Consider the following 55486-nt stretch of genomic DNA (forward strand, 5'->3'; position numbering starts at 1 on the left):
GGTTTCGTCCTTTCATACTTCTCTTTTGACATTACTCTTCCTCCTTGTTTATAACACATTTTATTTAAATAAACTTACCCTGGTGTGTTGTAAAAACTAATGTATTATTGGAGCCCATGACCAGGATTGAACTGGTGACCTCCACCTTACCAAGGTGACGCTCTGCCTACTGAGCTACATGGGCAATTGAATTTGGAGCGGAAAACGGGACTCGAACCCGCGACGTCCAGCTTGGGAAGCTGGTGTTCTACCACTGAACTACTTCCGCCCATGAAATTTCTATTATATATCAAAAGTCACATACTGATTATCAATTCTAATACAAGTATATTTTTTTGTCAATATGTAATTTCATTTATTAGCCAGACATTTTTCCAATTTTCTCTTAACTCTCTGCAGCGCATTATCTATAGACTTAGCATGCCTATCCAAATCACACGCAATTTCCTGATAAGATTTACCATCCAAATAAGATGTAAGCACTTCCATTTCTAGGCTTGATAATACCTCACCTATTTCACTTTGTATGTGATTTAATTCTTCTCTACTAATTATAAGTTCTTCTGGATCCGCTACTTTGGCTTCCGATAATACATCCAACAATGTTCTGTCGGATTCCTCGTCATATATAGGCTTATTCAAAGAAACATAAGTATTTAACGGAATATGTTTTTGTCTAGTAGCAGTCTTTATAGCTGTTATTATCTGTCGAGTTACACAAAGTTCAGCAAAAGCTTTAAACGATGACAATTTATCCGATTTAAAGTCTCGTATAGCCTTAAATAGACCTATCATTCCTTCTTGATAAATGTCTTCCTTATCTGCTCCAATTAGGAAATACGACTTTGCCTTAGATTTAACAAAGTTTTCATATTTGCTTATTAAATACTCTTGCGCTCTTACATCCCCTTTTTTAGCTTCAACAATTACCTCTTCATCTAATTTTTCTACAAAGGGGGAATTTTGTCTGCCCTCAAGACTTGTACTCTCCAAGATATCCCCTCCAAAACAAATATAAATCACACATTTTAATTATACATTAGAAGTAAATTTATAGTCAATAGATTTTAACGACTTTTACGAATTTTTTCAAGTTTTTCCAGCATATCCTTTTCTATCCTATCTTCAATGGTATGTTTTTTATTCGAATATCTGTTTTGAATTTTATTTTTTATTTTGGATTCTATATTTTTAACTTCATGATAAAATTCAATAGAAGATACCCTCACTGCTCCTCTTTGAAATATAACTTGCTGTTCCAAAGAATCAGAAGTAACTACAAAAACCTCATTCTTACGTCCTATGTCATTTACTGTTTTCTCTATGAAAGAATCGGCCGTTTCATTTTCCTTAGTAAACACTACCGTAACATTTTCATTTATCTTTTCTTTATTTTCCAGACTTCCTATTACCATATGGGCATCAAAAACCAAAAAGATTTTATATCCTTTATAAACTGCATAGTTACTCAGCATTTCTATAAGTTCACGTCTTGCAGACTCAAAACTATACTCTTTTATATTATTTAACTCGGGCCAGCTATTTATCACATTATATCCATCTACAAAGATGTTTCTCAATTTTCATCACTTTTTATTCTTTGCTTTAATATTTCATACATCAGTATACCACCTGCCACAGAGGCATTCAATGAAGCTATATTACCTTGCATAGGTATTTTTACTAATATATCGCATTTCTCCTTAATTGATTTTGATATTCCCTTTCCTTCACTTCCTATGACCAAAGCAACAGCCCCTTTAAAATCAACATCAAAGCAATAACTTTGCCCGCTCATGTCTGCACCATACACCCATATATTTTTTTCCTTAAGCTTCTGTATTGTATTATTCAAATTAGCAACTTTACATATTCTCATATACTCCACTGCCCCTGCAGAGGACTTATAAACAGCAGGTGTAACACCTACATTCCTTCTTCTGGGAATTATAATTCCATGTACTCCACATATTTCGGCAGTCCTTATTATAGAACCAAAATTATGGGGATCTTCTATTTCATCCAGTATAACAATAAACGGAAGTTCACCCTTTCTTCTGGCATATTCCAATATATCTTCCAGCTCAAAATACTTATAGGGGGTTACCTGGGCAATTACCCCTTGATGATTTCCCGTTTCGGAAATCCTGTCTAATTTTTTTCTATCAACTTTTTTTATTATTATATTCTTCTCTTTTGCCATGGCAATTATAACTTTTAAAGATCCTGACACATTTCTGCCTGCAACAAATATTTGCTCTATAGTTTTACCGTTATCAGACTTCAAAGCTTCAATAACCGCATTTCTTCCTTCTACCAGATCTTCCCTTAAAATATTATTATCATCATTTACATATCTTCCAACATCAATTTTATTTTTCATAACCATACCTTTTTCATCTTTATTTTTAATTTTTATATTCCATTGCATTGATATCATCTATAAACAAAATTTCTTAAAACTCCCCCCTTTCTCTCAAATCAGTTACTGATTTAAATAAAAGATTCAACCTATCCCATCTCCCAGTTAAATATAAAAATCCCACTAAAGTTTCAAATCCAGTAGCAAATCTATATTCTTGCACATCTGCATTTTTAGGAACTGTCCCTGATTTGGCATTTCTTCCCCTTTTAAAGAAATATAATTCCTCTTCAGACAATTTCGTCTCTAATTTTTTTATAATCTCACTTTGAGAATGAGCTTTTACGAATTTTACAGCTTCTACATGAAGATTATGTACATGCATATTCCTATGTTTATCTACCAAATACACCCTCACAAAGGTTTCATATACTGCATCACCTACAAAGGCAACTGTAAGAGGGCTTATCTGTCTTACACTATTATCGTCCCATTTTATATTAAATAAATCATTTTTCATCTTGATCTCCTGTCTAATTAAAATCAACTGGCACCCTATTTTCAAATATGACTTCAGCTATACTCAAATCTTCAGGTGTAGTTATCTTTATATTGTCGTAACTTCCCTCATACAAATAAACTCTATTTCCATAATGCTCTGCCACTATGGTATCATCAGTAGCCTGAATTCCATCATTTACGGCTCTTCTATGGCAATCATAAATCAAACTGTATTTAAAACATTGAGGAGTTTGGACTAAAAAAAGTTTTTCCCTACTTAAAGTACCTTGAGAAAACCCATTTTCACCTCTGCTTTTTATAGTATCTTTAGGTTTCATGCCACAGGCACATGCTCCATATACACCGGCATATCTTATTCCATCCTGAATAATATTTTCTGTTACAAAGGGCCTCGCCCCATCATGAATTAAAACAATTTCACAATTTTTCAAAACTTTTAATCCATTAAATACTGAATTTTGACGTTCCTTTCCCCCTTCAACTATTTTTGTAACTTTATTTAAATCATATTTTTTAATTACGTTTTCTCTACAGTACTCAATTTCATTTTTTTCACAAACTATTACAATACTATCTATTAAAGGGCTTTTATTAAAAGAATTTATTGAATAATACAGCATAGGTTTACCTTTGATATCAATAAACTGCTTATTAATTCCCTTTTTCATTCTCTTTCCCCTGCCGGCTGCTACAATAACAGCACAATTGCTGCCCATAGATCACATATCTCCTTTTTGTTTTGCAAATATCATCCTGCCAGCTGCTGTTTGTAAAACAGACGTAACTACTACATTTCTTGTCTCTCCTATAGATTTCTTCCCGCCTTCTACAACTATCATAGTTCCATCATCCAGATAAGCTATACCCTGTCCCGATTCTTTACCGTCTTTAATTATCTGCACTTTCATTTCCTCTCCCGGGAGAACTACAGGTTTTACAGCATTTGCCAGCTCATTTATGTTGAGAACAGGAACACCTTGAAATTCTGCAACTTTATTTAAATTATAGTCGTTGGTAACCACTTTCCCATTTAAAACCCTGGATAGCTTTAAAAGTTTACTATCAACTTCCTCTATTTCTGGAAAATCTTTTTCATATATTATCACATCAATATTTAATTCTTTTTGTATTTTATTCAGTACATCCAATCCTCTTCTACCTCTAGTTCTCTTTAAGCCATCTGAGGAATCGGCTATATGTCTAAGTTCCGCCAATACAAAATTAGGTATAACAAGTGGTCCTTCCACAAAACCGGTCTGACATATATCAAATATTCTCCCGTCTATTATAACCGAGGTGTCTAAAACTTTAGGGTAATATCCTCTATGTCCATTTTTTCCCTTTTTATCTTTACTTCCCTGAAGTTTACGAGAACCTATATTGGAAATCAAAGATATAATTTCTTCTCTTTTTCGTATGGCAATATTGGCACCCAGTGCAGCCATAAGTATAGCTATTACCACTCCCAGTATAGGACCCACAATTGGAATTTTAGTCAACAACTCAAGAAACACTGCTGAAATAAGAAGTCCTACTAACGCCCCTGCAACTCCTAATATTATTTCAGCCGCAGGTAATTTTTGAAGACTTTTTTCAATATAATCCATTATCTTCATAATAACAGAATTAATCCATGGCGATACCAAAAACATTATAATTCCAAAAAGTATAGTCAATATAATTAAAAATAAAATCCTTTTTATAGGCCCATTGTATAAGTACGCTACTGCAGAAAAATAAGTGGACTCTATGGCACCTTTCCCTGCTAAATATCCTAATATTAAGCCTATTATTGTAAAAAGTCCTCTAAGTATTTTCTTTAACAATAGACTCACCTCCTCTAAATTAATCAGTTATATTTTTTTACCTTTTAACAGTTAATATATATTAAGGAAATAATTTTTTCAATAAAATTAATCTTATTTAATAAATTATTTACTTAATATGAATATATTAATTTAATATCCTTTAGATAATTATACCAAAAATTAGAATTCATAAACAATTTTTGTCCACTTTTTAAAGGTTAATCCCCCTATCCATAAAATTGTTCTTGGTTTATTATATAATAAACAATGTAAATCTCTAATTGGTAAAATCATCTAACACTACAATTAAAACTTGTAGATAATATGTTAAATTTATATAAGGAGTTGAACTTGATGAAAGATATAATTTTTGATGATTTTCAAAATACTGTAAATGAATCGTTAATAAGGCATAAAAGTATTTTAGATATAATAACCAAACTTCAGGAATCAAATGCCAGAATAAATAGAGCAATTGCAAAATCCATTACAAACTGTGGATGCATAGAGGTCTGTGCCAAAAAACAAGATGCACTGGAAAACATCAATGAAGATATTGAATCTTTAAAATCTCATATGAGTACACAGATAAAAGGCAAATTATGTAATAAGTGCCGGGACATAATACAAAATGAGATAGGCAATAATTTATTTTATCTCACATCATTATGCAATGTACTTGATTTAAATTTGTACGATATACTTTTAAAGGAATATGATAAAATAGATACTCTCGGCAAATATTCACTGAGATAGTTTTTAGCACAAAATAAGTATGTTTATATTTATTTTGTGCTAAAGTTTATTGTCTACCATGATTTGTTCCTTAAGCCTCCTGAGCCCGTTTTTTATGGCCCTGGCCCTGGCTTCACCTATTCCTTCAACTTTATCGAGTTCTTCATAGGATGCTTCCATGACACCTTTAAGCTCCTTAAAGTTTTTAACTATATTATCTATTACATTGGATGGTATCCTTGGAATTTTACTCAACATTCTATATCCTCTCGGTGATATCAGGGTATCCACAAGAGGTACTCCCACATATCCCAACGCCCTAGAGATAAAATCAAGATTCAGAAGTTCATCCGAGCTTATACCCTGAATTTGCTTATATATGTCATCATAATCCATGCCACTTTGACAGTAATCCCTTATCATAAGTATTCCATCACGTTCGACGCCTTTAATGAGTTCGTTTAACTGCATGGAAATCAGTCTTCCTTCATTTCCCAACTCACATATATATATTTCAATTTCAGAAACTACCCTCATCACCATCTCAGTTCTTTGAATAGCAGTCATAACATCAAACAACGTAACTATATCCTGAAACTCAAGAATATTAAGGTTGTTTACCACTCTATTCAATACGGATACATATTTTTCCAGAGTCTGAAGAGCTTGATTAGCCCTTGCTAACATAACACTGCTGTCCCTAAGTACATATTTAATGTACCCTTTGTATATGGTTATTACATTTCTTCTTTGAGAAATTGCAATGACTATAGCCCCAGTTTGTTTTGCAACTCTATCTGCAGTCCTGTGTCTTGTACCGGTTTCAAAAGTTGGGATGCTCGGATCCGGAATAAGTTGAGTATTTGCATATAATATCTTTTTTAAATCACTGCTAATTATTATAGCACCATCCATTTTTGCAAGTTCATATATATAGGATGGGCTGTAATCTGAATTAATAGTAAATCCACCATCTACAATTTTTAATATCTGTTCACTGTCTCCCAAAACTATTAGTCCGCCAGTTTTAGCTTTTAATATGTTCCTAAGTCCTTCTCTCAGCTGAGTCCCTGGTGCCAAAAGTTTCAATATGCCTTTAAGTTCTTTTTCTTTTTCCACTCTCAAAACTATCACCCTAATTAAAAAACTTTATTTAATACTTCTTTTAAAGAAGATATTCCTATAGTATTTATTTTATTAGTATTTATTTTTTCCTTATTTCTATATGGCAATATTATATTCTTAAATCCCATTTTTTCAGCTTCATTAACAATTCTGCCACAATAGGATACGGGCCTAACCTCACCTGTAAGTCCAATTTCACCTACAGCCAAAAAATTATCCAATACTATTTCTTTAGCCCTAGCACTGGATATAAGGGCAATCGCAAGTCCCAGATCTCCAAAAGTGCCATCTAATTTAAGGCCGCCTACTACATTCACATAAACATCACAGTTATAGAATGGTATTTTAAGCTTTTTTTCCAATACCGCTAAAATCAAATTCAATCTTGAAGTATCTATTCCAACTACTGTTCTTCTGGGGATAACAGCCCTTGTTTGGCTAACCAGCGCCTGTATTTCAACCAGAATAGGTCTCCTACCTTCCATTATACCTATAACAACAGAACCCTCTTTTTGAGATGTTCTCTCTTCTAAAAATACTCCAGAAGGATTTCTTATTTCTCTAAGTCCATCTTCTATCATTTCAAATACACCAATTTCACTGGTAGTACCGAAACGATTCTTGACAGTCCTAAGTACCCTAAATTCTCCCGTTCTTTCTCCTTCAAAAGATAATACAGTATCTACAATATGCTCAAGTACTCTTGGCCCTGCCAATTCACCCTGTTTAGTAACATGAGCTACTATAAAAAAAGATATATTCCTTTCCTTTCCCATACGCATAATATCGTTGGAAACTTCTCTTACTTGAGATACACTGCCTGGTGCCGAGCTAATGCCTTCCTTAAACAAAGTTTGTATAGAGTCAATAACTACAAATGTAGGTTTATTTTTTTCTATATGTTTCTCTATTCTATCCAAATTATTTTCAGAAACTATAAAAAGATCATCGGACAATGCCTTAAGTCTATCAGCTCTCATTTTTATCTGTTCTTCCGATTCTTCTCCAGAAACGTACAACACCCTTCCATATTTTTTAGCGATATTACTGGCAGTCTGTAAAAGCAAAGTAGATTTCCCTATTCCGGGAGCACCCGATATAAGAGTAATTGATCCTCTTACAATTCCTCCTCCAACAACTCTGTTCAATTCCATTATACCAGTATCAAGTCTTTCATATTCACCTGATTTAATATTATTTATACTTTTTGGCGTACTGCTAAATTCCGGATGTCTAAAAGTCTCATGTTGGGGGGACTTAATTTCTTCTACCATACTGTTCCAACTGTTGCAATTAGGACACTTTCCCATCCATTTTGGAGACTGATAGCCACATTTTTGGCACGTAAAAACTGTTTTTATTTTTGTCACTCAATTGTCCCCTTTCATAAAAATATTTAAAATTCAATAAAAATTAAGCTTTATGCCCCAAAGGGCATAAAGTTTAATTTTATCTCACTTCAGAAATACCTAGATCAAAGCTAATTATTATTAACATTAACCTTGTCAGCATTAATTTTGCTGAAAGTTAATTCGTCATTACTTACATCTGCTTTTATGCTGTCGCCTTTTTTAACATTTCCCTCAAGCATTTCTTCAGAAAGCTTATCTTCTACAATTTTAGTTATAGCCCTTCGCAGCGGCCTTGCACCATAATTTATATCAAAGCCCTCTTTTGCCAATAACTTTTGAGCTTTTTCAGTAAAGCTGATTTTTATATTTTGGGCTATAAGTCTGGAAGATACATTCTTCAGCATAAGTTTCACTATTTGTACTAGATCTTTTTCCTCCAGCGGATGAAAAACTATTATATCATCAATCCTATTTAAAAATTCAGGTCTAAAGGATTTTTTCAGTTCCTCCATTATATTGTCTTTCATTTTCTCATATTGACTTTCCTTCGCACTCTTATCATCAACTGCAAACCCCATGGTTTTTTGTTTTTTTATAGTGGAAACTCCTACATTGGAAGTCATTATTATTATAGTGTTTTTAAAGTTCACCGTCTTTCCTTTACCATCTGTCAATCTGCCGTCTTCCAATATCTGCAGCAATATATTGAATACTTCAGGATGCGCTTTTTCTATTTCATCAAATAACACCACTGAATACGGGTTTCGCCTTACTTTTTCAGTAAGCTGGCCGCCTTCATCATATCCGACATACCCTGGAGGTGAACCTATCAACCTGGATACAGTATGTTTTTCCATATACTCAGACATGTCAATTCTTATCATATTGTTCTCATCGCCAAACATAGCCTCGGCCAATGCTTTTGACAGTTCAGTCTTACCAACGCCAGTAGGTCCCAAAAATATAAATGAACCTATAGGCCTTTTCGGATCTTTAAGCCCCACTCTAGCTCTTCTCACCGCTCTAGATATGGATTTAACTGCCTCATCCTGACCTATTACTCTCTTATGAAGAATTTTTTCCAAGTTCAGCAATCTTTCAGATTCCTTTTCCGTTAACTTTTCTACAGGGATATTAGTCCATTGAGATACAACTGATGCAACCTGCGGCTCTCCGACTATAAGTGTAGATACCTCTTTTTTAGTCTTCCAATTTGTCTTTAAATCCTCCAATTTATCTTTTAACTTCTTTTCTTCATCTCTTAATTTAGCTGCTTTCTCAAAATCTTGAACTCTGATGGAATCTTCCTTTTCCTTCGTTATCTTTTCGAGATCCTTCTCCAATTTTTTCAAATCAGGCGGGGCAACTAAATTTTGTATCCTGACTTTAGCGGCGGCTTCATCAATTAAATCAATCGCTTTATCCGGCAAATACCTTTCCGTAATATACCTGTCTGACAAATTTACCGCAGCTTCAATGGCTTCATCTATTATCTTGACCCTATGATGTGCTTCATATTTATCTCTTAGTCCCTTCAGTATCAAAACAGCTTCTTTCTTAGTGGGTTCCCCTACCAATATAGGTTGAAACCTTCTCTCAAGAGCAGAATCTTTCTCAATATACTTTCTGTATTCATCTATAGTCGTAGCCCCGATACATTGAATTTCCCCTCTGGCCAAAGCAGGTTTCAATATATTTGAAGCATCTATAGCTCCTTCGGCAGCTCCTGCACCTATTATTGTATGAACTTCATCTATAAACAGTATCACATTGCCTGCTTTTCTTATTTCCTCCATAACTTTTTTAAGTCTTTCCTCAAATTCTCCTCTATATTTTGAACCGGCTATCATGGAAGATAGATCCAGTGTGACTACTCTTTTCCCCTTTAAAAGTTCAGGAATATTATCCGAAACTATTTTTTCCGCCAGTCCTTCTGCTATAGCAGTTTTTCCTACTCCGGGATCCCCTATTAGACAAGGATTGTTCTTAGTCCTCCTGCTTAATATTTCAAGAACCCTTTGGGTCTCTTTTTCCCTACCTATCACAGGATCAAGCTTTCCCTCCCTTGCCAGATCCGTCAAATCTCTTCCAAACTGATCAAGAGTTGGAGTAGGTTCACCATTTGTTTTCTTAGTTCCATTCAAATTTGAAGATTGCTCTCCTGAAAGTGCCTCTATAAGTTGTTTCCTTAGTTTGTTAAAGTCCGCACCCAAATTATTTAGGATAGTAAAAGCCACGCCTTCTGATTCTCTAATTAACGCAAGCAAAATATGCTCCGGGCTGATATAATTATGATTCAAATTTCTAGCTTCAAACAGACTCAATTCCAAAAGCCTTTTTGTTCTGGGAGTAAGAGGAATTTCCTTATTGTATAGATCTACTTCGCCTCTGCCCTCATACTCCTCTATAAAGCTCCGCACCGCTTCAATTGTAATATTCATATTATTCAAAAGATTCTTGGCTATCCCATCTTCCTTCAATATGCCAAGAAGTACATGTTCCGTACCCACATATCCATGTTGAAGTGCCTGAGCTTCTTCTTGAGCATAAATAAGTACTTTTTGTGCTCTTTCTGTAAATCTTCCAAACATCATAATGTCTCACCTTCCTTTTTTACCTATTTGTTATCTATCGCTAATTCTTTCCTAACAAGTTTTGCCCTATTAAAATCTCTCTCTCCCCTAGACAAATTTCTATTATACTGTTTTTGTATCGCAGCTGGCTGTATATTTATCAAAAGATTATTTAAAGCAACTTTATTCACATCTTTGATTATCCCCATCTCAACTCCCAATCTCACATCAGATAAGAGCTTCAGACATTCATTTGAATCTAAAAGCACGGCTGATCTCAATACACCAAGTGCCCTATAAACTCTGTCTTCTAATTCATATCTATATTTTTTCATAAGGCTTTCTCTGGAAATCTTTTCTTCATTTATAACCTGGATAACTATAGCCTTCAGATTGCTCAATATCTCTTCCTCGCTTCGCCCCAAAGTTATCTGATTAGAAATCTGATATATATTTCCCACCACTTTAGAGCCTTCACCATATAAGCCTCTAACGGTCATTCCAACTTGAGCCAGGGCATTTAAGAGTCCATTCATTTGATTGTTCAGTGAAAGTGCAGGAAGATGCAGCATAACAGATACCCTCAACCCTGTACCCACATTAGTAGGACACGCCGTTAAATACCCTAATTTTTCATCAAACGCATAGTCTAAATTTTCTTCAAGGAGATCATCGATTTTATCACTTACATTATATGCCTCTTCCAAATTCAACCCTGCCGTTATACATTGAATCCTTATATGATCTTCTTCATTTATCATTATACTTACAGTTTCCTTATCATTAAGAATAAAGGCTGTTTTATCACTATTGTCTATTAAATTTTTGCTTATAAGATGTTTTTCAAAATAAAGCTGTCTTTCATTATTATTTTTTTCCCATAAATATTGAGTTTTAAATTTCTCTTGAATTTCGGGCAAAGTATAAAATGCATTCTCCACATTTTTTATTAAATTCCTACTCTTTTCTACATTCAACTTACGAGGAAAAGGGATTTTAGCCAAATTTCTTGCAAGCCTCATTCTGCTACTTATAACTAAATCCCCTTTATTATCACAAGCAGTGATCCAATTGTCCATAAGCTAATCCTCCCCTTTATTTTCTTTATTTTTATCTTGATCAGGCTGCTTTTCCATATCCTTTATCATATCTCTTATTGTAGCCGCTTTTTCATATTGTTCCAACGACACTGCCTTTTTAAGATCTGATTTCAATTTCAAAAGTTTCTTTTTTTGAATCATATCTTTACCGGCTCTTTGCGGTATTTTCCCCTTGTGATCCAAATTAACCTGAACTCTTTTTATAATCGGATCCAAAATATTTTTGAAATTTTTATAACATTCACTGCATCCCAGAAGACCAGTTTTCTTAAATTCATTATAAGAAGTACCGCAATTTTTACAGGATATATCAAAACTCTTATATTGTTCATTATTGGCATTCACCATATAGTCCATTATTCCGCTCAGTATATTTTGGAAACTAAAGGGTGATACAAAATCTATCTGAGGTACAGTATTAAGTATTCCTTTTTCCATAGCACATTTCTCACATAAATTAATCTCCTGTTTAGTTCCATTTATTATCTTTGTTATATGAATTGTAGCTTCATTTTTCTTACATATATCACAAAGCACATTATCACTCCCAAATGTATATTTATTCCTTTCACATAATTTTATTATATCATATATTTACCTATTAATAACAAATTTAGATGTATTAAATATAAGTACCATAACCGCCTTTAAAATCTCTGCCCTTAGTTTGTTTTTACTTTCAAGCTGTACATTAACCAATGTCCTATCATTTATAACAGTTTTCAATATCATGTTTTCTCTTTCCGTTACTATATCTTCTTCAAATAATCTCTCTATAATTTTCGCGGCAGAATTATAAGTTATACTGTCACCTATTTTTTCAATTATGGTCTTAAGTAAATTTTTATTACAGTTAAACTCCATCTTTTTTATAATTATACATCCGCCGCCCCCTCTTTTACTTTCTATATAATAACCTTTATCCATAGTAAATCGAGTAGTCAGTACATAATTTATCTGAGAAGGAGCACAGCTGAAATAATTAGCCAAATCATTTCTTCCAATCTGAAGTTGAGTTTCATCACTATTATTAAACATATCCTTTATAAATTCTTCTATTACATCTGACAACCTTGCCACATTATCACCTTCTTGACTTTGACTTTCTTTGACTTTTATTTAATGATATTATTAATTCTCTCTTTAATCAAATCTTATATAAGCTAATATCAAGCAATCTTTCACTATATATTCAACATACACATTATTATGCCCATTTTTTAAAATATATCTAAGTTTTAAATGCAGCTCTATAATTCTATACTGTCTCTACCTTATTGACTTTTCCTAAATGTGACGAATCTCCATGTAAAATAACAGTAGCTTGTCCATTTTGTATATTGACCTGACTCAGACTTGTTTGATGGATATACGGAGTGTGCCACAATTCTTCTAAAGGTGTATTTTCAAAATATGCCATTATTACTTTTAAAGTTACGGCATGAGTTACAATCAATACATTTTTACCATCGCACTTATTTATAATTCCCTTAATTAATGGTACAACCCTATCTTTTACATGTTCAAATTTTTCACCACCTTCTGGTTCATAAACATCAGGGCTAGTCCAAAAATTATGAAGCTGCTCCGGATTCTTTTTTCCAATTTCCTTCTGGTTAAATCCCTCCCATTTTCCCAAATCTATTTCCATAAGCCTGTCATCTTTTATTATAGGTATATTCCTAGATTCCACTAGTATTTTTGCAGTCCTCAATGCCCTACCTGAAGGGCTGGAATATACCACACTAAAATCAATGCTTTTCAATCTCTTTTTCAACAGATTGGCTTGTCGAATTCCTTCTTCAGTAAGCGGGGAGTCCTTTCTACCCTGCATCCTTTTTTCAGTATTCCACACTGTTTCCCCATGTCTTGTTATATATAATTTAACCATAAATTTCTCTCCTTAATCAAGTATAAAATATAGTTCCTATAATTTTTTATTATATCATATAAATGATATTTTTTTAATTCAGTTTCTATATCTAGATGCTCTTATATAACGCCGCTTTCCACTATAAACCTCATCTGAAACAATATTAAATTTTTTATTTTTTAACATTTTGTATATTATCTCTTTGTTTTCCTCTTCCTTTTCATCTATTTGTACAGTCAAATCATCCTTCTCTCCTGCTATTGATATATAATCGTATATAACACTACAATCTTCCGGGGAAATCTTTCCCCGTATATTCATTTTATATCTGGACATGGATATCTCCTTTTAATTAAAAATAATTGCCAATAAAATTATTATCTATTTTATTTTATCAAAATATACATGCATTAAAAAACTGTCCCAAATAAATCTTGAGACAGTTTCACTGCTTTACCCCTCTTTAACTTTTATTTTACTTTTACTTTCTATTATCTTATTTGCTTCGGAACCCGGCACCTCTTCATACCTTTCAAATCTCATTGTAAAATTTCCTCTAGCCTGAGTCATGGATCTTAAATCTGTAGCATACCTGAACATCTCGGCCTGAGGAACTTCAGCTATTATCACCTGGTATTTTCCTGAGCTTTCCATTCCCAATACCTTACCTCTTTTTTTGTTTATATCGCCAATCACATCACCCATATAGCATTCAGGAATATATACTTCAACATGTTCAATTGGTTCCAACAAAATGGGTCCAGCTTCCATAAGCCCTCTTTTATAGGCCAGCGAAGCAGCTATTTTAAATGCCATCTCTGAAGAATCCACAGGATGATACGAGCCATCATGAAGAGTTGCTCTCAGCCTTATTACAGGGTAACCGGCCAGAACTCCATGATTTATGCATTCCCGCAGACCTTTTTCTACTGCTGGAATATATTGTCTTGGCACTACCCCGCCCACTACTTTATCTACAAATTCCAAATCATCTTCTCCATCAGTCCTCGGTTCAAATTTAATTTTCACATCACCATACTGCCCATGTCCTCCAGATTGCTTTTTATGTTTTCCTTGAACATCAGAGGATTTCTTTATAGTCTCCCTGTAAGGTACCTTGGGCCGCTGCAAAATAACTTCTATTCCAAATTTAGATTTCAACTTAGACGATATAACATCAATGTGAGTTTCACCTAATCCAGATATTATCGCTTCTGCATTTTCCGTATCCCTGGACACTTTAAATGTGAGATCTTCTTCCACCATTTTATTCAATCCATTTAATATTTTATCCTCATCATTTTTAGATTTAGGCAAAATTGCCATTGAAATCACAGGTTCAGGAAACTCAATATCTTTAAATGCTATAGACGATTTAGGGCAACATAGAGTATCCCCCGTACTCGTAAATTGCAGTTTAGCCACAGCCCCTAAATCACCTGCAGTTATTTCAGAAACAGGAATTTGCTGTTTTCCTCTTAAAAAATACATACTTCCTATCTTTTCATTTTTATTCTTCTTAACATTGTATACCACCGTATCGGATTTTAACTTCCCTGTCATAACTCTAAACAAAGATAATTTTCCTACAAACGGATCAATTATAGTTTTAAAAACAAAAGCCGAAAAAGGCTTTTTTTTATCTATTCCCACAGTTAGTTCAGAATTATTTTTCAAATTTTCCGCCTTTACAGGCACCATATTTTCCGGTGATGGAAAACATTCAATTATATCTTCAATCAAAGTTTCCATTCCTATTCCAGTTAAAGCAGAACCACACATTACAGGTACTACTTCTCCATTTGAACATCCATTTATCAAACCCGCATATATATCCTTATCCTCCAGAGTACCTTCATCTAAATATTTATCCAAAAGTTTTTCATCCGTTTCAGCTACGGCTTCTATTACCATATTTTTGCATTCGGCTATTTTTTCTAAAATATCTTTAGGTATATCTGCTTCCTTCATGATTTTTGTCTTATTATCAAATATTCTGGCCCTTTTTGAAATAACGTTTACAACACCTTTAAAACCACTTTCAACACCTATAGGATATTGAACCGGCACTACAGATATGCCAAATTTCCGCTTTAAATCTTCCAAAACTTTTTCAAAATTAGAATTTTCTCTATCAAGCTTATTTATATAAAAAGCTCTCGGTAAATTATATTTATTTACATAATCCCAACATTTCTCTGTTCCAACTTGAACTCCAGATACACCTGATACAACAATCAATGCCGTATCAACTGCCCTCAGCCCTTCCACAGTTTCACCCACAAAATCAAAATATCCCGGCATATCAACTAAATTTATCTTCACATCGTTATACTCGCAGGAAGCTAAAGATGTGGATAAAGATATTTTTCTCTTTTTTTCTTCTGTATTATAATCACTGACAGTATTTCCATTCTCAATTCTTCCAAGTCTGTCTATAGTCTTGGTATAGTAAAGTATTGCTTCTGTTAATGTAGTCTTCCCGGATCCACTGTGACCGATAATTCCTACATTCCTTAAATGTTCTGTTGAGTAGTTTTTCATAAGCAATTCCCCCTCTCACTTTACACTTAGTTTATATATTCTACTTACGTCTCAAAATCCCTGCTAAAATTAAATAAATTTTCACAATAATATGATTTTAATAAATATATAAAAAATATTTTTACATAAAAAAAAAGAGCAACAAAATGTTACTCTTGTGGTGGAGATAAAGAGATTCGAACTCTTGACCCCCTGCGTGCAAGGCAGGTGCTCTCCCAGCTGAGCTATACCCCCACATGGTGGACCTTCAGGGACTCGAACCCCGGACCAACCGGTTATGAGCCGGTTGCTCTAACCAACTGAGCTAAAGATCCATATATTATCCGGCAGCGACCTGCTCTCCCACAGGGCCTCCCCTGCAGTACCCTCGGCACCGTGAAGCTTAACCTGCCTGTTCGGAATGGTAAGGGGTGTTACCTTCACGTTATTATCACCGGATATTTTTTCTTTCGCACTACAGTTTAATATTATACTGACATTTTTATTGATTGTCAATACTTTCTTTAAAAATCCGTCAAATTTCCCTCTGAAAGATAATTTTCTGCCAATTAAAAAATATTTTCTAACTATACAGGACTAATTTTATAAAAAGTTATATGATCTCTCCATTTTCCATTTATAAATAAGTATTTTTCATTTAAACCAAGTTTTTTAAATCCGCATCTTTTAAGAACTCTTTGAGATCTCAAGTTATCTACCAAGGTAGATGCTTCAATCCTATGTAATTTTAGCTCATCAAAAGCATATTCCAAAACCAAACTCAATGCTTCTTTCATATATCCCCTGCCCTGCTCCTCTTCATCTATAGAATATCCCACGAATGCACTTTTAAACACTCCCAGCATTATATTGGATATCTGTACCTTGCCTATAAATTTCCTATCTTTAAATATACCAAAATTAGCACTTCTGCCAGATAAGAACTGCTTATAGCTTTCAATTAAATTTCTTTTTTGCACTTCAAGTGTATAAAAACTTTCCTCTCGTTCGGGTTCAAATTCACTTAAGTAAGTTCTATTTTTTATATAATAATTCAGTACACTTGCTGCATTTTCCGGTGTCAAAATAGATAATGTTATATGACTTCCCTTTATATGTAATCCTTTATTTATACGTATATTTTTAGTTTCATCAAGATCCAAACCAAATAATATTTCATTTTTATATTCGGAATCAGCCTTTATGCTTTTTGATATTATACCTTCAAGTTCAAACCCCAGATCAGTAAATGCCTGTATATTTATATCCTCATGTGCCATTATATTTATTTTATTCAAATTAGCCTTTTTAAGAAGAATTTGTATAAAATTTTCCAGAGTATTCCTCAATAATTTATAACTGCGTTCTCCCCATCTATAAAATTTCAACCTAATCATACTATACTTATTGACTTCGGAAAGTTCAATTATAAATATTCTTCCTATGGTAATGCCTAAATTATCTCTCACTATATATTCATTATCATTACCTTTGACCAAATCAATGGATACAAGCTGTTCCCTCAGCATTCTTATCGCTCCCAATTAAGTTCCACAATTATAATTCTAAAAAAGTATATAAACTTCATCTGAATCAAGTAAATCCAAGTATAATTTTAAGTATATTATAGCATAAAATACTATATCAGGTGACTTTTAGATTCAAATGAAGTTTACACAATTGATATTTGAAACTTAAATATTTACTTCAACTTATGAATGAACAGTCCGCTTCTCAATTTGGGTTCAAACCAGGTGGACTTAGGAGGCATTACCCTTCCGCTGTCTGCAATATTCATTAACTCTTTCAAGGTAGTGGGATACATGGAAAAAGCAACTCCACCTCTTGATTTTTTTGCTCTTTGCTCTAACTCTCCAAGCCCTCTTATACCACCTACAAAACTTATCCTGCTATTTGTCCGCGGATCATCAATTCCCAAAATCGGAGACAATAAATTATTTTGAAGGATAGAAACATCCAGTTTATCAACAGGATCAGCTGAATTATACGTTCCTTCCTTTGCAGTAAGTTTATACCATTTCCCACACAAGTACATGCCATAAGTACCCTTGCAAAACGGATTATATCCGTCTTTTCCTCCACATGTTTCTACATAAAACCTTTTAGAAACCTCAGACAAATACTCTTCAGTAGAAAAGCCATTTAAATCGTCAACAACCCTGTTATATGAAATAATATTTAAATCTGAATCCGGGAAAAGTACAGATAGGAAAAAATTGAATTCTTCATCTCCAGAGTAATTTGGATTTTCTTCCCTTCTTTTGATACCCACTTTAACTGCAGAAGCTGCTCTATGATGCCCATCCGCTATATACAAAGTGTCTATACCTTTAAATAGATTACAGATTTTTTCTATTATGCCATCGTCATCTACCACCCAAACTTCATGCCTAACTCCATCACAAGCAGTAAAATCATAAACGGCTTTTTCCCTTATGCACATATTTACTACATCATTGATTTCATCATTATACCTATAAGTTAAAAAAATTGGTCCTGTATTGGCATTACAAATACCTATATGGTTCGTTCTATCCTGTTCCTTGTTTTTTCTAGTACATTCATGTTTTTTTATTTTATTATCTATATAATCATCTATAGAAGTACAGCCTACTATGCCCGTTTGACTTTTTCCATTTACAGTCAATCTATAAATATAAAAATTATTTTTCCCATCTTGTATCAATATATTATGGGATATCATTTTATTTAAATTTTCATTTGCTTTTTCATATACTTTTTTATCATAGATATCTACATTTTCATCCAAATCAATTTCAGCTTTATCAACATGAAGGAAAGAATAGACATTATTTTTGGCTATTTTTCTAGCTTCTTCACTGCTCATAACATCATAGGGCAATTCTGCTACTCTACTAGCCAGATCTTTCCTTGGCCGTATTGCTTTAAAAGGTCTTAAAACTGCCATTTTATATCTCCTTTATACTATTATATATTTACTAACTTTCTGTGCACACAAAAATTTTCAATTATAGACACTATTTCCTCACCTATTCTCTTTTGAGCTTCTACAGTTGAGCCTCCTATATGAGGTGTAACTGACACCCTTTCATTATTTACAAGTTCCCTACAAGGTTCAGGTTCATTTTCGAATACATCCATCCCCACGGCTGACACTTTCCCATTATTTAATTCCTCAACCAGAGCTCTTTCATCTATTACACCGCCTCTTGCACAATTTATTATATAAACCCCATCCTTCATCATTTCAATTTCCTTTTTGCCTATCACCGCATGTTGATTTTTGTCAAAAGGAATGTGAATTGATATATAATCCGCTTTTTCCAACAGTTCATTGAATTTACAAGATTCACAATAGCCGTATCCTTCTACTTTTCCGATTTTATCATAATATATTATCTTCATTCCCATGGCATAGGCCCTCTTTGCCACTTCCTTAGCAATTCTTCCAAAACCTATGAGGCCCAGAGTTTTACCATATAACTCCACTCCCTTATATTTCTTTTTCTCCCATTTTCCATCTCTCATGGTCACATTGGATATATTCAGATGTCTTGAAATTGCAAGTAAATGTGCCAGTGTCAGTTCAGCCACTGAAATAGTGCTGGCATCAGGTGTATTTTTAACAGCTATTCCATTTTCATCTGCATAATTTACATCTATATTATCTACCCCGACTCCGCCTCTTATTATAAGCTTCAGCTTACCATTTCTAGCTATATCTATAAGTGTTTTTCTAATTTTAGTAGCTGATCTCACTATTATAATGTCAAATTCCCCTATCCTATTCCTTAACTCTTCTTCTCCAAAATGTTTATTTAAAACATCATATCCCTTTGTTACAAGCTTATTAAAAGCTCTTTGATCAATCCCATCATTTGCCAATACCTTTATCAATTTCAAACCCTCCATTCATAACTTCAATATATAGTTAATAGTATCTATAAGTTCCTTTACATCAGAAAGATTAAAATCAGCCATATGTGCTATTCTAAAAGCCTTTCCCTTTAGTTTCCCATAGCCGTTTGATATCTGAAATCCTCTCTTGCCCAATTCATCATTTAACCAAGCTACATTTATATTTCTTGTATTTTTTATATTAGTAAGAGTATTGGAAAGATATCTCTCATCTGCAAACAATTCAAAATATTCTCTTGCCCAGTTTCTTACATATTCAGCCATCTCTATATGTCTCTTATACCTATTTTCAAGACCTTCTTCCAATATCCTATCTAACTGATAATCCATAGCAAACATATGTGAAATAGATGGTGTCGAAGGATATTGATAGTTCTTTTCATGAATACAATTATACAGAGAAAGCAAGTCCAAATAGTAGCCTCTAAATTTTATCTTTTTTGCTCTTTCTACTGCTTTTTGTGAAAAAGAACATATTGACATTCCCGGAGGAAGTCCCAGGGCTTTTTGACTGGATGTCAAACATATATCCACACCTAGTTTATCCACTTCTATTTTAGTGCCCCCCATGGAACTAACTGTATCCAAGCACCATACAACTTCCGGATATTTTTTCATTATCTCGGCTACATCTTCTATTGGATTCATAACTCCTGTAGAAGTTTCATTATGGGTTACACAAATCGAATCGTATTTACCCGTAGCCAGAACTTTGTCAATTCTATCCACATTCACAGCTTTTCCCCAGTCCTCTTCAAATAAATCCGCCGGTACATTATTGCACTTCGCAATTTTATACCATCTATTTCCAAAAGCACCCACAGAAAAAATAGCTGCTCTTTTTGCCGTGCTGCATCTTATTGCACCTTCTAAAAGACCCGTTCCCGATGAAGTAGAAAGTAAAATCTCTTCTTTTGTATTAAACACCTTTTTCATTTTATCGCTAATATTTTTTTGAAGTTCTGAAGCTTCTTTACTTCTGTGACCTATCATAGGTGTCGCCATTTTTTCTAAAACATCTTTTCTCACTTCTATTGGGCCTGGAATAAATAATTTTTTATGCATATCCTTACCTCCAAATAATTTATTAATTCACCGTTATACATTTATAAAGTAAAAATCATAAAACAAAGAGCCAACCAATCCCTTTAGGGACGATTGACTCGCGTTGCCACCCTTTTTGATCATATATAAATATATAATCCTCTCATTTAACTTAACGGTTTTTTCCCGTATTATTCATCATAATAATCCTCCAAGGTGGATTCACAAAAATGTGGGTATCAGTTCACACCAGACACTGACTCTCTTTTACCTAACTTATGCTACTATTCTCTTCATAAGATAATATTAAATTTTAAATTATAGCCATAAAAAATAAGGAACAATACTTGTACAAATATTACAAACAAAAAAGCCAACCATCCCTTTAGGGACGATTGGCTCGCGCTGCCACCCTTTTTGATTATATATAAAATATAATCCTCTCATTTAACTTAACGGTTTTTTCCCGTATTATTCATCATAATAATCCTCCAAGGTGGATTCACAAAAATGTGGGTATCAGTTCACACCAGACACTGACTCTCTTTTACCTAACTTATGCTACTATTCTCTTCATAAGATAATATTAAATTTTAAATTATAGCCATAAAAAATAAGGAACAATACTTGTACAAATATTACAAACAAAAAAGCCAACCATCCCTTTAGGGACGATTGGCTCGCGCTGCCACCCTTTTTGATTATATATAAAATATAATCCTCTCATTTAACTTAACGGTATTTTCCCGTATTATTCATCATAATAATCCTCCAAGGTGGATTCACAAAAGTATGAGTATCAGTTCACACCAGCCACTGATTCTCTTCTACCCAACTCACGTTACTATTCTCTTCATAAGATAATATTAAATTAATTATTTATGATTTATTAGTTATTATATGATTTAATTTTATATATGTCAACACTTTTTTGAATATTTGTTATTAATTTGTGATAATGTCACCTTAAAATTAACTTTAAAAATATGAGATTATGACTGATCTAAACTTGCCAAAACACTATCATAAAGATTTTTTACACATTTTCCATCCTGGAGATTTCTGCAATTGGTACAGCTTCTATAATAAGCTTCCCCAGTACCAGATTGAAATGAAAAATCATCCGGTTCATATCCTGGGCACGAGCTTCCTACGTGCCTCATTTCCTGATCACTCGACATAAATATCATTCCTTCCCTCTGAACTTAATTCATATTTACTATTTTTTCAATCTCATCAAATAACTTTTTGCTGCACTGTTCATCTACAAAGTTTACGCAATCATTACAGCTATTTGAAATATAACTGACTTCTAATCCCATCACGTCATTTTTAGGCCTATATTCTTTGCAGTTTTCTGCAACAACCATTTTATTCTGGATTGAAATCATAGAACTCACTCCTAAAAAACATTTACATTACGTCTTTAGTATTTCCAGATTCAAAAATTTAATTCAAAAAAGCCTCCAATATCTAAAACCATTGGAAGCTTTTAATCTTATCTATTTAAATCAAGCGTTTTCATTATATTCTTCTGAGTTTGATCTATTTTTTCACCTTTATACCTCACTGCATTTATCGGGCATATATGTATACACCTCAAACATAAAATACATTTGCTGTGAAAAATTGCATGTCCTCCTTCAAAAGTTATATTACTTTCGGGACAATTTCTAAGACACAACCCGCATTTACCACAATCTTCAGTAGAAGATATATTTTTTGACAGTTTAGGAATTCTATTTTTAAACATGCTGTAAATTATTTTATTAAATTCAAATCTAATAAATGGAACAGTTTCTATAGTAGATTTTCCCTCTACAAAACTTTTTACTACACCTTTCACCTTTTCATCTGCCTTTAACAGCAATTTTTCAATTGTGTTTTTATCAGGTTTCTTTCCTTTAACAAAATAAAAATTATTAGGCATCTTTATACTGATTTGTATTACTGGCATATACCCTTTCTTCACTAAACACTTTGATATAAAACCCGGCACTGAAGAAGAAGACGCAGCCTGTGTAGAATAGACTACTGCCTTCATTCTTCTCTTTAAATCATCAATTTCACTTAAAAAATCAGTCACAATTTTAGGCGGAAATTCAGCATAAACCGGTGAGCCTATAATTAAAAAATCATAATTCTCTGATTTTTTGTTTTCTAAAAACTGCATATCGAATAAATCTACATCTATGTTATAAAATGCAAAATCTTCCTTAAATCTATCTGCTACCCATTTAGTATTTCCCGTACCACTAAAATAATATAAAACACCCTTCATGACAATTTTACTTTCACTTTCAAACAGACAAAAATGAAAATAATTACTCCTCTCTAAATTATAATTCAATTTTTCAATTGAACATTTAGCTTCGTCCCTCTTCGGCATATTTTTTCCTATTTTCAAACATAATTTTACTCAAGATTTCAGCCGACGTAGGTGGTGTAAATGCTATAGCGTTAGCTCCTGCCATTATGGTACTTCTTATGCTAGATTCTGTAGGACCCCCTGTAGCTATTATTGGAAAGTTAGGATATTGTTTTCTAACTTCCTTTACTATATCAATGGTCTTTTCAGATCCCGAAACATTTATTATGGTAGATCCCGATTCCACTCTCCCCTTTACATCCTCATGTTCAGATACTATAGTCACTATTATAGGTATATCAATAGTATTTTTTATTTGTCGTATAACCTCATTCGGAATAGTACTATTCACTACAATTCCCATAGCACCCTTAAATTCTGCATCTAAAGCCAAATTTATAACTCTTTTACCTGTTGTCATTTTTCCGCCAACTCCGCAAAATACCGGTACATCGGCAGATAAAAGAATTGCCTGTGTTATAATAGGCTGTGGTGTAAATGGATACACCGCAATGATAGCATCTGCATTCGTATTTTTTATAATTGCTACATCAGTGGTAAACAACAGAGATTTTATTCTTTTACCAAATATTCTTATTCCACTTGCTTCTCTGATAATTTCAGGTACTTTAATCATATGCCTCTGGGTAATCCCTTTTATTTCAGGTATATATTTAGCCATTTTTTCCCTCCTCACTAATTAGATGCATATGTTTTTTACTAAACGTCTCTATCACAGCTGTTATCATCACATCTATAAGCTTTTTTTCCAGTATAGTTCAGCTCTTTTAATACTTTTCTAACTATTCTCTTACCAACTTCATCTTCTTTCATTTCACAAAGAGCGTCTTCTATATGACTCCAGTTCACCCATTCCACTTCAGAAGATTTTTTTATCTTTCCGCCATCATATTTTGCCATAAACGTAAGCATTATTATTTCCTTTTTATTATTACTGACATATTCACTTCCTAAATATTTTAAATCCTTCACTTTAAGACCCGATTCCTCAAATACTTCTCTATGTACGGTCTGTTCTACGGTTTCACCATTTGTAACATATCCTGATAAAAGCACCTTAGAATTTTTATATATATAACTTTGTTTCAGCAATAATATTTGATCTTTATTTATTACTGCAACTATCACACAGGGTGTAGGAGTATCAAAAAACATTATATCATCTTTAGGACAATATGGTACTCCTCCTTCATCCCAACTATACTTTTCTTCCAATTTTCTCCCACATATAGGACAATATTTAAATTTCATATACATGCTGCCAATAAAGCAGCCACACCCCCTTAATTTTATTAAATAAATTATGCAGTCAATAAACATATAATTATATCTACATTATAAATCTTATAAAATAATATAACTTGTCTAAATATAAAATAATATCATAACTTTACTGGTATTTTGTCTTTTAAAATTATAAAATACTCACCCACATTACAATCATAAGCAAAAATTTTTACATCATTTTGCCATGCATATCTCAAATCTTCTCCAAATTTTCTATCCACTTCATCATAAGGAGTAAAACATTTTACACCGGTCATCTGAATTAAAAACAAAATTGCTGCTTCTAATCCCGATTTTTTTGCTTCAACCAATTCTAGTAAATGTTTTCTTCCCCTTTCTGTAGGAGCATCCGGAAACAGAGCTATTCCATTTTTTTCAAAAGTAACTCCTTTAACTTCAAGAAAACACCTTCTGTTATTCCTGTCCCACAATTCAAAATCAAATCTGCTATTTCCAAATATCTTTTCTCTTTCCACTTTAATATACTTTCTAAAAAAATCTATTTTTTTCATATTCAAAGCTTCATATACAACCTTATTGGGAATTTGTGAATCTATATTTATCAAATTTTCCCCCTTATAAGCTGCTATCAAATCATATTCTGTCTTTCTTGAAGGATTATTTTCTTTTCTTAAAATAACTCTAGCACCAGGAATCAATATTTCTTTACACCTTCCTGTATTGGGAACATGAATCATTATTTTTGAATTGTCTTTATATACACAAGCTTCAAACCTGTTAGGCCTGCTTATAAATTTAGCTTTTACTATATTACTTTTGTCAAATATCACCATACCATCTCCGGCAGAACCAAATTATAACTTCTTTCTAATATAATAACAGATTATCGGAATGAATATATAAATTTTCAAAGAAATAATTTAAATATTATAAGAAATATCACTCCAGGTATACCAAAAAAACCCGCAATGAGGGCAGTAATAGCATTAATACCTATGCTAAATCCAAAATATCTTCCTATTAAATTCACTATAACTAAAAGTATAACACCGAGCACGGCATTTACAATGAGCTTGAATAATATTTTTAAAGGCCACGAAAATACCCTCACCAATATATATAACCCCACTATAGCAATTAAGAAATATCCTATATATTGAAACATAATGTGCTTATTCCCCCTATAAACTTACATTCCAAATCACAAATATATTTAAATTATATTCTAGCAATAAAAAAATATTAATATAAAGAATAAGCCTTCTTTATACTTAATTTTAAGATGTCTTTCTATTTTTATTTAGAAATGGAAAGACATTTTTATAATCTATCTTCAATCCATTCTTTCTGACCTTATTTAAAAGATACATATACTTCGATTTTGCCGCTTCCTCCATATATATGGCATAATCTACTAAATAAGGATCTTTTACAGCATCAAAATATATTCTGCACCTCTCCAATTCCTGTCTGGCCTTCTCTATATCATTCAATAATTTCTTCTGTCTGACCATGTTCTTGGAATTTTTAGCAATAAGATGTCTAACTATATTATATTTATTCATAAAGTGTATACCCTCCTAATCTTCATATTATCTTAATAATTGACAGAAATTAAGAGCAATATACACAATTTTTTTAGCCAACCAAATAAAAATTATATTTCTACTCTTCCCTCCAATGCTTTTGACAAGGTAATTTCATCTGCATATTCCAGATTTCCACCTACAGGAATGCCATGAGCTATCCTAGTCACTTTTACACCAAGCTGCTTTAGTATTTTAGATATATACATAGCTGTAGCCTCTCCTTCTACATTCGGGTTAGTAGCAATTATAACTTCTTTTACATCTCCATTTATCCTTCTTATGAGTTCCTTAAGTCTTATATCTTCAGGTCCCCTTCCAGCCATTGGAGATATATTGCCATGGAGTACATGATAAACTCCGTTATACTCCTTTATTCTTTCCATAACCATTACGTCTTTAGGTTCCTCAACCACACAAATTGTACTTTTATCTCTATTGGGATTTGAGCATACAGGACATGGATCTGACTCCGTAAAATTTCCACAAATGGAACAATATCTTATAGTTCCCCTGGCTCTAATTAGTGCTTTAGCAAATTCTTTTACTTCCTCCTCTGGTAGATTCAACACATGGATTGTAAGTCTCTGTGCTGTTTTATAACCTATTCCCGGTAACTTAGCAAATTCCTCTATTAATTTTTCAATAGAAGCGGGATAAAGATCCATAATATCACCTCAATTTAAAGCCTCATCCACAGACGAGGCCATAATTTAAAACATTCCTGGAATATTAAGACCACCAGTTAATTTTTTCATTTCAGAAGTAGTTTCATCTTCAGCTTTTTTCAATGCTTCATTACCTGCAGCTAAAATTAAATCTTGAAGCATTTCCACATCTTCAGGATCAACTACCTCCGGTTTAATTTCTATGCTTACCATTTGTTTTTTGCCATTTACTATTACAGTTACTGCCCCACCGCCAGCAGTAGCACTAAATTCTTTATCTTCAAGTTCCGCCTGCATATCTTGCATTTGTTTTTGAAACTTTTGAGCTTGCTTCATTAAATTATTCATATTTCCCCCACCGCCAAAGTTGGGGTATCCACCTCTTGACATAATATATTTCCTCCTCAATTAAATTAACTAACACATAGTTTATTATATCATAACTTCTGTCAAATTCTATCTGTAGTTTTGTTCAATACTTAAAGGCTAATTTCTTCACTTGCTCGAGGTGAGAGTCAAACTATTCATCAAATATCTCAACCATGTCTTCACCAAATGTATCTTTCAACAATTGTTCCTTAGATTTAGATCCGCAATCACCTTGATCTTCTATAACGTATTTAACAGTAACCTTCTCTTTCAGTACCCCTGAAAAAATTTCATTCACTATCTTTCTATTTTCATCCTTCTCCAATCTCTGTTTATGGAAAGAATAATCCTTGCCATATTTTATAGTTATTATTCCTCTATCACATTTTACCGGCTTTCCAGTAGTAAGTGCTGCAAATAATACCATTTGATGCCTACTCTTAAAAGCTTCAAGTATGTCTCTCCAATTCTTTTTTACATCATCCAAAGTTATTTTTGAATATACATTTTCCTCTTTTACAGGTTTTAAATTTTCCGACAAATTCTGGTTCATCTTATCCTCATCATGGTTTTTTGATTTATTTTTTGATTCTTCCGCTTCATTTTTTTGGGGGTTTACTTTATGAGGTATTACTCTTTCACAGGATACTTTGATTTCACCTTCTTTAAATGCCTGCTCCAGTTTATTTAATCTGGCAAGAATCACTTCTTTGGACGTATCATACTCTATCTTACACATTTTTATTACTGCAAGCTCTAGATAAATTCTACTCTGTTTAACCCACTTAGACTGCTCCTGTGCATCCTGAAGTATTCTTATATTTCTCATTATTTCTTCTACACGTATTTTCTGTGCCTGTTTTTTCAAAAGATTTATATTCTCCTCCGACATATCCAATACATCTTCAGGATTATTAGAAACCTTTACCATCAAGAGATCTCTCATGTGAATTATCATGTCCTTAATAAAATTAGAAATATCCTTTCCGCTTAAAACTATATCGTCAATTATCTTCATAGACGACTCTACGTCTTTTTCTATTATACTATCTGTAAGTTTAAATAAATTCTCATTTGTAACCAATCCCAACATATCAACAACGCTGCTGTATTCAACTTTTCCATCACCCATAGATATTGCCTGATCCAATATGCTAAGGGCATCTCTCATGGCCCCATCACACATTCTAGATATCAAATTCAAACTCCTGTCGTCAGCAAATATACCTTGTTTGTCTACTATACATCTGAGCCTATTAAAAACATCCGAGCTTTTTATCCTTCTAAAATCAAATTTTTGACATCTTGAAAGTATTGTAACTGGTAATTTTTGAGGATCGGTAGTTGCAAGTATAAATATCACATTCGACGGAGGTTCCTCCAAAGTTTTTAGAAATGCATTAACTGCTTCCTGGGTGAGCATATGTACTTCATCCATAATATAAACTTTATACTTTCCCTCTTGGGGAGGATATTTCACATTTTCAATCACATCTTTTATATCTTCCAGTCTTCGTTTTGAAGCTGCATCCATTTCTATTACATCCATAGAAATTCCCCTGTTTATTTTTTTGCACATTTCACATTGGTTACAAGGTTCTCCATCCTGTAAATTCAGACAATTCACTGCTTTAGCAAATATCTTAGCCATTGAAGTTTTTCCAGTACCTCTTGTTCCAGAAAACAAATACGCATGAGCTATTCTATGATTCAATATCTGATTTTTAAGTGTAACTGTTATATGATCTTGACCTACTACATCTGAAAAAGTTTTAGGTCTCCATTCCCTGTACAATGCGGTATAAGCCATATTATCACCCTCTTTCAATATATTATAAACCTTAAATTAAATATATGACAAAAAAGATACCACCCGGTATCTTTTTAAATTCAATTCAAATATTAAAGTCGTGCACCTAGCTTCGTTTGACAAACTATAAGCGTTACCCATACAGTTAACTCAAACCAGATTTACCCACGGCACACGAAAATATTCACTTACCGCTGCTTCCTTCCGGATCTGACGGGGTTCATGAGTTCCCGTTGCGTGGGATCAAGCTCTCAACGCCACTTTTATGGGCCAGGCCTTACATTTCACAGACTAAGCTAGGAATTCAACCCTGCTACAGCGGATTGCAGGCTACAGGGCACCGCTAACTCCCCATCTAGCACGACAAAGTTAAAATGGCGGAGAGAGGGGGATTCGAACCCCCGGTAGAGCGTTAAACCCTACACACGCTTTCCAGGCGTGCTCCTTCAACCTCTCGGACATCTCTCCACAGGTTTACTCACGAAAATATCAAAATATTTAAATTTACATTATTGAAGGATAGCATTCACCTCACAGCTAAAGCTTATGGGCTTTCTGCTAAACCTTTATAATTATAAAACTTTTTCAACAGGTCATATCATACCATATATTTTTATAACTTGTCAATGAAAACTTTCATATTTTATTGTTTTATGACAAAATCTTAAAATATTTCAATCAGTTACTTTTCCATTTCATAAATTAGAATATGCTTGTCCCTTTTAATTTTATATGTGAGTTCTTTTCTTTCATCCAATATCTTATTTCCTGTTTTTTCACTTATGTATATTGTAAACATGTTAGTATAATTTCCCTTAGGCTTACCCCCAACGTACATTGTTGGATTTTCCGAATTACTTATCATAGGTTTCTTCTCCTCTTTTCAGTTTAAAAGATTATATTATTATACAATGTGAAACATTACAATAAAAAAAGCTGATTACATAATAATCAACTTTTTTTCTATAAATTTTGATAAACAACAAAAACAAGTACTTCATTTGCACCTCAAGTTGCATAACTGGTGGAGACAGGGGGGCTCGAACCCTCGACCTTACGGATGTGAACCGTACACTCTAACCAGCTGAGCTATGCCTCCATATATTTTACATCAAATTTCACAAATGGCGGAAGCGGTGGGATTCGAACCCACGAGCCCATAAGGACTACCTGATTTCGAGTCAGGCCCGTTATGACCACTTCGATACGCTTCCATGCTAAATTATTCAAATACTTATCTTTTATTTTTAAAAAACTGTTTTAACATGTCACTGCATTCCTTTTTACAATCCCATTGAATACTGGTCCAATGATTCAAAAGTTCATTCTGTAACACATTTATCACAGAGCCACAGGCCCCTGCATCTGGATCAAATGCACCTATATACAATTCACTGATTCTACACTGCAATATAGCCCCTGCACACATAATACACGGTTCTAACGTAACATACATGCCGCAGTCATTTAATCTCCAGTTTTTAAGTATCTTAGAAGCTTTTCTTATAGCAATAATTTCTGCATGAGCGGTAGGATCTTTCAGCGTTTCCCTTAAATTACATGCCTCTGATATTATTTTATGATCCCTTGTTATAACGGCTCCTACCGGAACCTCACCCAATTTCAAACCTATTTTAGCTTGCCTTAAGGCTTCAGCCATGAAATTCATCACATATACCTCAAAAAAATAAACACACTAATTATTTTTTTAATAAACATATAAATTAATCTTGATAAATAAAATATAAATATAGAATAAGGATATAATATTAAACAAGATCTTGTTGGTGCGCCCGAGAGGAGTCGAACCTCCGGCACGCGGTTTAGGAAACCGCTGCTCTATCCTACTGAGCTACGAGCGCATATATAACTGCTACCTTCATATTCTATTATAATTTATTAAAATTGTCAATTTTTTTTATGAATTTCAATAAAAATTTTCTTTCTAGAATGAAAATTAATGCCGTCATTAAAACTCTATTGATTTTTATCATATGAGTTATCAAGTGATTCTTAGATCCAGATGGAGTTTGCTTGTAAGAAATTCTTTTCTCCACCTGAACATTATAAGAACTTATCCAGGCGCACAGCAGTGCTTATCTCCAACTTTAAGAAGTTGGGAATATTAGCAATGGCAGCGTTCGGATAAAATAATTTATTTATAAATTAAATAGGAGGATTAAATATGATTAATGAACTAAAAAACTTATTTTTAGCAGGTATAGGCTCTGCAGCGTATACCTACGAAAAAGCAGCAAAATTAATTGAAGAAATGGTCGAAAAGGGAAAAATAACAGTGGACGAGGGAAAACAATTATCTGAAGAATTAAAAAAGACAGTTATAGCTAAAAAAGAAGATATAAAACCTATAAACAAAAATGACTTAGCAGCTATACTGAAGGACATGAATCTTGCGTCTAAAGAAGATATATCATCAATAAATGAGAGATTAAACAAACTGGAAAATAAAATAGAAGAAATGACTAAAGCCTAAGGCTTTAGTCATTAAATACATACAATGAAAATGACATATTCAAAAAGATTTAAAGAAATAGTGAAGGTATTGGCTAAATATGGTTTTAGATTTCTAGTATATACTAAAAATCACAATAGAAAAAAATCACCTGAAAATCTTAGAAAGGCCTTTGAAGAACTTGGACCTACTTTTATAAAAATAGGTCAAATATTGAGTTCAAGACCTGATATATTACCTTCCCAATATATAAAAGAACTCTCAAAACTCCAAGATGATGTACCTCCTGAAAACTATGAATCCATAAATAAAGTATTTTTTGATGAATTTAATAAAAATATAGAAAGCTGCTTCCGATATTTTGAAAAAACTCCTCTGGCATCAGGATCCATTGCCCAAGTACACAATGCAATTTTAAAAAATGGTAAAAATGTTGTTGTAAAAATACAAAGGCCCAATATAAAAGAGCAAATGGAAACAGATATATATATACTATATAGAATTATAAAACTAACTAAAATCAAATTTAAAGAATCTCTAATAGATCCTGAAGAAGCTTTAGATGAACTGCTTTTTTCAACTAGACAGGAATTGAATTTCAATTTAGAAGCTAAAAACACGTTAAAATTCAAAAAATTAAATGAAAACATAAATTTTTGTTACGTTCCCTATATAGTAAATGAATTGTCAGGGAATAAAATATTAACCATGGAAAAAATCTATGGATTCAAAGTAAACAATATCGAAAAACTAAAAAAAGAAAATTATAATTTACAAAACTTAGGTAAAAATTTAGCTTTATCTTTTTTTAAGCAAGTATTTTCCGATGGTTTTTTTCATGCTGATCCACACCCTGGAAACATAATGATATCTGATAAAAAAATATGCTTTTTGGATTTTGGAATAGTAGGTACTATTTCACCAAGATTAAAACTCCTTTTAAATGAAGGTATTATGTCCATAGTTCATAAAGATACAGACAAACTTGTATCTGTGATTATATCAATAAGTGTAAAGAAGAACCTTATAAACAGAAATAAATTGTACGAAGATGTAGAATTATTTTTAATAAATTATCTATCTACTTCTCTTAAAAATATAAAAATTTCAGTATTATTAACAGAAATCTTCAAATGTACGAAAAACAATAATATCACTTTACCAAAAAATTTGATATTATTAGTAAAAAGTATAATTATGGTAGAAGGTTTGGTGGCAGAAATATCTCCTGAAATTGACATTCTGGATATAGCCATACCTTTTGTAAAAAGCAACAATAAATTTTATTATTTTAACGATATTAGCCTAGAAAACATGCTTATAAATTCTTATAATTTTACAAAAAATTCTTTAAATCTTCCGATAAAGACAGTGGAATTAATAGAATGCATACTAAGTGGAAGAACTAAAATTCAATTAAAATTCAACAAGATCGACGATTCTATAAATCAACTTAACAAAATGGTAAACAGATTATCAATTTCCCTAATAACATGTTCTATGATTCTTAGCTCCTCTTTAATTTTATACTTCAACATAGGTCCTAAAATCTATAATGTTTCCTTAATAGGGATAATAGATTTCACATTTTTTATACTTCTCGGAATCATATTAATGATTTCTATAGTCAAATCTGGTAAACTTTAAAAAAGCAAAACACACAGTTCCAAATAAAGTATTTCTATATAATTATTATAGTGTTAAAATAAATAGTAATAAATTCAAAAATCACTTTTAAATTAAAAGGATGCTAAGAAAATGATTAAATATTTTAACAGAAAAACAAGAAAATATGAAATAGAAAAGGTAGCAGGCGGCACTTATTTAAAATGGATATATTCTTCACCCTTGGGAATGAAAATTCTTGAGATTATAATAAAGAAAAAAATATTTTCTAAATTATATGGTTTATTCTGCGATACAAGATATAGCAAAAAAAGGATTGAACCTTTTATCAAGGATTTTAATATAGATATGTCTGAATGTCCTATTAATTATAATGATTTCAGATGTTTTAACGATTTTTTTTCAAGATCTCTCAAACAGGATGCACGGCCAATCAATACGAATAAAAAAATTTTAATATCACCTGTTGACGGAAGATTAGCAGCATATGAACATATAAATTTAAATAAAATTATTCAAATTAAGGGATTTACATATAGTTTGTCCGAATTAATAAAAAATAATAAGATTTCCATGAATTTTACCAACGGTAACTGCCTAATATTCAGACTTTGTCCAACAGATTACCATAGATTTCATTTTATAGATTGGGGAAAATGTGAACCATATAATAAAATCAAAGGAAATTATTATTCAGTAAATCCCATATCCTTACAAAATATTCCCAAATTGTTTTGTAAAAATAAAAGAGAATGGAGTATTTTCCATTCTAATAATTTTGGAAACGTAATTTATGTAGAAATAGGTGCCACCTGTGTAGGTTCAATAATACAAACCTACAATCCAGAAAAAAACATCTCTAAGGGTTCGGAAAAAGGTTATTTCAAATTTGGTGGTTCCACTGTAATTTTATTCTTTGAAAAAAATAAAATTACAGTGGATAGAGATATTCTCGAACAAACAAAAAAAGGTTATGAAACGAAAGTACTTCTGGGAGAAAGAATTGGAACCCAGTACGTACAATAAAACATTAATCCCTATTATTTCTACCCATAACAATTAATACAATAACTATTAAAAGTGGAAAGACTACTGACAGTATATTCAATATTCTTGACAATATATTTGAAGGTCCTAAATTTTCAATCATAATATTCACTCATTTATATCTATATTTTCATACTTTACTTTACCAATTTATTATCAATTTTATACATATAAATGAGAATAATTTTAAATTTAAAAATCATATATTAATCTTGCATATATGGTGGAGACGAAGAGAATCGAACTCTCGGCCTTACGGATGCGAACCGTACGCTCTCCCAACTGAGCTACGTCCCCAAAACATTTTCTATTAAGTATTTATATTTCATATTATATAGCTATTCTTTCACAAATACAACAAAAATAATAGCCGCTGAAATTTAGTATTTTCAACGGTTTTTGGTGCGTCAGAGAGGATTCGAACCCCCGGCACGCTGGTCCGTAGCCAACTGCTCTATCCAACTGAGCTACTGACGCAAACTTAACATATTTATTCTAGCACAAGTACTTTTCAAAATCAATCCATCAAAAAAATTGCAAACTGTAACAATTTATCAACTATCAATAAATTTTATCAATTCACTGTTGAATTTATTCCGTTCGTCATAAAACAAACCATGACCACTGTATTTAAATGATATAAGCCTAGAATTTTTAATTCCTTGTTTCTGGGCTTCTGCCAGTTGGAAAATACATATCTTGTCATGAATACCATGAAGAATCAAAGTTGGAACATTTATCTTTTTCATATCAGAAAATAAGTTTTCCTCATTCAACCAAGATTTTGCAATTGCGGCAGTGGCCCAACTTGAAGCTTGCAATCCAATTTGAAAAAACCAATCTGAAAAAGCCCTAGTTATATTTTGAAAGAAAAACATACTGCCAAATTGCCTAAGCATTTGAGGTCTATTACTATATGTCTGCTTAATAATTTCAGTTACAGCTTCTTTTTTCAAACCATATGGAAAGTACGGCCGTTGAATCAGGCTGGGAACCGCCGCTGCAAAAAGGGCAAGTTTTGACACTTCATATTCATCATATCTTGCCATATATCTTACTGCAATTGCCCCACCTGTAGAATGTCCAGCCAACACAAATTTTTTCAATTTAAGCGTTTCAACAACCTCTCTGATATCATCTGACAGCCGATCATAATCATATCCCCCAGCAGGTTTATCCGATTCACCAAACCCTCTCTGATCTATTCCAATACAACGATATCCCAGCTTCAGAAGTTTATTAAACTGATATTCAAACAACTTATGACTTCCAGGCCATCCATGCAGAAATAAAATTGTCCTCTTGCCTTTTGGGTTAGGATCTTCTATATAAATTTTCACATTTGATTCTACTCTAACATAATAACCCATACAAATACTCCTTTTTAATAAAATTCTCTATTAAAGTCTATTCTATTAAAAACAAATAAATGTATAAAAAATCAAAACACATTTCCGTCAATCTAAATTATCAATTCCTTCGAAAAAGGTAAACTTTCAATCCATCTGCAAAATTCCCGCCACTCAGGCAATTTATGGTTTTTCCTCTGACTATAAACCCCCTTTAAGCATCTATAGTTAGTAGTAAGTCTTGCAGTAAGCTCAAATCCTGCCGGATTAGAGTACAAAAGTCTTAAATAATCTTCCACATCATGAGTCCTATTATATGTATCCTTCAGTTCATCCATAATACCAATCATTCTTTTATCTACATACTGATTATATTGTTTAGATAAATCAAATTTAGCTATTCTATGCATTGTACTTTGACTACTAACAAAAGTAATAAACCTATATCTTTCAAGTTCCACCCATGCTTTATTACTAAACGTCAAATCAAATGCAACTCGTATTCCAGATAGAAATTGATCATGTGCCTCACCTTTAGGTGAATGCCCTAGTTTTTTAACTGTATCTGTAATATCACAATTACATTTATCGGTATCTACCGCCATAGGATATTTACTTGCTTTTATACTTTCTTTTAAATCATATATTTTAACATTTTCTACTTTCATTGTTATACCTCCAATACTATTAATTCCTAATTAAGTTTATCATATTTTCAAGTGTTTATATATTTAATTTCTATAAAATTCGAATCGTATCTTCAGTATAATAATTTAAATTCGACATATACTATGTTTATCTTGTATAAACTAATAATACTTTTAAATATATTGATACTTATTTTATGCTGGAGAAAAGATCTCCAGCATCTACATTTTAAATATTTTTTTATTTCAGCTGAGAAATTAAATTTACCATTTCTATAGCCGAAAGTGCAGAATCATAACCCTTATTGCCAGATTTCGCACCTGCTCTTTCAATTGCCTGTTCTATATTCTCAGTGGTAAGAACACCAAAGATAACAGGAATTTTGGTTTCCAGTGTAACTTTGGCAATTCCCTTTGAAACTTCATTGCACACATAATCATAATGAGAAGTTGAACCACGGATTACAGCTCCCAGGCATATAACAGCATCATATTTTCCCGATCGAGCCATTTTATCCGCAATTAACGGAATCTCAAAAGCTCCGGGAACCCAAGCCACAGTTATGTTCTCATCTAAAGTACCGTGTCTTATAAGCCCGTCTATTGCTCCGGATAAAAGTTTATCAACAATAAAGTGATTAAATCTAGCAGCTACTATCCCTACATGAATTTGATCTGCAACAACTTTTCCTTCAATAATTTTCATTATAATTTCCTCCTTCTTTAACATTTGATATTATTAAATAAATGTCCCATTTTTTCTTTTTTTGTTCTGAGATAATTTATATCTTCTCGTTGAGGTGCAATTTCAATGGGAACTCTTTCTACAATCTCAACTCCAAATTCCTCCAACCCATAGATCTTATTAGGGTTATTGGTTAACAGACGAATTGTCTTAGCTCCTAGATCTTGGAGGATCTGTGCACCTATCCAGTATTCACGTAAATCGGCTGCAAATCCCAACTCCAGATTCGCCTGTACAGTGTCTCTGCCTTTTTCCTGCAGTTCATAAGCTCTAAGCTTATTAATCAAGCCTATGCCTCTGCCTTCCTGACTCATATACAAGAGAATTCCCCTGCCTTCTTTTTGTATTTGCTTCATAGCAGAAATAAGTTGTTGGCCGCAGTCGCACCGCAGTGATCCAAACACATCTCCTGTAAGGCATTCAGAGTGAACTCTACATAAAATATCTTTTCCATCACCTATTTTCCCTTTCACCAATGCAACATGGTGCTCACCAGTTAAATCATTTACATACCCATGAATTTGAAAATTTCCATATAAAGTAGGAAGCTTTGCACTGGCCATATGTACAATATGTTTATCATGACGTCTGCAATAATCCTGTAAATCATGGATAGTTATAAATACAAGGTGATGTTTTTTGGCAAATTTCTTCAATTGAGGTGTACGCATCATTTTACCGTTATCTGCCATAATTTCACAACAAAGTCCGCATTCTTTCAATCCAGACAACCTCATAAGATCAACTGTTGCCTCCGTATGACCGCCGCGGGTTAATACCCCACCAGGACGTGAAATAAGTGGAAACATATGACCCGGTCTTCTAAAATCTTCAGGTTTTGCATCGTCCTGTACACATTTCATGGCTGTAATAGAGCGCTCCTCAGCTGAAACACCCGTACTTGTACTAACATGATCAATTGAAACAGTAAAAGCCGTAGAATGATTATCTGTATTCTCCGCAACCATTTGAGGAAGGTCAAGTTTATGCCCGAGCTCCTCATTCATGGGCATACAGATTAATCCTTTTGCATACGTAGCCATAAAATTTACATTTTCACATGTTGCATATTCACCAGCACAAATCAAATCACCTTCATTCTCTCTATTTTTATCATCTGTAACAAGAATAACTTTTCCTGCACGCAGTTCCGCAATTGCTTCGGGAATAGTATTATATTCCATATTATTAAGCCTCCCTTTTTAAAATCCATTTTCATGTAAAAAATCAAGTGTAATACCATTCAAGGACTTATCATTTTTTAAATATAACAGTTTCTTTACATATTTTCCGATTATATCATTCTCCAAATTTACAAAATCACCAATTTTTTTACTCAATAAAATAGTCTGGTGTCCTGTATGTGGAATAATGGATACTTTAAAGCCGTAATTTTCTACATTATTTACTGTTAAACTAACACCATCAACTGCAATAGAACCTTTTTCAACAACTAAAGCCATTATTTCGGCCGGCGCCTTTATACTAATCCAAACGGCATTTCTTTCTCTTTTCATATTAAAAATTGTACCCATGCCATCAATATGTCCCAATACAAAATGTCCATCAATACGTCCATTAACTGCTACAGCCCGCTCCAGATTGACCAAATCACCACCTTTTAATTTATACAAATTACTTCTTCTCAATGTTTCTGGCATAACGTCAGCAGTAAATTCGTTTTTATCCAAAGAAGTAACAGTAAGACAAACACCATTTACGGCAATACTGTCTCCAGTCTTAGTATTTTCCAAGATATCTCGGACATAGATAGAAATTTTTGATAAATTTTCGCTAAAAACAGTTCGATGTACTTGCCCAATTTCTTCAATAATTCCAGTAAACAATTTATGCTTTCCCCCTTATAAACTTAAATTTTCTTAAATCTCAATAACAGATCATCGCCAAGAACAGATATCTCAGGAGCAGCAAATTGAAAACACTCTTTAGGCAATAAAACACCTTTACCTTCTACTGGAGTTTTTGCTTCTTTACCGCCAAAAATTTTAGGTGCAATATATACATACATTTCCTGAACCAAACCGTCATTTAACGCACTATAATTCAAAACACCCCCGCCTTCTAATAAAATACTATCAACACAAAATTCGCCAAGTTTTTGCATCAATATAGGCAAATCAACTTTACCATTTTTATTTGGTAAAGTTAAAATTTTAACACCAAGTGCCTTCAATCTTGAAACTTTAACTGAATTTGTCATAGTAGTTGCCACAATTGTAGGAATTTCCCCCGCTGTCTGACAAATTCGACTATTTACTGGAATATGGAGATAACTGTCACAAATAATTCTAATTGGATTTTTCCCATTTTTTAACCGACAGTTAAGCAGTGGATCATCGTGCAATACGGTTCCAATTCCTACCATGATGGCACTGTATTTATGACGCAGTCTATGGACATGTTCGCGGGCTGTTTCACCGGTAATCCACTGAGAAGCACCAGTAACAGTAGCTATTTTACCATCAGCAGTCATTGCATATTTCATTGCAAGATACGGAGTACCAGTAACAATATAATGAAAAAATATAGTATTCATTTCATCACACTCTTTTTTAAGTACACCTTCTTTTACTGTAATTCCAGCCTTACGCAAAATTGAAACACCTTTACCACATACTTTAGGATTAGGGTCGCCAGAACCGATTATCACTTTTGAAATACCAGACCGTATGATTGCATCTGTACAAGGAGGAGTTCTTCCATAATGGCAGCAGGGTTCTAATGTTACATATAAAGTTGCACCTTTCGCTGATTCAACACAGCTGGCAAGTGCATTTCGTTCAGCATGAGGCTTCCCACATGCCTTATGATATCCCTCTCCGATAATCTTTCCTTTTTTTACAATAACCGCCCCAACCATAGGATTAGGGCTAACCCAACCTTCACCCTTCTTTGCCAGAACAATTGCATGATTCATATATTTCGAATCTTCCAAATCTTCCACTATTTTTCACCTCCATACATAAAAATATATAAAAAAGCCCTATATAAACATTACGTTCATACAGGGCTTTTTTTCTTACGAAGAAAAGACTCTGAAATTAAAATATTTCAGATTAAATAAAATTTACCTTCTTTTATCCAGACTTTACTGTCGGTTTTGGAATTTCACCAACTCCCGTGCTTTCACACCTGCGCTACCTGCGCTCGCGGACTATAACCGCCGATCGGGAATTTCACCCTGCCCTGAAGATCCTCACTATTAACTTTTACTAAAATTTCTATCTACAAATAATTATATACCAATTAAATCGTTTGTAAAGTCCTAATTTCATAAATCTGACTTTGAAGTACTCTAAACATCAAGTTACTATCTATTTTAAAAAATAAACCCCCAGAATTAACTGGGGTTTCAAGCGGGGGACTGTTTATTGAAATAAACAGTCATATATGTATACGTAAAGTATTCAATAATTAAGGATGTCAATAATTGAATAAGCATATAAAAAATAAAAAAGAAAGTATTCTCCAGTTTACTGGATAACTTCCTTCATTGACTACAGTTAATACTACAATTGTAGTAATTTTTAATAACTCTTAATAATACATCATTTCTCTAAAGCCTTGATTTTATGCCATCCATGAAGTTTAATACATTTTAATAAAACCTATGGCGGAGAAAGAGGGATTTGAACCCTCGCGCCGGTCACCCGACCTACGCCCTTAGCAGGGGCGCCTCTTCAGCCACTTGAGTATTTCTCCGTGCCCTACATATTTAATACATGGCGGAAAGAAAGGGATTCGAACCCTTGGTACGGTCACCCGTACGCCGGTTTTCAAGACCGGTGCCTTAAACCAACTCGACCATCTTTCCGCATAAAGTTATCAAGCTTCGCAAGGTTACCTATATAATATATCACGATATATATTAGCTGTCAACCCAAAGTCTCAAATTGTGCAGGGCAAACGCATGAAAAGTAATATTTTATTACTCAAGGAATGTATATCAAAAAATAAATGTAAAGTATATTATGTTTTCACAATTTTTAGCATAACTCAAGAAAAAATATTCTTAAGTTACCGGATAGTCCTCACTACAGGATATATCCCGTGACATCAAAAACAGACTCAATTTTATTAAGCTAAAAATGTGTGCCTCACAACTCGATCCAGAAAAGCTTCATCTGTCATTGCTTTGGCTCTTTTCCTCGGACCACTCATTGTTTTCTCAGTCTCTATATTCCTGAGTATATTAAGTGCAAATTTTCTAAGTAATGTTAGATTCTCAGGACTATGTTCCTTCCTGGTCCTGTTAGAATCCTCGTCAAAAACTACATCAAGCACCCAGTGCATGCTTTCAACACCCCAGTGCTTGCGCACTGCATTTGAAAACTTTACAGCGTTAGCCGGCAGTGAACTTATATAGTATCTTTTCTCAACTGTTATTTTTCCCTTCTGCTCGCTTTTCCTTATAGCTAAACCTATGCTTTTTAAATTTTTCCACTCTTTTCTCGTACTAAGCCAGTCTATATCTTCTGTAACGTAATATTCTCTCGTGTCCCTCCTGCCGTGTCCTTTGTCAAAGGATCTGGTACAGCTGTATGAAATATCTTTAAATCCCGTTTGAACTGCATCATCAAAATATTCTTTTATTTCATCATAAAACAGCTTTTGATTGCCTTTAACTGCCAATACGTAGTCTGAATTTTTATCTACTATGGTTTCTGCTATTTCTTTCTGACATCCCATTGCATCAGTAGTTACAATGCACCCATTTATATCAAGCAGCTTTAAAAGTTCTGGAATCGCTGTTATTTCATTGCTCTTCTCGTCAGTTTTAACCTGACCTATGACTATTCTATACTTGCTTGCCCATGCACTGACTATATGGATTGGTGACTTTTCCTCACCCGAATTCCGTGCACCACGTGCTGTTTTACCATCAATTGCTATGATGGATCCCTTTAGACTTGCCGATATTTCACCTATCCATTTCATGAAAGTATTACGAAATTCCTTTGGATCAATCCACTCAAAAACTCTCTGTATGGTATCATGGGAAGGTATCCCATAGGGCAAAGAAAGATATTTCTTGAAAAAGCTGCCCCTGTCATTTGCAAAATCTTCTATGGCAACCCAGCTATTGCAGTTTGCCAATGTACCAACTACAGATATGAATAATATATCTGTCAGCTTGTGCTTAATTTTTGCTTTCTGTCTCTGGTCTGTTATAATTCCAAAATAATCTATCATTTTATTTTTTACCATAGCAACATACCTCATATAATTTTATATGAATTATAATACTATAATAATCAACTTAAGGAAAGTCTTAAACTTATAATTCCGCCTATCTTTACAATTTATTTACTCATGCATTTGCCCTGTCAAATTGTGCTGTTAACTTGTGATACAATTCTTTCAAGGGCCTTATTTAAATTCTCCTTTGAAGTGGCAATATTCATTCTTATATAATTATTAAAACGTTTTCCACCAAACCATTCCCCAAAATCAAAAGCCAGTTTACATTTTTCTTTTATAAAACTTTCCATATCCTTCCCTTTTATATATTTTCCTAAATTAATCCATACCAGATAAGTTCCCTCCAAAGACGATATTTCTACAAGAGGCAATTCTTTTTCTAAAGTTTCTTTTACATACAGGTAATTTTCTCTGATCCGCTTCAGCACTTCTTCTAGCCAGGATCTTCCTTTTTCATAGGCACTTTGGACTGCAATATATCCAAAAGCATTGCCACTTGGAATTCCAATACATTTTACAAAATCGTCAAAATTTTGGCGAATACCGGGATCAGGTATAATAACAAAAGAATTTTTACAAGAGGCAAGATTAAAGGTTTTAGTGGCAGCAGTGAGAGTAACAAGTACAGAATCATAGTTGCCAATGCTTGCAGTGGGGACATGAGAATTTTGTCCTATTATGATATTCTGATGAATTTCATCGGAGATCACTTTCACATTATGTTTTTTACATATATTCATAAGTTTTTCAAGTTCATCTTTTTTCCAAACTCTCCCTACTGGATTATGAGGTGAACAAAGCAAAAACAATTTCACACTATTTTTTATAATTTTATTCTCAAAATCCCTAAAATCAATAGTATATCTTCCTGATCTATTAATTAAATCGCTTTCTATTAATTTTCTTTTATTATTCTCAACTGCATCTAAAAAAGGATAATAAACCGGTGTCAATACAATAACTGCATCATTCCTTTTCGTCAATATCTGAATAAGCCAATTGATAGCAGGAACCACACCAGGAGAGTATCTAATCCAATCTTCATGAACTTTATAATTATGATAAGCTTGTTCCCATTTTATAAATGATTCTTTATATTGCTTGGGTTCTACGTAATAACCAAAAACTCCAAACTTTAAGTATTCATCAAGTTTTTTTAATACACAATCACATACTTTAAAATCCATATCCGCTACCCATAAAGGAAGCAGATCCTCCGATTGAAATACGGTTTTCAATCCATCCCATTTGGAACTATTAGTTTTCCTTCTGTCAACATACTTTAACATTTCAATTCGCCCCCATTTACATTTTTATATAATTTTTTCCAATGAATTCAAATGCTATTATAACATACACAGCTATAATTTTCACCATCAATATATTTTAGAAATAAATAAAAAAAGTAGTAACTTTTCTCTTTATAAAAAGTTACTACTTTTTTAAGCAATTATTATTTTTACTTAATAATTTCTTTCCCACCCATATATGGTCTTAACAATTCGGGAATTACAACACTTCCGTCTGCCTGCTGATAGTTTTCCAAAATAGCTGCAATTGTCCTTCCTACTGCTACTCCGGATCCATTCAACGTGTGAACATACTTAGGCTTATCATTTGGAGTATCCTTGTACTTTATATTAGCACGTCTCGCCTGAAAATCCTCCATATTACTGCAGCTTGATATTTCTACATATCTATTATAGCTTGGCATCCAAACTTCTATATCATATTTAAGTGCCGCCGTAAAGCCCAAGTCTCCCTTACATATTCTAACCACCCTGTAGGGAAGTTTAAGACCCTTGAGTACATCTTCCGCGTCATTAGTCAATTTCTCAAGTTCTTCATAAGATTGCTCAGGTTTTGTAAACTTAACCAATTCCACTTTATTAAACTGATGCTGCCTTATAATTCCCCTAGTATCTCTTCCTGCCGAACCAGCTTCAGCTCTGAAGCATGCACTATATGCAACATGCTTTATAGGTAAATCCTCACCCTTTAGCACTTCATTTTTATAAAAATTAGTTACTGGAACTTCTGCAGTTGGAATCAAGAAGAAATCATTATTCGCCACCCTAAAAGCATCTTCTTCAAATTTCGGAAGTTGACCTGTACCTATCATACTGTTTCTGTTTACCATATAGGGAGGAAACAATTCTTCATATCCATGTTTTTCAGTATGGAAATCCAAATAATACGTTATTACAGCTCTCTCAAGTTTTGCACCTAAACCTCTATAAAATGTAAACCTTGATCCTGATACTTTACCTCCCCTTTCAAAATCAAGTATATTTAAATCCGTACCTATATCCCAATGTGCTTTAGGTTTAAAATCAAACTTAGTAGGTTCCGACCACCTTCTAATTTCCACATTATCTTGATCAGTTTTTCCCTCCGGAACTGCAGGGTTTGGTATATTAGGTATCCTAAGCATTAAATACTCTAATTTATCATTTATATCTGATAATTGAGTATCGTAATCCTTTATTTTATTTGACACTTCTTTCATTTCACTCACCAGAGTATCAGCATTTCCGCCGTTTCTCTTTATTTTGGCTATTTCTGACGAATCCTGATTTCTTTTACCTTTCAATGATTCTACTTTGCCTAAAATCTGCCTTCTTTTTTCATCCAAAGATACCACTTTGTCAATATCTGATAAATCAAAATCCTCTCCCCTATTTATAAGTTGTTTTTTTATTTTCTCCGGGTTATTTCTTATTTTTTTTAAATCCAACATAATTATAATCCTCCTAAGTAATATATGTATTTTTATATAAAAAAAAGAACCTTTTTATCCCAAAGGGACGAAAAGATTCCGTGTTGCCACCCTAATTAGCCAATTAAACACAATTGACTCTCTCTAAGACTATAACGGTATCACCGAACTGTTTTTAACAGTATTTCCAAGGTGGATTCACAATATAACAATATCAGTTTTCACCAAACACTGACTCTCTTAAATAATCATAAAGTTACTGGCCTTTTCATCAACTAATTAACTTAATTATATATACATAGACTTATAATGTCAATAATTCTAATATTGAAAGTCATAAAACATATCTATTTATCACTTTTATCAACATTTTTAGTGCAGACTATATCCACTCTAGTATTTAAAATATTACTGCATACTACGTTTCCTATTTTTATAGGGGCTCCAACATGTATTCTACTTAAAACTTTAGAACATTCTATCCATAGGCTTTTATCTATAGGTTTAGAACTCTTCACAGGAACCACATTACAATCAGCTCCCTTTATCCTTACAAGAGTAGTGAATATGTCACTTTTATTATCTATTACCAATTTTGCATATTTTATTCCTCTGTCACACAGATTTCCCTCAACTTCTAAAGCATCTCCATATTTATCAATACTAAGTACACATTTTTTATCACATTTATTACAAATAGCTTCCTTAATCAATTTGTAATTCCCCCATAATTACATTTCATTGAATTCTTTTATTCTACCCTTCACTATATTAGAATTTTTAGAATCCTTCACTATATATATCATATCTTTATTTATTTCCCTGGAAAGAATGGATGCAATATTGCAAAGACACTGAGCGCCTCTGCAATCTCCAAATCCAGCACCAGTTCTTCTCTTTATACCTTCTATAGTACGAGCACCTAGGGGTCTGCGTATGGCATCTATTATCTCACCTTCTGTTACTTTTTCACAATAACATACTACTTTGCCATAGCTTTTATTCAATTTTATAACTTTTTTTCTATCTTCATTGGACAAATCTCTAAATCTATAAAATTCCCTTCGCCTATCCACAAAATCTTTCTTCAAAACACAGTTTAAATTGCTGACTATAGTTTCACATACTATATTTGCAATCACCGGAGTCATTGTAATTTGACCATAATGTTTGCCAATTACCTTGATATAACCCTTATCAATTAAACTATCGTCTATAACTAAAGGATCATTATAAAAATAAGATTTGTAGAATCCTTTAATATCTTCTTCGGATACATTCTTCATAAATTCCTTAATTTCCTGCAGGGCGATTTCATAACTCATCTCTTTATTGTCTTTTATGCCCATTAGCAATTCATTCTGACTGGTAGGCATAATATATATCTTTCGACAATCCCTTTCAACTGTGGAAACTATGTTTCTATAACTTTTTTCGGAATCTTTATCTATAAGAAAATATCTTAAATGGTTTCTATCCTTACTTGCCCTGTCTTCACTATCTACACTATAATTTTCCTTTGGAGTCGTATTTAACACCATATTACATGTAAATTTATTTTTACTAGTCACTACTTTAAACCCCTTGGGTATACTTTGTATATCCAAAACTTCTTCCCCAAGTTTAAAATTAACTCCATTGTCAAATGCAATTTCACCATAAGAAATTGCCAGATCATAAGGGGATATGATACCAGTATTTTTTGAGTAAATAGCTTTCTTAATATTTCCATCTAATCCAGGTTCCACTTTACAAATATCTTCAGGATTCAATAAATGTATGTTTTCCATACCTCTCTTTAAAGCCCTGCAATATATCTCAGTCAGTTTTTCCTCGCCTTCCTTGTCATCAGCAGTAAGCAGGTAGCCTTTCTTCTTAAAAGGAATATTAAATTTAGATGCCAAGCCAGGCATGAGTTTATTTCCCCTAAGTTCCAATCTTGCCAATAACGTATCTTCACATTCTAATCCGTCATAAACTATAGAAGAATTTATAAGTGCTACATCATCAGCTATATCATAATCTCTTTCAATAACCGCTATATTTAAATTATATTTAGAAAGTTCATAGGAAACCGCACATCCAACTATTCCGCCGCCTAATATAATCACATCATAATCCACACTAAATCTTCCTTTCAAAGTAACTAAAACATAATTTTATTTATTTAATGAATCTATTATCTTACCAAGCTCTTTAATATCCTCTCCATATTTTGCCCAATCCCCATTTTTCTGTGAATTTATAGCATCATCATATAGATCCTTTGCTTTCTTTATTTGATCGCTGTCACCAGAAGGTGGTATTTGATTTTTAGAATTATTATCAATATTAGGATTTTCATCAATAGAACCCTGATCATAATTAAACATTTGACTTAAAGCATCATTTATACCTTGAGCCAACAGTATTTTATCTCCATAGGATACTATTACCCTTTTCATTTCCGGTATACTGTCCTTTCCATTAGCTCTTAAATACATAGGTTCTACATACAGCAGTGAATTTTTTATAGGAACTATCATGGTATCCCCAAATTGGACTGTAGATCCATTTTTATTCCAAAGCGACAGCTGCTGGGATATAGTCGTATCCTGATTCAATTTCTGTTTAAACAGATAAGGACTATATACAGTTTTTTCAGGTGGAAATTTATAGAGAATAAGTTTCCCGTAATTATTTCCGTCCATTCTAGCACCAAATAAGGCAACCATATTATCTTTATTTCTCATATTGAAATATTGCAATAATATCATTTCTTCCTTGGAAGCACCTGTGGGTTTCATGACCACATAGGGTGATTCAATTGAATTTTTTTCTCCGCTAACCTCTCTTTGATTTTTAGCTACTTCCCACACATCTTCACCACTATAAAACACTCCCGGGTTTGTTACATGATATTTTCCAAGTATACTGCACTGAATATTAAACATATCTTTCGGATATTTAAAGTGTCTCACTATGTCTGCCGGCAATTCATTCACATCTTTAAATAACCCGGGAAATATTTTTGCATAGCTTTTAATTATAGGATCATTCTTATCCATAATATAAAATTTCACATTTCCATTTTCAGCGTTCATGACAACTTTCACAGAATTTCTTATATAGTTGAGTCCATCCTGGGGCTGCGAAAAAGGATATTCATTTGAAAATGTATATCCATCCAATATCCAATACAATTTACCACCGCTCATAATTATATATGGATCCGATTCATATTTCAAAAAAGGTGCAATTTTATTAACCCTATCCTTTATATTCCTATTTATCAATATTTTACTTTCCTTGGTTATATCCCTAGACAAAAGAAAATTTATATCCTTTTGGTTTATAGCGAACAAAATTCTATTAATTATTCCCAATCTTATTCCTGCAGTACCGTGATAATTATTAGTTGCATTGTCACTTCCCTTTGGATAATCAAACTCATCTAACTTAGTATTCACAACTGCATAATCGTCAGTTTTTTCTCCAAAATATATTCTTGGATCCGCCAGTTTGATATTTGTAGAATTTTGAGGAGGCATATCTTTTACAACAAAATCAGGCTGTCCTTCTGAAGTTACAGAATTGACTTTGTTCATCACAACACCATAACCGTGTGTATATACAAGATGTCTGTTTTGCCATGTGTTGGGTTCTATTGCCTTGGTATTTATTTCCCTTGCCCCTATAAATATCTGATTGAACTTACCATTTATATAATATCTGTCCACATCAATATTATTAAACATATAATAATACCTTATAATCTGAACCTGGTTATAAAATTCAAGAGTTGGATCAAAGGAATTTATTCTTATATTATTTATAGTATCCATATTATTTTGGATATCTTGTGTAGTTAAATCATTCTTTACTTGGAATGGAGTAGTATTTATATTATCAATATTATAGGCTTTTCGGGTATAATCTATATCATACTTTATATATGGCTGTTCCAGAGTTTTTTGATTGGACTTTACAATAAAATTCTGCACCACAAAATATGACACACTCTTAGCTACAACTAAAATTGCTATAGCAGCTATTGAAATCACAATAAATTTAAATTTAGATTTAATTATACTTACAAATATAACTACAGCAGCAACCATGGAAGCCACTGCAATAATCTTATAAAATAATAAGCTTACATGGACATCAGTATAGCTTGCTCCAAATGCCACACCATTTTCACTATATACAAGTCCGACACATTTCAACATGTATCCCATTGATATAAAAATCATTATTAGGGCCGCTAAAACTGCCAGTTGTTTTCCTGCAAATCTGGTAATATCACTACTGAAAATATCCATATTGCCAAATTTTCTTCTGGGACCTCTTGAAGTAAACCGATCTTTTACATTTAATAAGAAATAAGTTAAAAGTGTTACCAAACATAAAAATATCAATAAACTCAAAAATGCATTATAAACGGATCGTATAAGCGGCAGCTTAAATACATAAAAAGAAATATCCAAATGCAAAAGTGGATCTTTCACATTAAAGGGCACAGCATTTGTAAATTGTAAAATCCTGTACCAATAGGTCGCCGCAAAAATATATGAAATTATAAATGAAATAATCAAGTCGACAATTAAAACTATTCTTCTTTCAGTTTTATCTTTATTGCTGTTTACTTCAACGACCTTCCTATATTTTATTATACTTATTCGAAGACTTTTATAATACAGCCATATACCTGCAAAACTTATTATAAATATAGGTACTATAAGCTTACACATGGCAATAATCTTCGTAAAATAAACAGATAAATACCCCACTTCTTTAAACCATTCCACATTTATTACAAAATTTACAATCCTATTTAAAAATATAATACATAAAGCCAGAATAAAAATCAATGTACCCAGTGCAATCTTCTTTTTTTTCACCATAATCACCTCTTTATAAACAATTGTAAAGAAAATATAAATCAAGTAAAATATTAAACATATCAGTCAGAAATTATGTACTTCTTTTCTTTTAATTCATTTATTATTTTTTCTAATGTATCATAATCATCTGCTATTACAGTGTGTAAATGCACACCTCCTGTCAATATCAATAGAGGTTCAGCCTTATATTTATTTATTTTATACAAAAAATTATCTACATCATATAAATTTTTTATCATCAACATCCCCCTTATTTCACCATATACAGGATGTTCTACTATAACATCTTTTATCCTTCCTCCAAATTTAACTATGGTTTTAAGCTCATCTTCCATTTCATTTGCCTTATGGGAAACAGCAATTACTTTTTTAACCGTTTCTCTTTCGATTTTTGGAATCAAGTATCCATCTGGAGTAGCTACTATACTCTTACCTTTAGCTCTTAAAATTGCTATATCCTTAACTATTACCTGTCTGGTAACACCTAGTTTTTCAGCTAAAACATGACCCTTTTGAGGTTTGCTATTTTCTTTAAGGATTTTCATAATACATATTCTTCTATCTATTGAATTCATACTAACCTCCCATTAGTATATTTCAAGACAATAATTTAAATTTACATTAACATTATATCATAAAAATTGGAATAACTTTATAGACTGTATTATTTTCAATTAATTTTATCACAATATCTAAGTATATCAAGATTTAAATTACCTTTTATTCTATTATTATGGTGATTTTCTACCAAGTAAAGCAATTCGTTATTTTTTTCTATGTTTTCTAACAATTCTTTACCCAATTTTGGATGATAATAATACACCTTTATCTTTTTAATATTACAAAATTTTTTCAACCTGCCTTTAGAAATTTTATCTCCTAATACCAGAAGGGACTTATCCAGTATATTTAATTTTGTATATACTTTGCCTACATCATGTAAAAGTGCCGCCTTTAATAATAAACTTACATCTATATTTTTAAATTTATCATTGCAAATTTTCTGAACATCATAAGCTACTTTCACAGAATGTTTTCTTTCCTGTAAAGATAACTTATTGAATAACCTAAATTCATTTTCATTCAAATTAACTTTTATAAAATTTTTATCACTGTCATTGAGTTCAGCAGTAAGTGCCCAATAAAACTGTTTTACTCTGTAAAAAAGTGTCATTTATTTCATCACCCTTAATTAAAAAATAAAAAAACTACATCTTTTAAAAGATGTAGTTCCATCTTGAAACAAAATGGTGGAGATAAAGAGATTCGAACTCTTGACCCTCTGCGTGCAAGGCAGATGCTCTCCCAGCTGAGCTATACCCCCACATGGTGGACCTTCAGGGACTCGAACCCCGGACCTACCGGTTATGAGCCGGTTGCTCTAACCAACTGAGCTAAAGATCCATATATTCATCCGGCAGCGACCTGTTCTGCATTACAAGTTCTTATTATACTGACATTTTTACCGGTTGTCAATACTTTTTGATAAAATGTGATTCCGAGATTCAAGTGGATTTTATCCAAAAAAACACTTATCATACTTGAATCCCAGAATAACCAGTAATGTTTATAATTTCAGTATAAAAATCTCCTTATTTCAAATCATCTGGAACAACCCAATATCCTTTAGAGTTATGAGTTTTTAAATAGTTTTTGAATTCCTGTGATTTATATGCTTTTACTATATCTTGAGCCCATTTTGCATTTTTATTTTTTCCATCTACCGCAACAGTTATATACAGATCATCTACCAATGTTTCCGATAAGAGAGATTTATTAGCATCTATTTTAGCCATATATACAATAGCTCCCGGTAGAACGGCATAATCTGCATCATTAAGAGAACGCGGTATTTGCGAAGAATCCATTTCAACTATTTTCAAATTATATTTATTCTGAACTATATCCTTTTGAGTTGCAAGAGTTTTCGTTACTCCTTCTTTTATCTTAATCCACCCAGCTTTTTCAAGCAGCGCATAAGCTCTTGCAGCATTTGACGGATCTTTAGGAATAAATACCGTATCTCCCCGTTTAACTTCATTTATTGACTTATACTTATTGGAAAAGATTCCCGCCCTTACTGTTGGAATCTTAACTACAGATACAAGGTTTGCTTTCTTTTCCTTATTATATGCCTTCACATAAGCATTGTGCTGAGCTACATTAAAATCCAAACTTCCCTCTGTTAATGCCACTTCTGATTGAAGAAGATCCGAAAAATTCACCAATTTTACTTTATAGCCTTCTTTTTCAAGAATTGGCTTTACACCTGCATTGAATAAATCATTATAAGGTCCCGGAGAAACTCCCAATTTTATTTCCTTTTTTGTACTTGAAGAAGATTTACTGGCAGAACCACAAGCTGTCAATCCCAATGCCATAAATACAACCATAATTGCCATTGTTATAACGTTTCTAAATATTTTCTTTTTCATAACCTTTCCTCCTTTAACACTAGCCTCTTCTAAGTTTCCTAGAAAGAATATTACCTATAGTCTGTATAACCTGAACAAATATTATAAGTAGAATTACTGTAATAATCATAACCTTGGTATCAAATCTTTCATACCCATATGATATAGCTATATCACCTATTCCTCCACCACCTATGGTTCCCGCCATAGCAGTAGCTCCTATAAGGCCTATAGTAGCTGTAGTAAGAGAAAGTACAAGTGAACCCATTGCTTCTGGAAGTAAAAAATGCCATATTATCTGAAAGGGTGTGGCACCCATTGCCTCTGCTGCTTCTATAGTTCCACTGCTCACTTCTAAAAGTGAATTTTCAACTAATCTAGAAATATAAGGTATAATAAAAACTGTAAGCGGAACCAGAGCAGCGTCAGTGCCTATGGAAGAGCCAACTATAAGTTTGGTAAAAGGCACAATGGCAACCATTAAAATTATAAAGGGAATAGAACGAAATATATTTACAATGGGATTCAAAATTTCATATACATATTTATTTTCTAATATTCCCTTCGGCCTAGTAACCACCATCAATATTCCCAAAATTGTTCCAAAAATAGAACCTATGAGCAATGGTATAAAAATCATATATAAGGTCTGCAATATTGCAGTATAAATTTGAGACATGCTTATAGTTTGCATCTATACCACCTCCTCAACAAAAATATTTTGTCCTCTGATATAATCACTGATTTTTTCAAATAAATCACTCTCACATCTAATTTCTATTATCATATTTATAATTGGTATATTCTGAAGTTCTGTTACACTTGCATTTAAAACACTAACTTCCACATCAAACATCTTTGTTATTCTGGATATCATAGGTACAAGAACAGAATCTCCAATAAATTTGAGCCTTAAAAACTTCGCATTTTCCTTATATTTGATATTATCTTTGAAAAGTTTCAGTATACTATCAGGTATTTGATCATTGACAATGCTATCCAGAAATTTCTTTGTAACTTGATTTTTAGGGTTTCCAAATACATCTATAACCTTACCCTTTTCAATTATTCTTCCTTTTTCCATAACAGCAACTTTATTACAAATTTTCCTTATTACATTCATCTGATGAGTTATCAGTAAAATAGTAACTCCATATTCTTCATTAATCCTTTTAAGAAGTTCAAGTATTGATTCGGTGGTTTGAGGATCCAAAGCCGATGTAGCTTCATCACACAAAAGTATATTCGGATTTGTAGCAAGAGATCTTGCTATACTGACTCTCTGTTTTTGCCCTCCAGACAATTCATCTGGATAACTTTTAGCCTTGCTTTCTAAGTTAACAAAATTGAGGAGTTCATATACCCGTTTTGATATTTCATCCTTTGGCAAATGATTCAATACTAAAGGAATAGCTATATTATCAAATATAGTTTTTGAATTTAAAAGATTAAAGTGCTGAAATATCATTCCTATTTGTTTTCTAGTATCTATAAGTTGTTTCTTATTAAGTTTTTTCATGTTTTTCCCATTTACTATTACAGTACCTGATGTAGGTTTTTCAAGAAAATTAACTGTTCTTAAAAGTGTACTCTTTCCTGCTCCGCTAAATCCTATGACTCCATATATATCACCTTTATCAACTTTTATATTTACTCCCTTTAAGGCTTCAATTCTTTCTCCATTTTGTTCAAATGTTTTGTACACATCTTTCAAAACAATCATTTAAGGAACCTCCTCCAATAATAGGATCTTTAATTCTTATCTATTGTAATTAAAGCTTTTTCTGCTAAATTTTTGAAATACAGAGAACTCTTTAAAAGGGCAGATTCATCAATCTTAAATTTAGGGCTATGGAGAGATTCTCCTTTTCCAACACCTATATTAACAAAAGCACCCGGCAACTTTTCCTGATAATATGCAAAATCTTCTCCACCAAGCTTGGGTTGAATAATTCTAACTTTATATCCTATATTTTGAGCCATTTTAATTGCCATTTCAGTTAATTTCTTGTCATTATTAGTTGCCGGAGGTCCTTCATGCCATATAAAATTAATCTTTCCCCCATAGGAAGCCGCAATTTCCTGCGAAATTTTCCTCATTTTTTTAGGCACCAAAATTCTATCCTGCTCATCAAGAGTCCTTACTGTACCCTCTATATACGCTCTCTCAGGTATAACATTCCAAGTATGTCCACTTTCTACATGAGTAACACTCAAAACTGCAGAGTTGGAAGGACATAAATTTCTACTTATAATCGTCTGTAGTGCAGTGATTATATTAGAAACAATAATTATAGGATCTATACCAATTTCAGGATGAGCAGCATGTGTACCCCTCCCTATGACTTCAATTTCAAATCTATCTACAGCAGCAGTTAAAGGACCTACATTAGTTCCAAGTACACCTACATCCAGATCAGGTGCACTGTGTAATCCAAATACAGCTTCAACACCATCAAGTGCATCCGTTTTAAGAATTTCTTCCGCCCCATGACTGGATTCTTCTGCAGGTTGAAATAAAATTCTGACAGTCCCATTAAGCTTACTTTGATCTTTTTTAAGCAAGTATGCAGCTCCAAGTATACTAGTCATATGAAAATCATGCCCGCAGGCATGCATTCTACCTGGATTCTTAGATTTATAAATTAAATTTGTTTCTTCATCAATTGGCAAAGCATCTATATCTGACCTTATAGCAATTATGGGCTTCCCCTTTTCACCTTTAATTTCACCCACAACTCCTGTTTTAAGCGGTAAATCAAGTATATCTACACCAATATTTCTAAGAAGTTCAGCCAATTTACTGGTAGTATTATATTCTTCATAAGATAACTCTGGCCTTTGATGAAAATATTCAAATATTTGTTTTAATCTTTGTTCAAACTGCTTCTCCGACACAATGGCAACACTCCTTTATTTTTTATAATAAAAAAAAAGCTTCCTCCCTCAGTAGGGACGAAAGCTTCCGTGGTATCCACCCAAATTCATATAAATCTCACAATTTATATCTTATCAAGTACTTTGACTTTGACAAGTAAGTCAGTTATACTCTCCATTATAACGTATGGTAACGTAAAAACCTACAATATCAATTCTTAAACTCCAAGTGCATTTTCAGAAAACTTCTTATTATCCATTCACACCATCCAGGACTCTCTTTAATAATATAAGTTAACTTACTTTTCTCTTCATAGCTATATAATCATCATAATTACATATTATGTTCTATTACAATTAAAGTGTCAATTTAAACCTTAAAAAGGTAACACCTACTCTTAAAAAATAAGTAAATTACCTTTTCATTCTGTCCTCTCAAAATTGCACAGTAAATACGTTTCCCTTTTTCCAC

The 55486-nt window shown here is 32.7% G+C and carries 54 protein-coding genes, 14 tRNA genes, 1 rRNA gene, 1 other RNA gene, 1 riboswitch and 4 other annotated features; of the genes, 4 read left to right on the forward strand and 66 right to left on the reverse strand.

Features of this window, described 5'->3' with window-relative positions; genetic code table 11:
* Positions 1-108: 108 nt before the first annotated feature.
* From AB8S09_RS12755 to AB8S09_RS12790, 8 genes are all read right to left on the reverse strand, one after another.
* Positions 109-184 (reverse strand) — tRNA-Thr (locus tag AB8S09_RS12755).
* 9 nt (positions 185-193) lie between these two features.
* A tRNA-Gly gene (locus AB8S09_RS12760) sits at positions 194-268 on the reverse strand.
* A gap of 83 nt (positions 269-351) precedes the next feature.
* The gene (gene sigH / locus AB8S09_RS12765; RefSeq protein WP_294183164.1) at positions 352-993 is read right to left on the reverse strand and encodes an RNA polymerase sporulation sigma factor SigH; all 642 of its coding nucleotides are present in this window, start codon (positions 991-993) and stop codon (positions 352-354) included.
* 74 nt (positions 994-1067) lie between these two features.
* On the reverse strand, positions 1068-1580 hold the full coding sequence (locus tag AB8S09_RS12770) for an NYN domain-containing protein (RefSeq protein WP_294183166.1): 513 nt from the start codon (positions 1578-1580) through the stop codon (positions 1068-1070).
* Positions 1577-2383 carry a 23S rRNA (guanosine(2251)-2'-O)-methyltransferase RlmB gene (gene rlmB / locus AB8S09_RS12775; protein WP_294183247.1) on the reverse strand — a complete coding sequence of 269 codons (807 nt, stop codon included), beginning with the start codon at positions 2381-2383 and terminating at the stop codon, positions 1577-1579. The genes AB8S09_RS12770 and rlmB overlap by 4 nt, the downstream gene beginning before the upstream one ends.
* A 73-nt stretch (positions 2384-2456) precedes the next feature.
* Complete coding sequence (locus tag AB8S09_RS12780) at positions 2457-2882, reverse strand: Mini-ribonuclease 3 (protein WP_294183169.1); 426 nt, start codon at positions 2880-2882, stop codon at positions 2457-2459.
* A 13-nt stretch (positions 2883-2895) separates the two neighbouring features.
* A complete protein-coding gene (gene ispD, locus AB8S09_RS12785) occupies positions 2896-3600 on the reverse strand; it encodes a 2-C-methyl-D-erythritol 4-phosphate cytidylyltransferase (protein WP_294183170.1) in 705 nt (234 codons plus the stop codon).
* A 3-nt stretch (positions 3601-3603) separates the two neighbouring features.
* A complete protein-coding gene (locus AB8S09_RS12790) occupies positions 3604-4710 on the reverse strand; it encodes a PIN/TRAM domain-containing protein (RefSeq protein ID WP_294183172.1) in 1107 nt (368 codons plus the stop codon).
* Positions 4711-5046: 336 nt separating this feature from the next.
* Here AB8S09_RS12790 and AB8S09_RS12795 point away from each other — a divergent pair, with 336 nt between their 5' ends.
* Complete coding sequence (locus tag AB8S09_RS12795) at positions 5047-5448, forward strand: nucleoside triphosphate pyrophosphohydrolase family protein (protein ID WP_294183174.1); 402 nt, start codon at positions 5047-5049, stop codon at positions 5446-5448.
* Between the two features lie 39 nt (positions 5449-5487).
* On the opposite strand, the gene disA is transcribed toward AB8S09_RS12795, so the two are convergent.
* The 34 genes from disA to AB8S09_RS12965 form a co-directional block, all read right to left on the reverse strand.
* Entirely contained in the window at positions 5488-6552 is a 1065-nt protein-coding gene (disA, locus tag AB8S09_RS12800) for a DNA integrity scanning diadenylate cyclase DisA (RefSeq protein WP_294183248.1), read from the reverse strand.
* Between the two features lie 14 nt (positions 6553-6566).
* The gene (gene radA / locus AB8S09_RS12805) at positions 6567-7922 is read right to left on the reverse strand and encodes a DNA repair protein RadA (protein WP_294183175.1); all 1356 of its coding nucleotides are present in this window, start codon (positions 7920-7922) and stop codon (positions 6567-6569) included.
* 110 nt (positions 7923-8032) lie between these two features.
* Positions 8033-10498 carry an ATP-dependent Clp protease ATP-binding subunit gene (locus AB8S09_RS12810; protein ID WP_369869277.1) on the reverse strand — a complete coding sequence of 822 codons (2466 nt, stop codon included), beginning with the start codon at positions 10496-10498 and terminating at the stop codon, positions 8033-8035.
* A gap of 23 nt (positions 10499-10521) precedes the next feature.
* Complete coding sequence (locus AB8S09_RS12815) at positions 10522-11556, reverse strand: protein arginine kinase (RefSeq protein WP_369869278.1); 1035 nt, start codon at positions 11554-11556, stop codon at positions 10522-10524.
* 3 nt (positions 11557-11559) lie between these two features.
* Positions 11560-12114, reverse strand: a complete 555-nt coding sequence (locus tag AB8S09_RS12820; RefSeq protein WP_294183180.1) for a UvrB/UvrC motif-containing protein — start codon at positions 12112-12114, stop codon at positions 11560-11562.
* A 57-nt stretch (positions 12115-12171) separates the two neighbouring features.
* Positions 12172-12657, reverse strand: coding sequence for a CtsR family transcriptional regulator (locus AB8S09_RS12825; protein ID WP_294183182.1), 486 nt, complete (start codon positions 12655-12657; stop codon positions 12172-12174).
* Positions 12658-12835: 178 nt separating this feature from the next.
* Positions 12836-13468, reverse strand: coding sequence for a histidine phosphatase family protein (locus AB8S09_RS12830; RefSeq protein ID WP_369869279.1), 633 nt, complete (start codon positions 13466-13468; stop codon positions 12836-12838).
* A gap of 78 nt (positions 13469-13546) precedes the next feature.
* Entirely contained in the window at positions 13547-13786 is a 240-nt protein-coding gene (locus AB8S09_RS12835; RefSeq protein WP_369869280.1) for a hypothetical protein, read from the reverse strand.
* A gap of 117 nt (positions 13787-13903) precedes the next feature.
* A complete protein-coding gene (gene fusA / locus AB8S09_RS12840) occupies positions 13904-15994 on the reverse strand; it encodes an elongation factor G (protein WP_369869281.1) in 2091 nt (696 codons plus the stop codon).
* Positions 15995-16152: 158 nt separating this feature from the next.
* Positions 16153-16228 (reverse strand) — tRNA-Ala (locus AB8S09_RS12845).
* A gap of 3 nt (positions 16229-16231) precedes the next feature.
* Positions 16232-16308, reverse strand: a tRNA-Ile gene (locus tag AB8S09_RS12850).
* Between the two features lie 7 nt (positions 16309-16315).
* Positions 16316-16432, reverse strand: a 5S ribosomal RNA gene (rrf, locus tag AB8S09_RS12855).
* 128 nt (positions 16433-16560) lie between these two features.
* Complete coding sequence (locus AB8S09_RS12860) at positions 16561-17502, reverse strand: GNAT family N-acetyltransferase (protein ID WP_294183190.1); 942 nt, start codon at positions 17500-17502, stop codon at positions 16561-16563.
* A 173-nt stretch (positions 17503-17675) separates the two neighbouring features.
* Entirely contained in the window at positions 17676-18923 is a 1248-nt protein-coding gene (locus AB8S09_RS12865; RefSeq protein WP_294183192.1) for a DUF1015 domain-containing protein, read from the reverse strand.
* 20 nt (positions 18924-18943) lie between these two features.
* The gene (locus AB8S09_RS12870) at positions 18944-19873 is read right to left on the reverse strand and encodes a D-2-hydroxyacid dehydrogenase (RefSeq protein WP_294183194.1); all 930 of its coding nucleotides are present in this window, start codon (positions 19871-19873) and stop codon (positions 18944-18946) included.
* A 15-nt stretch (positions 19874-19888) separates the two neighbouring features.
* A complete protein-coding gene (locus AB8S09_RS12875) occupies positions 19889-20959 on the reverse strand; it encodes a pyridoxal-phosphate-dependent aminotransferase family protein (protein ID WP_294183198.1) in 1071 nt (356 codons plus the stop codon).
* An 82-nt stretch (positions 20960-21041) separates the two neighbouring features.
* Positions 21042-21244, reverse strand: a binding site (T-box leader).
* Positions 21245-21322: 78 nt separating this feature from the next.
* Positions 21323-21524: a binding site (T-box leader), on the reverse strand.
* Positions 21525-21602: 78 nt separating this feature from the next.
* Positions 21603-21804 (reverse strand) — a binding site (T-box leader).
* A 126-nt stretch (positions 21805-21930) separates the two neighbouring features.
* On the reverse strand, positions 21931-22119 hold the full coding sequence (locus tag AB8S09_RS12880; RefSeq protein WP_294183200.1) for a hypothetical protein: 189 nt from the start codon (positions 22117-22119) through the stop codon (positions 21931-21933).
* A gap of 24 nt (positions 22120-22143) precedes the next feature.
* Positions 22144-22329 (reverse strand): hypothetical protein, encoded by a 186-nt coding sequence (locus tag AB8S09_RS12885; RefSeq protein WP_294183202.1) that lies wholly within the window; start codon positions 22327-22329, stop codon positions 22144-22146.
* Between the two features lie 107 nt (positions 22330-22436).
* A complete protein-coding gene (locus tag AB8S09_RS12890; protein WP_294183203.1) occupies positions 22437-23345 on the reverse strand; it encodes an EFR1 family ferrodoxin in 909 nt (302 codons plus the stop codon).
* Positions 23305-23988 (reverse strand): hydrolase, encoded by a 684-nt coding sequence (locus tag AB8S09_RS12895; protein WP_294183204.1) that lies wholly within the window; start codon positions 23986-23988, stop codon positions 23305-23307. Before AB8S09_RS12895 ends, AB8S09_RS12890 begins: the two co-directional genes overlap by 41 nt.
* Positions 23989-24026: 38 nt before the next feature.
* A complete protein-coding gene (locus AB8S09_RS12900) occupies positions 24027-24578 on the reverse strand; it encodes an NAD(+) diphosphatase (RefSeq protein ID WP_369869282.1) in 552 nt (183 codons plus the stop codon).
* Positions 24579-24709: 131 nt separating this feature from the next.
* Positions 24710-25405 carry a DNA/RNA nuclease SfsA gene (gene sfsA, locus AB8S09_RS12905; RefSeq protein ID WP_294183250.1) on the reverse strand — a complete coding sequence of 232 codons (696 nt, stop codon included), beginning with the start codon at positions 25403-25405 and terminating at the stop codon, positions 24710-24712.
* A 77-nt stretch (positions 25406-25482) separates the two neighbouring features.
* A complete protein-coding gene (locus AB8S09_RS12910) occupies positions 25483-25740 on the reverse strand; it encodes a pro-sigmaK processing inhibitor BofA family protein (protein WP_294183208.1) in 258 nt (85 codons plus the stop codon).
* 112 nt (positions 25741-25852) lie between these two features.
* Positions 25853-26140, reverse strand: coding sequence for a DUF2508 family protein (locus AB8S09_RS12915; protein ID WP_278381939.1), 288 nt, complete (start codon positions 26138-26140; stop codon positions 25853-25855).
* A 92-nt stretch (positions 26141-26232) separates the two neighbouring features.
* A complete protein-coding gene (recR, locus tag AB8S09_RS12920) occupies positions 26233-26829 on the reverse strand; it encodes a recombination mediator RecR (RefSeq protein WP_278381938.1) in 597 nt (198 codons plus the stop codon).
* 45 nt (positions 26830-26874) lie between these two features.
* Positions 26875-27219, reverse strand: a complete 345-nt coding sequence (locus AB8S09_RS12925) for a YbaB/EbfC family nucleoid-associated protein (protein WP_294183217.1) — start codon at positions 27217-27219, stop codon at positions 26875-26877.
* Positions 27220-27349: 130 nt separating this feature from the next.
* The gene (dnaX, locus tag AB8S09_RS12930) at positions 27350-29008 is read right to left on the reverse strand and encodes a DNA polymerase III subunit gamma/tau (protein WP_294183219.1); all 1659 of its coding nucleotides are present in this window, start codon (positions 29006-29008) and stop codon (positions 27350-27352) included.
* Positions 29009-29106: 98 nt separating this feature from the next.
* Positions 29107-29372, reverse strand: an RNA gene (ffs, locus tag AB8S09_RS12935) — signal recognition particle sRNA large type.
* Between the two features lie 11 nt (positions 29373-29383).
* Positions 29384-29476: transfer RNA gene (locus tag AB8S09_RS12940), tRNA-Ser, on the reverse strand.
* A gap of 214 nt (positions 29477-29690) precedes the next feature.
* A complete protein-coding gene (locus tag AB8S09_RS12945) occupies positions 29691-29873 on the reverse strand; it encodes a hypothetical protein (RefSeq protein ID WP_369869283.1) in 183 nt (60 codons plus the stop codon).
* A gap of 157 nt (positions 29874-30030) precedes the next feature.
* Positions 30031-30107 (reverse strand) — tRNA-Val (locus AB8S09_RS12950).
* Between the two features lie 26 nt (positions 30108-30133).
* Positions 30134-30222 (reverse strand) — tRNA-Ser (locus AB8S09_RS12955).
* Positions 30223-30242: 20 nt separating this feature from the next.
* On the reverse strand, positions 30243-30677 hold the full coding sequence (locus AB8S09_RS12960) for a nucleoside deaminase (protein WP_294183223.1): 435 nt from the start codon (positions 30675-30677) through the stop codon (positions 30243-30245).
* A 116-nt stretch (positions 30678-30793) separates the two neighbouring features.
* Positions 30794-30870 (reverse strand) — tRNA-Arg (locus AB8S09_RS12965).
* A 323-nt stretch (positions 30871-31193) separates the two neighbouring features.
* Here AB8S09_RS12965 and AB8S09_RS12970 point away from each other — a divergent pair.
* The 3 genes from AB8S09_RS12970 to AB8S09_RS12980 all read left to right on the forward strand — a co-directional run bounded on the left by AB8S09_RS12970 (position 31194) and on the right by AB8S09_RS12980 (position 34133).
* On the forward strand, positions 31194-31502 hold the full coding sequence (locus AB8S09_RS12970) for a phasin family protein (protein ID WP_294183225.1): 309 nt from the start codon (positions 31194-31196) through the stop codon (positions 31500-31502).
* Between the two features lie 24 nt (positions 31503-31526).
* Positions 31527-33128, forward strand: a complete 1602-nt coding sequence (locus AB8S09_RS12975; protein ID WP_294183227.1) for an ABC1 kinase family protein — start codon at positions 31527-31529, stop codon at positions 33126-33128.
* 111 nt (positions 33129-33239) lie between these two features.
* The gene (locus AB8S09_RS12980) at positions 33240-34133 is read left to right on the forward strand and encodes a phosphatidylserine decarboxylase (protein WP_294183230.1); all 894 of its coding nucleotides are present in this window, start codon (positions 33240-33242) and stop codon (positions 34131-34133) included.
* A gap of 242 nt (positions 34134-34375) precedes the next feature.
* On the opposite strand, the gene AB8S09_RS12985 is transcribed toward AB8S09_RS12980, so the two are convergent.
* The 24 genes from AB8S09_RS12985 to AB8S09_RS13100 all read right to left on the reverse strand — a co-directional run bounded on the left by AB8S09_RS12985 (position 34376) and on the right by AB8S09_RS13100 (position 55035).
* Positions 34376-34451, reverse strand: a tRNA-Ala gene (locus tag AB8S09_RS12985).
* A gap of 103 nt (positions 34452-34554) precedes the next feature.
* A tRNA-Arg gene (locus tag AB8S09_RS12990) sits at positions 34555-34631 on the reverse strand.
* Positions 34632-34708: 77 nt separating this feature from the next.
* Positions 34709-35524, reverse strand: a complete 816-nt coding sequence (locus AB8S09_RS12995; protein WP_294183231.1) for an alpha/beta fold hydrolase — start codon at positions 35522-35524, stop codon at positions 34709-34711.
* Positions 35525-35616: 92 nt separating this feature from the next.
* Complete coding sequence (locus AB8S09_RS13000; protein ID WP_294183233.1) at positions 35617-36171, reverse strand: hypothetical protein; 555 nt, start codon at positions 36169-36171, stop codon at positions 35617-35619.
* 220 nt (positions 36172-36391) lie between these two features.
* Positions 36392-36856 carry a 6,7-dimethyl-8-ribityllumazine synthase gene (gene ribH / locus AB8S09_RS13005; protein ID WP_294183235.1) on the reverse strand — a complete coding sequence of 155 codons (465 nt, stop codon included), beginning with the start codon at positions 36854-36856 and terminating at the stop codon, positions 36392-36394.
* Between the two features lie 17 nt (positions 36857-36873).
* On the reverse strand, positions 36874-38079 hold the full coding sequence (locus tag AB8S09_RS13010; RefSeq protein WP_294183237.1) for a bifunctional 3,4-dihydroxy-2-butanone-4-phosphate synthase/GTP cyclohydrolase II: 1206 nt from the start codon (positions 38077-38079) through the stop codon (positions 36874-36876).
* 18 nt (positions 38080-38097) lie between these two features.
* On the reverse strand, positions 38098-38742 hold the full coding sequence (locus AB8S09_RS13015; RefSeq protein WP_294183239.1) for a riboflavin synthase: 645 nt from the start codon (positions 38740-38742) through the stop codon (positions 38098-38100).
* Between the two features lie 23 nt (positions 38743-38765).
* On the reverse strand, positions 38766-39851 hold the full coding sequence (ribD, locus tag AB8S09_RS13020) for a bifunctional diaminohydroxyphosphoribosylaminopyrimidine deaminase/5-amino-6-(5-phosphoribosylamino)uracil reductase RibD (RefSeq protein ID WP_294183252.1): 1086 nt from the start codon (positions 39849-39851) through the stop codon (positions 38766-38768).
* Positions 39852-39981: 130 nt separating this feature from the next.
* Positions 39982-40114: riboswitch (FMN riboswitch) on the reverse strand.
* 413 nt (positions 40115-40527) lie between these two features.
* A tRNA-Ser gene (locus tag AB8S09_RS13025) sits at positions 40528-40618 on the reverse strand.
* Positions 40619-40639: 21 nt separating this feature from the next.
* Positions 40640-40730 (reverse strand) — tRNA-Ser (locus tag AB8S09_RS13030).
* A gap of 263 nt (positions 40731-40993) precedes the next feature.
* The gene (locus tag AB8S09_RS13035) at positions 40994-42124 is read right to left on the reverse strand and encodes an ISAs1 family transposase (RefSeq protein ID WP_369869284.1); all 1131 of its coding nucleotides are present in this window, start codon (positions 42122-42124) and stop codon (positions 40994-40996) included.
* Between the two features lie 119 nt (positions 42125-42243).
* A complete protein-coding gene (locus AB8S09_RS13040) occupies positions 42244-43407 on the reverse strand; it encodes a MalY/PatB family protein (RefSeq protein WP_294185199.1) in 1164 nt (387 codons plus the stop codon).
* 170 nt (positions 43408-43577) lie between these two features.
* Positions 43578-44858: a serine--tRNA ligase gene (gene serS, locus AB8S09_RS13045; protein WP_369869285.1), complete on the reverse strand. Its 1281-nt coding sequence runs from the start codon at positions 44856-44858 to the stop codon at positions 43578-43580.
* A 60-nt stretch (positions 44859-44918) separates the two neighbouring features.
* Positions 44919-45118 (reverse strand) — a binding site (T-box leader).
* Between the two features lie 66 nt (positions 45119-45184).
* Positions 45185-45550 (reverse strand): DUF1667 domain-containing protein, encoded by a 366-nt coding sequence (locus AB8S09_RS13050; RefSeq protein WP_294185202.1) that lies wholly within the window; start codon positions 45548-45550, stop codon positions 45185-45187.
* Between the two features lie 18 nt (positions 45551-45568).
* The gene (locus AB8S09_RS13055) at positions 45569-46960 is read right to left on the reverse strand and encodes an NAD(P)/FAD-dependent oxidoreductase (RefSeq protein WP_294185203.1); all 1392 of its coding nucleotides are present in this window, start codon (positions 46958-46960) and stop codon (positions 45569-45571) included.
* 36 nt (positions 46961-46996) lie between these two features.
* On the reverse strand, positions 46997-49723 hold the full coding sequence (locus AB8S09_RS13060) for a UPF0182 family protein (protein WP_294185204.1): 2727 nt from the start codon (positions 49721-49723) through the stop codon (positions 46997-46999).
* Between the two features lie 59 nt (positions 49724-49782).
* On the reverse strand, positions 49783-50298 hold the full coding sequence (locus AB8S09_RS13065; RefSeq protein ID WP_294185206.1) for a transcription repressor NadR: 516 nt from the start codon (positions 50296-50298) through the stop codon (positions 49783-49785).
* Positions 50299-50393: 95 nt separating this feature from the next.
* Positions 50394-50897 carry an HD domain-containing protein gene (locus AB8S09_RS13070; protein WP_294185208.1) on the reverse strand — a complete coding sequence of 168 codons (504 nt, stop codon included), beginning with the start codon at positions 50895-50897 and terminating at the stop codon, positions 50394-50396.
* A 74-nt stretch (positions 50898-50971) separates the two neighbouring features.
* Positions 50972-51047 (reverse strand) — tRNA-Ala (locus tag AB8S09_RS13075).
* A gap of 3 nt (positions 51048-51050) precedes the next feature.
* Positions 51051-51127, reverse strand: a tRNA-Ile gene (locus tag AB8S09_RS13080).
* 188 nt (positions 51128-51315) lie between these two features.
* Positions 51316-52158 (reverse strand): MetQ/NlpA family ABC transporter substrate-binding protein, encoded by an 843-nt coding sequence (locus AB8S09_RS13085; protein ID WP_294185335.1) that lies wholly within the window; start codon positions 52156-52158, stop codon positions 51316-51318.
* A 19-nt stretch (positions 52159-52177) separates the two neighbouring features.
* The gene (locus AB8S09_RS13090; protein WP_294185333.1) at positions 52178-52831 is read right to left on the reverse strand and encodes a methionine ABC transporter permease; all 654 of its coding nucleotides are present in this window, start codon (positions 52829-52831) and stop codon (positions 52178-52180) included.
* A complete protein-coding gene (locus AB8S09_RS13095) occupies positions 52832-53860 on the reverse strand; it encodes a methionine ABC transporter ATP-binding protein (protein WP_294185331.1) in 1029 nt (342 codons plus the stop codon).
* 29 nt (positions 53861-53889) lie between these two features.
* On the reverse strand, positions 53890-55035 hold the full coding sequence (locus AB8S09_RS13100) for an amidohydrolase (RefSeq protein WP_369869286.1): 1146 nt from the start codon (positions 55033-55035) through the stop codon (positions 53890-53892).
* Positions 55036-55486: the final 451 nt, after the last annotated feature.

It is taken from the genome of Clostridium lapidicellarium, from assembly GCF_041224415.1.
Classification (GTDB): domain Bacteria; phylum Bacillota; class Clostridia; order Clostridiales; family Clostridiaceae; genus Clostridium_B; species Clostridium_B lapidicellarium.

Bases quoted from the DNA above. Each gene is read 5' to 3' on its own strand.
- AB8S09_RS12975 (WP_294183227.1), top strand. From the start codon at position 31,527: ATGAAAATGACATATTCAAAAAGATTTAAAGAAATAGTGAAGGTATTG.
- AB8S09_RS12910 (WP_294183208.1), bottom strand. From the start codon at position 25,740: ATGTTTCAATATATAGGATATTTCTTAATTGCTATAGTGGGGTTATAT.
- AB8S09_RS13040 (WP_294185199.1), bottom strand. From the start codon at position 43,407: ATGTTAAAGTATGTTGACAGAAGGAAAACTAATAGTTCCAAATGGGAT.
- AB8S09_RS12980 (WP_294183230.1), top strand. From the start codon at position 33,240: ATGATTAAATATTTTAACAGAAAAACAAGAAAATATGAAATAGAAAAG.
- AB8S09_RS12960 (WP_294183223.1), bottom strand. From the start codon at position 30,677: ATGAATTTCATGGCTGAAGCCTTAAGGCAAGCTAAAATAGGTTTGAAA.
- AB8S09_RS12895 (WP_294183204.1), bottom strand. From the start codon at position 23,988: ATGGCTAAATATATACCTGAAATAAAAGGGATTACCCAGAGGCATATG.
- AB8S09_RS13085 (WP_294185335.1), bottom strand. From the start codon at position 52,158: ATGAAAAAGAAAATATTTAGAAACGTTATAACAATGGCAATTATGGTT.
- AB8S09_RS12810 (WP_369869277.1), bottom strand. From the start codon at position 10,498: ATGATGTTTGGAAGATTTACAGAAAGAGCACAAAAAGTACTTATTTAT.
- rlmB (WP_294183247.1), bottom strand. From the start codon at position 2,383: ATGAAAAATAAAATTGATGTTGGAAGATATGTAAATGATGATAATAAT.
- AB8S09_RS12865 (WP_294183192.1), bottom strand. From the start codon at position 18,923: ATGGCAGTTTTAAGACCTTTTAAAGCAATACGGCCAAGGAAAGATCTG.
- AB8S09_RS12815 (WP_369869278.1), bottom strand. From the start codon at position 11,556: ATGGACAATTGGATCACTGCTTGTGATAATAAAGGGGATTTAGTTATA.
- ispD (WP_294183170.1), bottom strand. From the start codon at position 3,600: ATGGGCAGCAATTGTGCTGTTATTGTAGCAGCCGGCAGGGGAAAGAGA.
- AB8S09_RS12880 (WP_294183200.1), bottom strand. From the start codon at position 22,119: ATGTCGAGTGATCAGGAAATGAGGCACGTAGGAAGCTCGTGCCCAGGA.
- AB8S09_RS13010 (WP_294183237.1), bottom strand. From the start codon at position 38,079: ATGGAATATAATACTATTCCCGAAGCAATTGCGGAACTGCGTGCAGGA.
- AB8S09_RS12995 (WP_294183231.1), bottom strand. From the start codon at position 35,524: ATGGGTTATTATGTTAGAGTAGAATCAAATGTGAAAATTTATATAGAA.
- AB8S09_RS13060 (WP_294185204.1), bottom strand. From the start codon at position 49,723: ATGGTGAAAAAAAAGAAGATTGCACTGGGTACATTGATTTTTATTCTG.
- recR (WP_278381938.1), bottom strand. From the start codon at position 26,829: ATGGATCTTTATCCCGCTTCTATTGAAAAATTAATAGAGGAATTTGCT.
- AB8S09_RS12945 (WP_369869283.1), bottom strand. From the start codon at position 29,873: ATGATAAGTAATTCGGAAAATCCAACAATGTACGTTGGGGGTAAGCCT.
- serS (WP_369869285.1), bottom strand. From the start codon at position 44,858: ATGTTGGATTTAAAAAAAATAAGAAATAACCCGGAGAAAATAAAAAAA.
- AB8S09_RS12860 (WP_294183190.1), bottom strand. From the start codon at position 17,502: ATGCTGAGGGAACAGCTTGTATCCATTGATTTGGTCAAAGGTAATGAT.
- AB8S09_RS12970 (WP_294183225.1), top strand. From the start codon at position 31,194: ATGATTAATGAACTAAAAAACTTATTTTTAGCAGGTATAGGCTCTGCA.
- AB8S09_RS12885 (WP_294183202.1), bottom strand. From the start codon at position 22,329: ATGATTTCAATCCAGAATAAAATGGTTGTTGCAGAAAACTGCAAAGAA.
- AB8S09_RS13000 (WP_294183233.1), bottom strand. From the start codon at position 36,171: ATGAAAGTAGAAAATGTTAAAATATATGATTTAAAAGAAAGTATAAAA.
- AB8S09_RS13070 (WP_294185208.1), bottom strand. From the start codon at position 50,897: ATGACACTTTTTTACAGAGTAAAACAGTTTTATTGGGCACTTACTGCT.
- AB8S09_RS12830 (WP_369869279.1), bottom strand. From the start codon at position 13,468: ATGGTTAAATTATATATAACAAGACATGGGGAAACAGTGTGGAATACT.
- fusA (WP_369869281.1), bottom strand. From the start codon at position 15,994: ATGAAAAACTACTCAACAGAACATTTAAGGAATGTAGGAATTATCGGT.
- AB8S09_RS12835 (WP_369869280.1), bottom strand. From the start codon at position 13,786: ATGTCCAGATATAAAATGAATATACGGGGAAAGATTTCCCCGGAAGAT.
- dnaX (WP_294183219.1), bottom strand. From the start codon at position 29,008: ATGGCTTATACCGCATTGTACAGGGAATGGAGACCTAAAACTTTTTCA.
- ribH (WP_294183235.1), bottom strand. From the start codon at position 36,856: ATGAAAATTATTGAAGGAAAAGTTGTTGCAGATCAAATTCATGTAGGG.
- AB8S09_RS12795 (WP_294183174.1), top strand. From the start codon at position 5,047: ATGAAAGATATAATTTTTGATGATTTTCAAAATACTGTAAATGAATCG.
- AB8S09_RS12780 (WP_294183169.1), bottom strand. From the start codon at position 2,882: ATGAAAAATGATTTATTTAATATAAAATGGGACGATAATAGTGTAAGA.
- AB8S09_RS13095 (WP_294185331.1), bottom strand. From the start codon at position 53,860: ATGATTGTTTTGAAAGATGTGTACAAAACATTTGAACAAAATGGAGAA.
- AB8S09_RS13090 (WP_294185333.1), bottom strand. From the start codon at position 52,831: ATGCAAACTATAAGCATGTCTCAAATTTATACTGCAATATTGCAGACC.
- AB8S09_RS12915 (WP_278381939.1), bottom strand. From the start codon at position 26,140: ATGAATAAATATAATATAGTTAGACATCTTATTGCTAAAAATTCCAAG.
- AB8S09_RS13035 (WP_369869284.1), bottom strand. From the start codon at position 42,124: ATGGTAAAAAATAAAATGATAGATTATTTTGGAATTATAACAGACCAG.
- AB8S09_RS12900 (WP_369869282.1), bottom strand. From the start codon at position 24,578: ATGAAATTTAAATATTGTCCTATATGTGGGAGAAAATTGGAAGAAAAG.
- AB8S09_RS12925 (WP_294183217.1), bottom strand. From the start codon at position 27,219: ATGTCAAGAGGTGGATACCCCAACTTTGGCGGTGGGGGAAATATGAAT.
- AB8S09_RS13065 (WP_294185206.1), bottom strand. From the start codon at position 50,298: ATGAATTCAATAGATAGAAGAATATGTATTATGAAAATCCTTAAAGAA.
- AB8S09_RS12875 (WP_294183198.1), bottom strand. From the start codon at position 20,959: ATGCATAAAAAATTATTTATTCCAGGCCCAATAGAAGTGAGAAAAGAT.